At 32.8% G+C, this 57,671-nt stretch carries 56 protein-coding genes (1 of these 56 running past the window's edge); 38 read left to right on the top strand and 18 right to left on the bottom strand.

Annotation, left to right across the window (positions count from 1 at the left end; genetic code table 11):
- From ACXAHM_RS02205 to ACXAHM_RS02180, 6 genes are all read left to right on the top strand, one after another.
- A protein-coding gene (locus ACXAHM_RS02205; RefSeq protein WP_474958761.1) for a hypothetical protein crosses the window boundary here: on the top strand, positions 1-657 show its 3' portion. The gene continues 408 nt to the left of window position 1, outside the view; the window shows 657 of its 1,065 coding nt (coding positions 409-1,065); its start codon lies off the left edge, out of view; the stop codon is at positions 655-657.
- Positions 658-790: 133 nt separating this feature from the next.
- Positions 791-3,028 (top strand): helix-turn-helix domain-containing protein, encoded by a 2,238-nt coding sequence (locus ACXAHM_RS02200; RefSeq protein WP_474958760.1) that lies wholly within the window; start codon positions 791-793, stop codon positions 3,026-3,028.
- 171 nt (positions 3,029-3,199) lie between these two features.
- A complete protein-coding gene (gene fabV / locus ACXAHM_RS02195; protein ID WP_474958759.1) occupies positions 3,200-4,387 on the top strand; it encodes an enoyl-ACP reductase FabV in 1,188 nt (395 codons plus the stop codon).
- A gap of 347 nt (positions 4,388-4,734) precedes the next feature.
- Complete coding sequence (locus ACXAHM_RS02190) at positions 4,735-5,073, top strand: hypothetical protein (RefSeq protein WP_474958758.1); 339 nt, start codon at positions 4,735-4,737, stop codon at positions 5,071-5,073.
- 199 nt (positions 5,074-5,272) lie between these two features.
- On the top strand, positions 5,273-6,124 hold the full coding sequence (locus tag ACXAHM_RS02185) for a tyrosine-type recombinase/integrase (RefSeq protein WP_474958757.1): 852 nt from the start codon (positions 5,273-5,275) through the stop codon (positions 6,122-6,124).
- Entirely contained in the window at positions 6,090-7,238 is a 1,149-nt protein-coding gene (locus ACXAHM_RS02180; RefSeq protein ID WP_474958756.1) for an IS91 family transposase, read from the top strand. Before ACXAHM_RS02185 ends, ACXAHM_RS02180 begins: the two co-directional genes overlap by 35 nt.
- Positions 7,239-7,538: 300 nt before the next feature.
- On the opposite strand, the gene ACXAHM_RS02175 is transcribed toward ACXAHM_RS02180, so the two are convergent.
- From ACXAHM_RS02175 to ACXAHM_RS02165, 3 genes are read right to left on the bottom strand one after another with little or no spacing between them, the layout of a single operon-like run.
- Entirely contained in the window at positions 7,539-7,991 is a 453-nt protein-coding gene (locus tag ACXAHM_RS02175; protein WP_474958755.1) for a hypothetical protein, read from the bottom strand.
- A 44-nt stretch (positions 7,992-8,035) separates the two neighbouring features.
- Entirely contained in the window at positions 8,036-8,533 is a 498-nt protein-coding gene (locus ACXAHM_RS02170) for a GNAT family N-acetyltransferase (RefSeq protein ID WP_474958754.1), read from the bottom strand.
- Entirely contained in the window at positions 8,530-9,798 is a 1,269-nt protein-coding gene (locus ACXAHM_RS02165) for a peptidoglycan DD-metalloendopeptidase family protein (RefSeq protein WP_474958753.1), read from the bottom strand. The genes ACXAHM_RS02170 and ACXAHM_RS02165 overlap by 4 nt, the downstream gene beginning before the upstream one ends.
- A 340-nt stretch (positions 9,799-10,138) precedes the next feature.
- Here ACXAHM_RS02165 and ACXAHM_RS02160 point away from each other — a divergent pair, with 340 nt between their 5' ends.
- The 6 genes from ACXAHM_RS02160 to ACXAHM_RS02135 all read left to right on the top strand — a co-directional run bounded on the left by ACXAHM_RS02160 (position 10,139) and on the right by ACXAHM_RS02135 (position 14,939).
- Positions 10,139-11,317, top strand: a complete 1,179-nt coding sequence (locus tag ACXAHM_RS02160; protein WP_474958752.1) for a class I SAM-dependent methyltransferase — start codon at positions 10,139-10,141, stop codon at positions 11,315-11,317.
- A 107-nt stretch (positions 11,318-11,424) separates the two neighbouring features.
- Positions 11,425-12,687, top strand: coding sequence for a GTPase HflX (hflX, locus tag ACXAHM_RS02155; protein ID WP_474958751.1), 1,263 nt, complete (start codon positions 11,425-11,427; stop codon positions 12,685-12,687).
- Between the two features lie 83 nt (positions 12,688-12,770).
- Complete coding sequence (locus ACXAHM_RS02150; protein ID WP_474958750.1) at positions 12,771-13,205, top strand: YybH family protein; 435 nt, start codon at positions 12,771-12,773, stop codon at positions 13,203-13,205.
- Positions 13,206-13,247: 42 nt separating this feature from the next.
- Positions 13,248-13,979 carry a bacillithiol biosynthesis deacetylase BshB1 gene (bshB1, locus tag ACXAHM_RS02145; protein ID WP_474958749.1) on the top strand — a complete coding sequence of 244 codons (732 nt, stop codon included), beginning with the start codon at positions 13,248-13,250 and terminating at the stop codon, positions 13,977-13,979.
- A 156-nt stretch (positions 13,980-14,135) separates the two neighbouring features.
- Positions 14,136-14,489: a hypothetical protein gene (locus ACXAHM_RS02140; RefSeq protein ID WP_474958748.1), complete on the top strand. Its 354-nt coding sequence runs from the start codon at positions 14,136-14,138 to the stop codon at positions 14,487-14,489.
- 207 nt (positions 14,490-14,696) lie between these two features.
- On the top strand, positions 14,697-14,939 hold the full coding sequence (locus ACXAHM_RS02135) for a hypothetical protein (RefSeq protein WP_474958747.1): 243 nt from the start codon (positions 14,697-14,699) through the stop codon (positions 14,937-14,939).
- 324 nt (positions 14,940-15,263) lie between these two features.
- Here ACXAHM_RS02135 and ACXAHM_RS02130 read toward each other — a convergent pair whose 3' ends face one another.
- From ACXAHM_RS02130 to sucD, 6 genes are all read right to left on the bottom strand, one after another.
- Entirely contained in the window at positions 15,264-15,800 is a 537-nt protein-coding gene (locus ACXAHM_RS02130; protein WP_474958746.1) for a hypothetical protein, read from the bottom strand.
- Between the two features lie 55 nt (positions 15,801-15,855).
- Positions 15,856-16,341, bottom strand: coding sequence for a hypothetical protein (locus tag ACXAHM_RS02125; RefSeq protein WP_474958745.1), 486 nt, complete (start codon positions 16,339-16,341; stop codon positions 15,856-15,858).
- 35 nt (positions 16,342-16,376) lie between these two features.
- Entirely contained in the window at positions 16,377-16,904 is a 528-nt protein-coding gene (locus ACXAHM_RS02120) for a transporter (protein ID WP_474958744.1), read from the bottom strand.
- Positions 16,905-17,159: 255 nt separating this feature from the next.
- Positions 17,160-17,567, bottom strand: coding sequence for a hypothetical protein (locus tag ACXAHM_RS02115; protein ID WP_474958743.1), 408 nt, complete (start codon positions 17,565-17,567; stop codon positions 17,160-17,162).
- Positions 17,568-17,924: 357 nt separating this feature from the next.
- Positions 17,925-18,566 carry a hypothetical protein gene (locus ACXAHM_RS02110; RefSeq protein ID WP_474958742.1) on the bottom strand — a complete coding sequence of 214 codons (642 nt, stop codon included), beginning with the start codon at positions 18,564-18,566 and terminating at the stop codon, positions 17,925-17,927.
- Positions 18,567-18,785: 219 nt separating this feature from the next.
- Positions 18,786-19,664, bottom strand: a complete 879-nt coding sequence (gene sucD / locus ACXAHM_RS02105) for a succinate--CoA ligase subunit alpha (protein WP_474958741.1) — start codon at positions 19,662-19,664, stop codon at positions 18,786-18,788.
- Between the two features lie 176 nt (positions 19,665-19,840).
- Between sucD and yidD the strand changes: the two genes are divergently transcribed.
- From yidD to ACXAHM_RS02085, 4 genes are all read left to right on the top strand, one after another.
- The gene (gene yidD / locus ACXAHM_RS02100) at positions 19,841-20,062 is read left to right on the top strand and encodes a membrane protein insertion efficiency factor YidD (protein ID WP_474958740.1); all 222 of its coding nucleotides are present in this window, start codon (positions 19,841-19,843) and stop codon (positions 20,060-20,062) included.
- 131 nt (positions 20,063-20,193) lie between these two features.
- Positions 20,194-21,312, top strand: a complete 1,119-nt coding sequence (locus ACXAHM_RS02095) for a C1 family peptidase (protein ID WP_474958739.1) — start codon at positions 20,194-20,196, stop codon at positions 21,310-21,312.
- A 73-nt stretch (positions 21,313-21,385) separates the two neighbouring features.
- Positions 21,386-21,838, top strand: a complete 453-nt coding sequence (locus ACXAHM_RS02090; RefSeq protein ID WP_474958738.1) for a sugar 3,4-ketoisomerase — start codon at positions 21,386-21,388, stop codon at positions 21,836-21,838.
- Between the two features lie 163 nt (positions 21,839-22,001).
- The gene (locus ACXAHM_RS02085; protein ID WP_474958737.1) at positions 22,002-23,321 is read left to right on the top strand and encodes a tetratricopeptide repeat protein; all 1,320 of its coding nucleotides are present in this window, start codon (positions 22,002-22,004) and stop codon (positions 23,319-23,321) included.
- A 59-nt stretch (positions 23,322-23,380) separates the two neighbouring features.
- Here ACXAHM_RS02085 and ACXAHM_RS02080 read toward each other — a convergent pair whose 3' ends face one another.
- The gene (locus tag ACXAHM_RS02080) at positions 23,381-24,124 is read right to left on the bottom strand and encodes a porin family protein (protein ID WP_474958736.1); all 744 of its coding nucleotides are present in this window, start codon (positions 24,122-24,124) and stop codon (positions 23,381-23,383) included.
- 142 nt (positions 24,125-24,266) lie between these two features.
- Between ACXAHM_RS02080 and ACXAHM_RS02075 the strand changes: the two genes are divergently transcribed.
- Complete coding sequence (locus ACXAHM_RS02075) at positions 24,267-25,145, top strand: fructosamine kinase family protein (RefSeq protein ID WP_474958735.1); 879 nt, start codon at positions 24,267-24,269, stop codon at positions 25,143-25,145.
- 385 nt (positions 25,146-25,530) lie between these two features.
- Here the strand turns inward: ACXAHM_RS02075 and ACXAHM_RS02070 are convergent, their stop codons facing one another.
- Complete coding sequence (locus ACXAHM_RS02070; RefSeq protein ID WP_474958734.1) at positions 25,531-26,388, bottom strand: NAD(P)H-binding protein; 858 nt, start codon at positions 26,386-26,388, stop codon at positions 25,531-25,533.
- 332 nt (positions 26,389-26,720) lie between these two features.
- Here ACXAHM_RS02070 and ACXAHM_RS02065 point away from each other — a divergent pair, with 332 nt between their 5' ends.
- The 8 genes from ACXAHM_RS02065 (at position 26,721) to ACXAHM_RS02030 (ending at position 37,821) form a co-directional block, all read left to right on the top strand.
- A complete protein-coding gene (locus tag ACXAHM_RS02065) occupies positions 26,721-30,713 on the top strand; it encodes a starch-binding protein (RefSeq protein ID WP_474958733.1) in 3,993 nt (1,330 codons plus the stop codon).
- 315 nt (positions 30,714-31,028) lie between these two features.
- Positions 31,029-32,912 (top strand): helix-turn-helix domain-containing protein, encoded by a 1,884-nt coding sequence (locus ACXAHM_RS02060; protein ID WP_474958732.1) that lies wholly within the window; start codon positions 31,029-31,031, stop codon positions 32,910-32,912.
- A gap of 245 nt (positions 32,913-33,157) precedes the next feature.
- Entirely contained in the window at positions 33,158-34,261 is a 1,104-nt protein-coding gene (locus tag ACXAHM_RS02055; protein ID WP_474958731.1) for an Mrp/NBP35 family ATP-binding protein, read from the top strand.
- Between the two features lie 37 nt (positions 34,262-34,298).
- Positions 34,299-34,550, top strand: a complete 252-nt coding sequence (locus ACXAHM_RS02050; RefSeq protein ID WP_474958730.1) for a NifU family protein — start codon at positions 34,299-34,301, stop codon at positions 34,548-34,550.
- 417 nt (positions 34,551-34,967) lie between these two features.
- Positions 34,968-35,408 (top strand): hypothetical protein, encoded by a 441-nt coding sequence (locus tag ACXAHM_RS02045; RefSeq protein WP_474958729.1) that lies wholly within the window; start codon positions 34,968-34,970, stop codon positions 35,406-35,408.
- A gap of 126 nt (positions 35,409-35,534) precedes the next feature.
- Entirely contained in the window at positions 35,535-35,978 is a 444-nt protein-coding gene (locus tag ACXAHM_RS02040) for a glycine-rich domain-containing protein (RefSeq protein ID WP_474958728.1), read from the top strand.
- An 11-nt stretch (positions 35,979-35,989) separates the two neighbouring features.
- The gene (locus ACXAHM_RS02035) at positions 35,990-37,057 is read left to right on the top strand and encodes a hypothetical protein (protein ID WP_474958727.1); all 1,068 of its coding nucleotides are present in this window, start codon (positions 35,990-35,992) and stop codon (positions 37,055-37,057) included.
- Positions 37,058-37,602: 545 nt separating this feature from the next.
- Positions 37,603-37,821 carry a hypothetical protein gene (locus ACXAHM_RS02030; protein WP_474958726.1) on the top strand — a complete coding sequence of 73 codons (219 nt, stop codon included), beginning with the start codon at positions 37,603-37,605 and terminating at the stop codon, positions 37,819-37,821.
- On the opposite strand, the gene ACXAHM_RS02025 is transcribed toward ACXAHM_RS02030, so the two are convergent.
- Both ACXAHM_RS02025 and ACXAHM_RS02020 read right to left on the bottom strand, forming a co-directional pair.
- Positions 37,816-40,383, bottom strand: a complete 2,568-nt coding sequence (locus ACXAHM_RS02025; protein WP_474958725.1) for a DUF5916 domain-containing protein — start codon at positions 40,381-40,383, stop codon at positions 37,816-37,818. The genes ACXAHM_RS02030 and ACXAHM_RS02025 overlap by 6 nt on opposite strands.
- A gap of 218 nt (positions 40,384-40,601) precedes the next feature.
- Entirely contained in the window at positions 40,602-41,894 is a 1,293-nt protein-coding gene (locus ACXAHM_RS02020) for an aminopeptidase P family protein (protein ID WP_474958724.1), read from the bottom strand.
- A 191-nt stretch (positions 41,895-42,085) separates the two neighbouring features.
- Here ACXAHM_RS02020 and ACXAHM_RS02015 point away from each other — a divergent pair, with 191 nt between their 5' ends.
- From ACXAHM_RS02015 to ACXAHM_RS01995, 5 genes are all read left to right on the top strand, one after another.
- Entirely contained in the window at positions 42,086-43,558 is a 1,473-nt protein-coding gene (locus ACXAHM_RS02015; protein ID WP_474958723.1) for a S8 family serine peptidase, read from the top strand.
- A gap of 32 nt (positions 43,559-43,590) precedes the next feature.
- Complete coding sequence (locus ACXAHM_RS02010; protein ID WP_474958722.1) at positions 43,591-44,166, top strand: hypothetical protein; 576 nt, start codon at positions 43,591-43,593, stop codon at positions 44,164-44,166.
- 278 nt (positions 44,167-44,444) lie between these two features.
- Positions 44,445-46,253 carry a DEAD/DEAH box helicase gene (locus tag ACXAHM_RS02005; protein ID WP_474958721.1) on the top strand — a complete coding sequence of 603 codons (1,809 nt, stop codon included), beginning with the start codon at positions 44,445-44,447 and terminating at the stop codon, positions 46,251-46,253.
- 92 nt (positions 46,254-46,345) lie between these two features.
- Complete coding sequence (locus ACXAHM_RS02000; protein WP_474958720.1) at positions 46,346-46,735, top strand: GtrA family protein; 390 nt, start codon at positions 46,346-46,348, stop codon at positions 46,733-46,735.
- Positions 46,736-46,745: 10 nt separating this feature from the next.
- Positions 46,746-47,141: a hypothetical protein gene (locus ACXAHM_RS01995; protein ID WP_474958719.1), complete on the top strand. Its 396-nt coding sequence runs from the start codon at positions 46,746-46,748 to the stop codon at positions 47,139-47,141.
- Here ACXAHM_RS01995 and ACXAHM_RS01990 read toward each other — a convergent pair.
- Entirely contained in the window at positions 47,138-47,974 is an 837-nt protein-coding gene (locus tag ACXAHM_RS01990; protein ID WP_474958718.1) for a DUF6624 domain-containing protein, read from the bottom strand. The genes ACXAHM_RS01995 and ACXAHM_RS01990 overlap by 4 nt on opposite strands.
- A gap of 274 nt (positions 47,975-48,248) precedes the next feature.
- Here ACXAHM_RS01990 and ACXAHM_RS01985 point away from each other — a divergent pair, with 274 nt between their 5' ends.
- Together ACXAHM_RS01985 and ACXAHM_RS01980 are read left to right on the top strand one after the other, a co-directional pair.
- Positions 48,249-50,093: a M1 family metallopeptidase gene (locus ACXAHM_RS01985; protein WP_474958717.1), complete on the top strand. Its 1,845-nt coding sequence runs from the start codon at positions 48,249-48,251 to the stop codon at positions 50,091-50,093.
- 15 nt (positions 50,094-50,108) lie between these two features.
- Positions 50,109-50,444: an FtsB family cell division protein gene (locus tag ACXAHM_RS01980; RefSeq protein ID WP_474958716.1), complete on the top strand. Its 336-nt coding sequence runs from the start codon at positions 50,109-50,111 to the stop codon at positions 50,442-50,444.
- A gap of 57 nt (positions 50,445-50,501) precedes the next feature.
- On the opposite strand, the gene ACXAHM_RS01975 is transcribed toward ACXAHM_RS01980, so the two are convergent.
- Positions 50,502-50,843 (bottom strand): hypothetical protein, encoded by a 342-nt coding sequence (locus ACXAHM_RS01975; RefSeq protein WP_474958715.1) that lies wholly within the window; start codon positions 50,841-50,843, stop codon positions 50,502-50,504.
- A 254-nt stretch (positions 50,844-51,097) separates the two neighbouring features.
- Here ACXAHM_RS01975 and ACXAHM_RS01970 point away from each other — a divergent pair, with 254 nt between their 5' ends.
- The 4 genes from ACXAHM_RS01970 to ACXAHM_RS01955 all read left to right on the top strand — a co-directional run bounded on the left by ACXAHM_RS01970 (position 51,098) and on the right by ACXAHM_RS01955 (position 55,191).
- Positions 51,098-52,348, top strand: a complete 1,251-nt coding sequence (locus ACXAHM_RS01970) for a M16 family metallopeptidase (RefSeq protein ID WP_474958714.1) — start codon at positions 51,098-51,100, stop codon at positions 52,346-52,348.
- A gap of 41 nt (positions 52,349-52,389) precedes the next feature.
- A complete protein-coding gene (mltG, locus tag ACXAHM_RS01965; protein WP_474958713.1) occupies positions 52,390-53,445 on the top strand; it encodes an endolytic transglycosylase MltG in 1,056 nt (351 codons plus the stop codon).
- 49 nt (positions 53,446-53,494) lie between these two features.
- Positions 53,495-54,187: an endonuclease V gene (locus ACXAHM_RS01960; RefSeq protein ID WP_474958712.1), complete on the top strand. Its 693-nt coding sequence runs from the start codon at positions 53,495-53,497 to the stop codon at positions 54,185-54,187.
- A 161-nt stretch (positions 54,188-54,348) separates the two neighbouring features.
- The gene (locus ACXAHM_RS01955; RefSeq protein WP_474958711.1) at positions 54,349-55,191 is read left to right on the top strand and encodes a hypothetical protein; all 843 of its coding nucleotides are present in this window, start codon (positions 54,349-54,351) and stop codon (positions 55,189-55,191) included.
- Here ACXAHM_RS01955 and ACXAHM_RS01950 read toward each other — a convergent pair.
- The 3 genes from ACXAHM_RS01950 to ACXAHM_RS01940 all read right to left on the bottom strand — a co-directional run bounded on the left by ACXAHM_RS01950 (position 55,188) and on the right by ACXAHM_RS01940 (position 57,154).
- Positions 55,188-55,937, bottom strand: a complete 750-nt coding sequence (locus ACXAHM_RS01950) for an ABC transporter ATP-binding protein (protein ID WP_474958710.1) — start codon at positions 55,935-55,937, stop codon at positions 55,188-55,190. The two genes, ACXAHM_RS01955 and ACXAHM_RS01950, sit on opposite strands and share 4 nt — an antisense overlap.
- Before the next feature lie 2 nt (positions 55,938-55,939).
- Positions 55,940-56,671, bottom strand: a complete 732-nt coding sequence (locus ACXAHM_RS01945; protein WP_474958709.1) for an MlaE family ABC transporter permease — start codon at positions 56,669-56,671, stop codon at positions 55,940-55,942.
- 309 nt (positions 56,672-56,980) lie between these two features.
- Entirely contained in the window at positions 56,981-57,154 is a 174-nt protein-coding gene (locus ACXAHM_RS01940) for a hypothetical protein (RefSeq protein ID WP_474958708.1), read from the bottom strand.
- On the opposite strand from ACXAHM_RS01940, the gene ACXAHM_RS01935 reads away from it, so the two are divergent.
- Entirely contained in the window at positions 57,072-57,467 is a 396-nt protein-coding gene (locus ACXAHM_RS01935; RefSeq protein ID WP_474959027.1) for a hypothetical protein, read from the top strand. The two genes, ACXAHM_RS01940 and ACXAHM_RS01935, sit on opposite strands and share 83 nt — an antisense overlap.
- A gap of 84 nt (positions 57,468-57,551) precedes the next feature.
- The coding region (locus ACXAHM_RS01930) for a DUF4372 domain-containing protein (protein ID WP_474959026.1) at positions 57,552-57,671 on the top strand (120 nt) is incomplete at its 3' end.

The raw sequence follows: 57,671 nt of genomic DNA, 5'->3' as shown, positions 1-57,671 counted from the left end.
ATATTGGATGCTGAAGATTCAGTGGTAGATTTTATTCCTGAAGATAGTATTTATTTGGTATCATCATCTGATTCACTTGAAAATATGCTTTTTGGTGGAGGTCCAGGATATGATGATTCTAAAGTAGCAAAAGATTTACCGAAACAAGAAGAAGATGAAGAGGTGGACAATACTTCAGACTCTTTACCTCCAATGATGTATGATGGGTATGTTTATATGCAAAGATATTCGGAAAGGGTTGCCAAAGAAGATAGTATGAGAGCGGGTTTCTTCATTGTACCAGATTCAATGTACTTAGTAAAACGTAAATGGTATGAGATATGGAAACCAAAGCATTATTTAATACCGAAAAGAGTTTTGGATGAAAAGGATGCCATTAAGATGTCTAAATATGAGGCAGATTCATTGGCGAAATTACCACAGTATGACTCTGCTGGTAACCTGATTGTCGAAGAAAAGAAAGGTTTATTTGGCAAGAAGAAGAAAGAGGAAGAAACTGTAGAAGAAGGTGCCGAGGAAACTTCAGGTGAAATGGATGAAATTCCAGCGGATGATGATGAACCTGAGGAACAACCTAAGGATAAACCTAAAAAGAAAAAGAAAAAGAAGAAAAAAGATACAGAAGATAAGCCAGCTGAGGATGACGAAGATTGGTAGAAATTTCTAAAAATATATTTAAACCCATTTTGGTAATAATTTACTAGAATGGGTTTTCTTTATTTGAAATATTACGCTTTTTATCGAAATTGAGTTTGTATCCAATTAAGAATTCTTTAAATCAGAACGATTCATGAAAAATGAATATGCAGAACTTGTTTCTCGCTATATCAATACTACAAACTGTAATGTTTTTTTAACAGGAAAAGCTGGAACTGGAAAAACAACTCTCTTACGATCTATAGAAAAAGAAACACATAAAAATGTAGCAGTGACAGCACCAACAGGTATTGCGGCAATCAATGCTGGAGGTGTAACAATTCATTCTTTATTTCAATTACCATTTGGCGCTTTTATTCCAGATGAAAATCTGAAGTTTGATGAAAATACAACGACAATTGCACATATTAATACACCCAAATCTCTTTTAAAACAGCTTCAAATGAATCGCTCAAAAAGAGATATTTTACGTCAATTAGAACTTTTAATTATAGACGAAGTCAGTATGTTAAGAGCGGATATGCTCGATGCAATTGATTTTATTTTAAGGTTAATTCGAAAGAGAAAAAATGAAGCTTTTGGTGGTGTTCAAGTTCTTTTTATTGGAGATATGTTACAATTGCCTCCAGTTGTAAAGAATGATGAATGGTTTCACCTAAATAAATATTACAATAACGCTTATTTTTTCAGTGCTAAAGTATTTCAAGAGACAAGTTTGGTACATGTTGCTCTTGAAAAAGTATATCGTCAATCTGACCCTGTTTTTGTTAATGTATTAAACAATCTAAGAGAAAATAAAACAACAGCTGATGATGTAAATGTATTGAATTCATTTTATGATCCAGAATTCAAACAATCTCTTGAAGATGGATACATTCAACTGACAACCCATAATAAAATAGCCAATGAAAAGAATGAAAGTTGGTTAAATAAGATAAAATCTAAGGAGTTTAAATATAAAGCCAAAGTAGAAGGAGATTTCAACGAAAATCAATATCCTAATGAAGAGGTATTAAGGTTTAAAAGAGGAGCTCAAGTAATGTTTATAAAAAATGACTACTCTGGTGAATCAAGATATTACAATGGGAAAATTGGTCATATTTCTTCTTTATCTCACGACGGCATTTATGTAGAATTTGATGATGGATCTCCTGAAGTAATGGTGGAGCCTTATGTTTGGGAAAACAAAAAATATGTATTGAATAAAGAAACCAATGAAGTAGAGGAAAAGCTTATAGGAGAATTTCATCAATACCCATTACGTCTTGCTTGGGCAATCACCGTACATAAAAGTCAAGGATTGACATTTGATAAAGCAATTATAGATGTTGGAAAAGCATTTGCGGCAGGACAAACCTATGTAGCTTTATCTCGATTGACTAGTTTAGATGGACTCGTTTTATCGTCTCCAATCTCTGCGAGAGGAATAGATATCGATCGTCATTTGAGTCATTTTACACAAAGTAATCAAACAGTTGAAGAGTTAAAACCAATCTTACAGCAACAAAGTAAGAACTATATTTATCAAACAATCTATAATGCTTTTAACTTCCAATTTCTTTCAGAACAATTACTGGAACATGTTGCCTCTTACAATATGGATGGAAATATGTCACGAAAAATGGCTCATAAAGAGTGGGCGAAAGCGATACATGAAAAGGTCAAAGGTTTTGTGAAAGTAGGTAATAAATTTATCCATGAAGTTCATAAAATTATAACAGAAGAAGAGAAAGGTTATATTATTCATCTTTTAGATAGAGTACATAAAGCCAATAAATATTTTGATGCTCAGTTTAAAGAGGAACATAATAATATTCAAAATAAGATTACTTCTTTAGATGGAGTTCCAGGAGTAATTGGTTATAGAAATGAATTAGTCGCTTTATCTTCGTTATTCTATCAACGTGCTCAAAAACTATTAAGAGCGGAGCGATTGATTATTTCTTATCAGAAAAATGAAGATTTAAAGAAAGAAGATGTAGGGAAGCCCGATTATAAGATTTCTCATAAAGCAACAGAAGTAAAATCTTATGAAAAACCAAAAGCTAAATCAATTGCTGAAAAGAAACCAAAACTTTCTTCACATATAGAAACCTATATTTTATTTAGAAAAGGAAAAGATATAGGTGAAATTGCAAAAGAGAGAGGAATTACAACGACTTCAGTAGAAACACATTTTGCAAAATTGATTGCTCAAGGTAAAATTGATATCAAAGAAGTTTTATCCAATAAGAAGAGAATTATCATAGAAGGAGAACTTGATGAAGCAGAATCAATGTCTTTAAAAGCAATTAAAGAAAGTCTTGGAGATCGTTATTCTTATGCAGATATCAAATATGTAATTGCTTCTAGAGAAGCAGGTAACCTATAATTTGTGAGTAATTATTCATTACTTAAAGAATCCTATAGTTTGGAGTAATATCTATATTTCAGGTCAATTTTTCTTAAAAAAATTTATACCTTTGGGGGTTCAAAAAAATAGGACCATTTATTTTTAAGTCAAATTTCGCCCTAAAAAGCGAATGTAAATAGAGAACAAACAATGATTATTGAACCTAAAACTAGAGGTTTCATCTGTTTGACATCACACCCTACTGGATGTGAACAAAATGTGATCAATCAGATTGAATATGTGAAGTCAAAAGGAGAAATTGACGGTGCTAAAAAAGTATTGGTAATTGGTGCATCTACAGGTTTTGGATTAGCATCTAGAATTACAAGTGCATTTGGTTCTGGGGCTGCAACTATCGGTGTATTTTTAGAAAAAGGTCCATCAGCAGGTCGCCCAGCTTCACCAGGTTGGTACAATAGTGCTGCATTTGAAAAACAAGCTTCAGAAGCAGGATTATATGCTAAAAGTATCAATGGAGATGCTTTCTCTAACGAAATCAAAAAGCAAACTATCGATATGATCAAAGAAGACTTAGGTCAAGTTGATCTTGTTATCTATAGCTTAGCTTCTCCAGTGAGAACTAACCCTAATACAGGTAAAAGACATAAATCGGTATTAAAGCCGATCGGAGATGTATTCTCAAATAAAACAGTTGATTTCCATACAGGTAATGTTACTGAGGTAACTATCCAACCTGCAACAGAAGACGATATCGCTAATACTGTAGAAGTAATGGGCGGTGAAGACTGGGAAATGTGGATCGACGCAATGAAAGAAGCAGGTGTTTTAGCAGAAGGTTGCAAAACATTCGCTTACTCTTATATCGGACCAAAATTAACGGAACCAGTATACAGAAAAGGTACTATTGGTGCTGCTAAGGACCACTTAGAAGCTACTGCTTTCAAAATCGCTGATAAATTAAAAGATATCAACGGTAATGCAGTTGTTTCAGTAAACAAAGCTTTAGTAACACAAGCTTCTTCAGCGATTCCTGTTATTCCTTTATATATTTCATTATTGTATAAAATCATGAAGGCAAAAGGAATTCACGAAGGTTGTATCGAGCAAATCCAACGTTTATATGCTGACCGTATCTATGGTGATGATATGAAATTGGATGAAAAAGGTAGAATACGTATCGACGATTGGGAAATGCGTGAAGATGTTCAAGCTGAAGTAGATAAACTTTGGGCTGAGGCAACTACTGAAAACTTACCTGAAATCGGTGATCTGAAAGGATACTCTGATGACTTCTTTAACCTATTTGGTTTCAATGTAGAAGGAGTAAATTATGATGCTGATGTAAATGAAGTTGTTGAAATTCCTTCAATTTCATAAGTAACATATAGAAAGTTATTTCGACTTTCAATCAAAAAGCCATAGTGGATAGAACATCTACTATGGCTTTTTTTTATCGTTGATTTTAATGGTTAACGTATGTTTGCAGGTGTTTTCTGTCCACTTCATGTCTTTAATTTTCTTTATTGTACATTTTAAATAAATCTAATTTTCTATTTGTTAAGCCTTTAAATTCATTCATATCTATTCATCATAAAATAATTCCTAAATACATTTCTCAATAATAGCCATAATACATTCTGTGTACGGTATTCAATCAACTTTTTTATTTATCTCAATTTTATTCTAACTACATGAAACGTATGCTGCTTGTTTTATTCGTGTTTTTGCACACGTTTATTTTTGCACAAAATCAAGAAGAGGAATATAGAGTTCCTCCAAAAGAAGTGGATATTGGTGATACGATGATTACCTATAATACATTAAAACTGTATCATCCTGCATCACATAAGAAACAAAAGATTCAACCTTTTAAGGAGTATAAAGTGGTTGATATCAAGCAAACGCAAAAGAAAAAAAACACTATTTTTCTTTTTAATAAAGTAGAAAAAATTCAATTCTTAATCGAAGATAAGCAACATCAAGTCTTTGTTTTAGAAGGGAAATATATATCCTATTTCTTGATTTTTAAGACCTTAATCGATAAAACAAAAGGTACTTTTTAACCCTGACTATTTTTATTAGCTCAAAGGGAATTAGTGCTCAATAATAATTATTTATTGTTGAACAAAAGCTCCGCTAGCTAAAGCCCTCCTATTCTTATATTTGCATCTTAATTTAATTGTAAATTTTTAAGCTATTTAAGATGAAAAAAAAGAGACGATAGTCGAAAAAGCGAAACGTGTTGTTCCTGATTTTAAAAACATGTTTGATCAAGTGTATCAGAACATGATATTGAGTGGAAAATCTACTTCTACCTTTAATAACTACATGAGAACTATCGCTAGCATATCATTGTATTTTAAAAAGGTACCTCTTGAACTTTCCGATGATCAAATTAATGATTATCTACTTCTCCTCAAAGAAAAAAATAATACTTCTTACACGATCTTCAAACATTATGTATATGCCCTAAGATATATCTTTAGATTAAGTGATAGAGATGATAGAGCAATACGCCTACCCACTTTAAAAAGAAATGATTCTATCCCTGATATTTTATCTATTGATGAGTGTAAAATCATTTTCAAAACTCCTAAACATTTAAAACACAGAGTATTATTTGCTTTAATATATGCAGCTGGACTCCGAATTAGAGAAGCTGCACGGCTAAAAGTTGCTGATATAGATTTTGAGCGTATGACAATTTATATACGCGATACAAAATACAGTAAAAATAGAATTGTTCCTCTTTCAAAAACCATAAAAGTAGGATTGGAAAAATACTTAAAACATGTAAGACCAAAAGTATGGTTATTCGAAGGTTACGATAATAGTAAACACATGGCTACCAACTCTATAGGTACAATTTTTCGTGAAACACTGAAGAAAACCAACATCAAAAAAAGAGTCACGATCCATACTTTGAGACACACCTACGCCACGCATTGCATCGAAATGGGAATGGACCCCTTCACTTTGAAGGAACTACTTGGACATGAAGCATTACAAACGACTCTGATTTATCTAAACCTTGCCACCATCAAAAAATCCAATTCTTTCTCCCCTTTCGATAAGATCTATGCAACCAAAAATAGAGATCGCTCAGATTCTTAATAAGCAACAGTTTTGGAGGACGTCTACACAGTTTTTGGCTAGGCAAAAATTCGATTTACATGCCATGACAATCTGCCGGACAGCTCAGATGGGAAGGCACCTGGATCATTGCGAAAATTGTAAAGAAGTGCGTGTTTCTTATAACAGTTGTAGAAATAGAAATTGTCCAAAGTGTCAAGCAACGTATAGAGAAAAATGGATTTTGAAACGGGAAGAAGAAGTACTTGATGTGCCTTATTTTCATACAGTTTTTACAGTGCCTCATCACCTAAACCCACTGTTTTTGAACTATCCAAAAGAGATATATAATTGCCTTTTTGAAGCGACTTGGGAGACAATCAAAAACTTCGGAAAAGTCTCTTTTGAAGGTGAAATGGGGATGATTGCCGTTTTGCATACATGGGGTCAAAACTTGACATTACACCCTCATCTACATTGTATTATTCCGGGTGGAGCATTATGTCATGGTAAACATTGGAAGAGTACTGATCAAACAGGAAAATATCTTTTTCCAGCAAAAGGACTTGCGAAAATGTTTAGAGCAAAGCTTATCCATAAAATCAGAGAAAAAAGTACAATAAGAACACTTTTCGAAGGTGAAATTGCTAGAAATTGCTTTCAAAAAGAATGGGTAGTTTATGCAAAAAGACCATTTGGCGGAGCGAAACAAATCATCCAATATCTTGGAAGATATACGCATAAAACAGCTATTTCTAATCATCGATTATTAGATTATTCGGAGGGGAAAGTCACTTTCGCGTACAAGGATTACAGGCAAGGTGGAAAGAAAAAAGAGATGACTCTTTCTGACATTGAATTCATCCAAAGGTATGCTAGACATCTCCTACCAAAAGGCTTCCGAAGGATACGACATTTTGGCTTTTACAATGGAGCTATAAAGAAAAAGAGAGTGGAGAAAATCAGAGTATCCATTGGTCAAAAACCTCCAAAAATCATCGAATGGGACTGGATTAAAATTTCAGTTGAAAGACTAGGTTATGATCCAAAAAAATGTCCTTGTTGTGGTGAAAGAACAATGGTGATTATGCCTAGAATTACTCATCAGCGTGCACCTCCAAAACTAAAAAGTGATGTGGTGGATACTTTGAATTAACTTCTTCTGACCTCATTTTTTTGCTTATGAAAATAAGCCTGGAACGTTACACCCTAGACTTTCCAAAATGAGCAAGTTTCAGCAAAAAAAGAAAGAAGATTTCTTCTAATAATTCAACTTTTGACAATAATTCGGAGTAAAGAAAAAACAGTATCCACAAAAAAGACCTTCCGAGTAATCGAAAAGTCCATCCTAATTTCCATACAAGTCTGTATTTCATGGCTACACCGCCATTGTTCAACTAGGGCTTAATTTTTGGGTTTTGACCAAAACTAAGCCCTAATTATTGGGTGCTTTTTCCTAAAAAATAGGCTCAAAAGCATGAGCATCTGCTTCTGTTACATCAACATCCAATTCATTTCCAATAGAAAATAACTCACTTTCCTCTAAATGTTTTTCTAACCAAGGAAATAATATTCTCTCTTCAAACCGTATATGACTATTCAGAAATAAGCCTAATATTTTTGCTTGGTCAAAGATGTCTTCTGTAAATGCATTGATATTATTGACCATCTGATGAATCATTTGATGATCATTTAAGAATTTAGTTTTTAATTTTTCATCATGAATAAAATGAAGGAAAGCATTTTCTTCCTCTTCTAGATGTTTTTCTAAGAGATTTTTATAGTAGTCGTTGATATACTCTAGTACAACTTCAGGTGATGTATTGTCAACTTTTTTTAATCGGCTGCAAAAAAGTAATCCATGGTGATGATCATGGGATAATGGAATAAGGTTTTCGTTTCTCTTCATACTTTAATTTATCAATAAATAAGGATAAATTAAAGGGATTAGTTTTAATGCTTTAAGATTTTTTCATAGCAATTGAATTCACCTTTTCTGAAGATTACAGTACCTCTATTTACATAGCCCATTTTTTCATAAACAGCATTAGAGATGTAATTTTTACGGAAGGCGTCAAAACGTAAAGAAGATAAGTTATTATTTAATGCTAACTCTTCACCATACTTTATTAATTTTTTGGCAATACCTTTTCCTTGATGATCAGAATGTACAGAAAGACGGTGCATGACTAAGAAATCACTTTTTTTATTCAACCAATCAATGTCGTTGTATTCTACATCATACTCTGCATTGAAAATGACATAACCTATCAATCGATCTCCTTCAAAAAAACCAAAGGCATCCGTTTTATCAATATCTGAAGTAATATCGTTTAACGTAGGGTATTGTTCATCCCATTGATCAATACCCATTGCTCGCATTTTTGTAGTGACACTTTTGATGATTTCAAGTGCACTATTGCTGTCGGATTGAATTAATTTTCTGATCATTTACTTTCTTTTTCAGAGACAGTTAATTCTAATTGATCCAACTCTTTTTTCATTGGTTTAATGAAAGTTTGATAGTCGGTGATCAATGAATCAGGGAGTGGATCAGACGAAGGAATTTCTTGTCTTCTTGGATCTACCTGCTTACCATTTTTCCAGAATCTAAAACATAAATGTGGTCCAGTAGCTAATCCTGTTTTACCTACATAACCAATCACATCTCCTTGTTTTACAGATACGCCATTACGAATGCCTTTTTTGATTTTTGACATATGTAAATATTGCGTAGTATAAACGGAGTTATGTCTCACTTTTACATAATTACCATTGTATCTAGAATATTTAGCAGCCACAACTACTCCGTCACCAACACTATGAATTGGAGTGCCTATTGGAGCAGCGTAATCAGTTCCTAAGTGAGCCTTATATCTTTTTTGAACAGGATGATAACGTCTTCTTGAAAACGATGAAGATATTCTTGAAAAATGTAGTGGAGCCTTTAGAAACTCTTTTCTTAAACTATTTCCATTCTCATCGAAAAATTCGTCTTTGTCTTTATACATATAATCAAAAGCATAGTAATCTTTTCCCATATGCTTGAAATATGCAGCTTCTATATGATCAATACCGATAACTTCTCCATCTACTTTTTGCTCAAATAAAATTACTTTAAAAGCATCTCCTTTTTGGATATGGAAGAAGTCAATTTGCCAAGCAAAAACATCAGAAAGTGCATTTACCAAAGCAGGTGATTCATCAAGATCAATTAGAGATTGATATAATGACAAATCAATAGAAGCACCAACTTCTTTTTTTACAATTTCAATAGGCTTCTCTCCAAGGTATACTTTATTTGAATCTAAAAGATCAAAAACTACATAATGAATAGGATCTTGTTGGTAGATGAAATATTGTAAAGTTTCTGTAGAGTCTTGTGCTTTTAATAGTGTATAATCATTCCCTCTTTTCAATTTTCGAACATCAAAAACAGGCTTGGAGTTATTGGCTAATTGAAATATAGTAGGGTAATCTACATTGTTATCTGCGAGAATGTCTGAAAGATTTTCATTTCTCTTTACAGCATGTTGTTCTACCAATAATGTATCTACATTAATATCAAATAAATAAGTAGAAGTATCTACTTCTATGAAAGTTGAATCTACTTCTAAGTCTGTTTGTGTTTCTTGAGACCTTTGGTCACATCCAATTAAAAATGCACCCGTGATAGATAAGAATAAAATATGTCTTAAAAATGAGAATTTATACATCTACTCTAATGAATCTTGTTTGTGAAATGAGATAATTTGACGTTGATAACAAATGAAGAATATGAATATTCAGTGCTAATCCGGATGAATGTATCATTAATATACATCTTATACAACTTTTTAAATTTTTATAAGATTAATAGATAAATCTTATCAGAATATTAAAAATTAGTAGAGTCTCTATTTTTATGAAATTATCAGCCTATCCATTTTTTAAAAGAGGAATTCAGAATGAAAAACCTTTGTTTTTTTTATTTCATTAAGAGCTATTGTTCAAATTCACAAGACTTTAGCATAATAAATATGTAATTTTGTAGATTCATCAAAAATTAGGAGAATTATGAGTCTTATAAATGTCGATAAATTTGAACAGCAACTAAGGGATAGCTTGAAAAATAATACCCTTATCAAAATCACTTTATCGAACAAAAGAAATAAAGAAGCGGAATTAAAATCGATCAACGGTAAATTGGTGCAATTGAAAAAAGGTTTACACCTTTCTTGTATTCATAGATACCCTACAAATGATATTACGAAGAATATTCCTTTTGATGAGATCGTAGACACAGTAATGAAGTATTTAGAAGAAGATTTCTATAATGCTGACTTATACACTGTAGAAAACGATTTTCATTTATTGATTTCTCCTAAAAACTCTGCAAAGTTGAGAGTTAAGGCTGCTTCCATGAAAGCTCAAGCTGAATTGCAGCACGATAAACAAAAGAAAAGATTAATTGATACGAAAGGAAATGTATACCTTCAAGAACTTGGTGTAACCACTAAGGAATATAAAGTAAAAAATAGCATGCAGGATAAATACCGTCAACTCAATAAATATATTGAGATTATTGAAGGTATTTTAAAGAATGTGGACCTTTCAGGTAATTATAATGTAGTAGATATGGGAGCCGGTAAAGGTTACTTAACTTTTGCACTTTATGATTATCTTAAAAATGTTGTAAAGCAGACTCCAGAAGTGATTGGTGTAGAGATGCGTCCTGAATTGGTAGAGAAGTGTAATGACATTGCTGAAAAATCACACTTTGATCATCTTACTTTTAAAGAAGGAACAATCAAGGATGTAGATCTTCCTGCAATTGACTTGTTGATTGCTTTACATGCATGTGATACAGCCACTGATGATGCGATCTATAGAGGAATTGAAGCAAAATCTAAAGTAATTGTTTGTGCACCTTGTTGTCATAAACAAGTGCGAAAGCAATTGGAACCACAAGATAGCTTAAATAAGATTACTCAATTTGGTATCTTAAAGGAAAGACAAGCTGAATTGTTGACGGATGGTATTCGTGCGTTGATTATGGAAGCTTATGGGTATAAAACGAAAGTTTTTGAATTCATTACCACTGAACATACGCCAAAAAATGTATTGGTAGTGGGTGTTCAAGATGAAATTAGAGATACTCCAAAACCTGAAGTTGTAGCTCAAATCAATGAAATCAAGAAGATACATGGTATTACAACGCATCATTTAGAAACTCTTTTAGGAATGAATGCTTAATTAATGTAGGTCGATTGCATTAATTGTATTAAATTTGTTTAAACAAAACTTGCTAAATCAAACTGAAAAAGTTGAAAATTGATTTAGACAATTAAAATAAGATATACTTGAAAAAAGAATTTCATCATATACGCGACAATAAGGCGCCTCAAGCTGTACTTGTAGGTTTAGCAATTAAAGACCAAAAAGTCGAAAAAGCTCAAGAATATTTGGATGAGCTTGCTTTTTTAGCATCAACTTTAGGGATTGAAACTAAGAAAATGTTTATCCAACGCCTGGATCATCCTGATAAAAAATACTTCGTCGGGAAAGGCAAATTAGAAGAGATCATTACCTATGTGAAGGCTGAGGGCATAGATACCATCATTTTTGACGATGATTTGTCGTCTGCTCACTCTAGAAACTTGGATAGAGAAGTGGAAGATATCATGATTATTGACCGTTCTTTATTGATCCTTCAAATTTTTGCAATGAGAGCAAAATCTTCTCAAGCAAAAACACAAGTAGAGCTTGCACAATACCAATATATGTTACCAAGATTGACGAACTTATGGACTCACCACTCAAGACAGCGTGGTGGTGTTGGTATGAAAGGTCCTGGTGAAACAGAATTGGAAACAGATAAGCGTATCATCCGTGATAAAATCAGTTTATTACGTAAAAAGCTGAAGAAAATTGCGGTGCAATCTGATTTGAGAAGAAAAGGCAGGGACAAAGAAGTTCGTGTTGCGTTAGTAGGGTATACCAACGTTGGAAAATCTACGATTATGCGCTTATTGAGTAAAGCTGATGTCTTTGCAGAAAATAAACTATTCGCAACGGTAGATTCTACAGTAAGGAAAATTACGATGAACAATGTACCTTTCTTAATGACAGATACAGTAGGTTTTATTCGTAAACTACCGACAACACTTATTGAATCTTTTAAATCAACATTGGATGAGATCGTAGAAGCAGATATTCTTATTCATGTTGTTGATGTATCTCATGAATCTTTCGAGGAACATGTTACTGTTGTCAATAACACTTTGAAAGAAATCAATGCTACAGATAAACCAACCTTATTAGTATTTAATAAAGTAGATAATTTTATTGATAAGGAATATCCTCCATTTGAAGAACACCCTCCTGCTACAATTGAAGAGTGGAAAGAGAGTTATTTAGCTAAAGAAAATAATTCTGTTTTTGTTTCTGCATTGAAAGATGAAGGTGTTGAAGAATTGAAGAGAAAAATCTTTGAACTTGTTTCTGATAAGTTTTATAAAATATATCCCAACCACCATTCCTTTGCTTATAATCAATTATGGTTAAAGCATGGTGAAAATTGGGCTGAAGCATTAAACGATGATGAAGAAGATACAGACGAATAAATCTTCTTTATCTCAAAAACACCTATGTATTTATAGATTCACTATGAATATGTAGGTGTTTACCTTTAACTACACTTTTTTAGATGAAAAATTATTTTTTACTTCTTTTACTATCTTTTCTATTCGGCTGTTCACAATCTAAAGTAAATGAAACAGAAGAAATCAATCAAATTAAGAAGGTATTAAAAACACAAGAAGCTTCTTGGAATCAAGGTGATTTAGATCAATTTATGATAGGTTACTGGGAATCAGATCAACTTATGTTTATTGGTAAAAGTGGCTTGACTTATGGGTGGAATGAAACACTTGCGAATTACAAAAAAGGGTATCCTGATGTAAAAGCAATGGGGAAATTGAATTTTACATTATTAGAAACTGAACTATTAGCAGATAATGTAGCACTCGTAGTAGGGAAGTGGCATTTAACCCGTGAGACAAAAGATCTAGAAGGTCATTTTTCATTAGTTTGGAAAAAGATCGATGGTCAATGGGTGATTATTGCGGATCATTCAAGTTAACCTACAACCAAATTTTATAAACTACCCATACATTTATTCAAAATGAAATTAGATATTCTAGTCCTGTGTGCTCATCCAGATGATGCAGAATTAAGTTGCTCAGGTACATTAATCAAAGAAATTAAAGCAGGTAAAAAAGTTGGGATTGTTGATCTTACAAAAGGTGAGATGGGCACAAGAGGTACACCAGAATTAAGGATGGAAGAAGCGGCAAAAGCTTCTGAAGTAATGGGTTTAGCAGTAAGAGATAATTTAGGTTTTGCAGACTTTTTCTTTAAAAATGATGCGGAGCACCAAAAAGAAGTATCTCGAATAATCCGTAAATATCAACCCGAGCTAATCATCACTAATGCACCAGAAGATAGACACCCTGATCATGGAAAAGGAGCAAGATTGGTCGTAGATGCATGCTTTATGAGTGGTCTTCGAAAGGTAGAAACCTTTGAAAATGGTGAATCTCAAAAACCTTGGAGGCCACAAAATGTTTTCCATATGATACAATCTAATTATCTGACACCAGACTTTGTGGTAGATGTAACAAACGAGTGGGATACTAAGGTAGAAGCAATTAAAGCATTTGGTTCACAATTTTTTGTGGGAGATAGCTCTGATGCTGCTTCAGGTGAACCACAGACTTTTATCTCAACACCTCAGTTTATGCAATTCTTAGAAGCAAGAGCTAGAGAATATGGTCAGAGAGTGGGAGCACAATTTGCCGAAGGTTTTATTAAATCTGCACCGGTAAAAGTGGAGAGTGTTTTAGATTTGATTTAAACACTCTAAACACTATTAAACACTCTAAACTGTTTAATGTTTTGAATAACAATTGTTTAGAGTGAATTAAGGTGATTGATGTCATTAAAATGATGTTTTTTATATAAAAAAAACCTATTTTTGTATTTGAGAGATAATGCACTTAGTACATAATATATGCAACGTCTAGAATCTTCTTTAGATAAAATGTTCAATCAAAAGGTTTTAGCTAACCTTTGCCCTTATCATAGACAGCGAATTTCAACGTCCCTTGAAAAAACAAGAGATGAGATTCGTCAACTGTTCATGAATTTTGTAAACGGAGAATTGGACCGATTTAAAAAACAAATCGGAGAAGATTCCTATGAAGTTACACGAAAAGTTGCTGAAGGGTATGTTGATCAAATATTAGATTTACTGGAATCGAGAATAGTTGAAGGTGGAAATCATTTTTCATCAGAAGAACTTATTAATGGAGCATTGAGCGTCTTTAATACAGAAGGGTGTCCAGTATTTCACCATAAAAAATAGCACATATTTCTTATATATGAATTTAAAAGAACCATCAATATAAAATTATTGATGGTTCTTTTTTTGTCATTTATTTTATAATGTTAATTACGTAATTGATTTAATTTCAGCTGAATATGAATTTATATGATTAAAAAATAATCATTGATTTTTATTTAAACATATTTATGTTTATGTTTGTAACATACTAATTCAGACAAGTCAATTATGAAAACTGTAATAAGAGGAATTTTAAGCAATGTATATCTACAAGGTAATCAAGCTTTTGCTATTTTGAATACTAAAGATGGTCAAAGGTTAGAGTTAATCTTAAAACCTATTGGTTTGAAGATATTGAAAGGATATGCAGAGAAATCTTTTACAGTTAGAGTGAAAGGGTGGATGCAAACTGAAAATCACCATCCGAGTTTTCAAGTCACAAATTTGACGGGATATTTAAAAGCGAGTTAGTATTCAATAGAGATCGGTAGAAATTGAAAATAAATGATTAGTACGTTCTTGGGGATAAGAATTTACGACATAGAAAAAGCGGCTCATTATGTGAGGCCGCTTTTCTTTTTTATGATTAGTATTTATTTATTGGTTAAGGTGTAATTTATATTGATATAAATTACGACAAGGTATCTTCGTTTAATTTCTTTCTTGTTTGCATATTTAATTTAATACAAAATAGATAGTGTTGTATCTTATAAAACAAAGAATAAAAAAATAACCACATCATTTCTTATTATAGTAATAAGCCATGATGTGGTTATTTTAAATTTTCTAACTATTCTATAGTTGAACGACTACACCAATTTGGAAATTCCATGAAGTCCAGCTATTGATTAAGAAGAAACTTTGAGTAGCTTGGATACCAATTTTATCATTGATATGATATTTACCACCTGCACCTAATTGAATATTAAAAGGTGACCAGCTATATAGGTCATTATAAGCATCATTAGGGTAAGAGTAGATAATAAAACCTGCATCTCCCAAAGCATATAAATCCCATTTATCATCTGTAAATCCGATAACTCTATCAGCATACCATCTAAATCTTGCTGAAAAATTATAATAGGCCCAATTGTAGCTATAGTTGCTCCACCAAGCCATATCTACTGATGGTCCAACCGTAAAATCTTGAGCAAGATTAAACTCATAATCTCCGTGGATACCAAATCCACCATTGATATTCAAACCAACATTTAAAGATCCAGGTCCTTTGTAAGATGCACCTTCGCCGTTACTTTCCTGAGAATATCCAGTTGTAAAAGCAGAAAGAATGAATAAAATTGAAAAGACGAAGTAGTTAAATACTTTTCTCATAAACGTGTAATAATTATTAGTTGAAAATTAGTAAGTACATAAGTTATTGTTGTGACTAAAGCTGAATAGTCATACCAAATTGAGCTCCAGTTCCAATTATAGCTTGTAAGCCAAATTTTTCATTAATATGATATTTTCCGCCGAGACCAATACCCCACCAAAGTGCACTTGGAGCATTGATATTGAAACCTAGGTCACCATTTGCAAATACGTCCCATTTAGGATCTGTAATCTGTAGAACTCTATCTCCATACCATCTTACCCTAGCTCCAAAAGCAAATGAAGCTCCTTTATAACTAGCAGTATTCCAATTTTGAAATGCAACAGATGCTCCAATCGTAAAATCTTGGCCTATCTGTCCAATTTCATAATCAGCCTGTACACCAATATTATAAGCACCAAAACCTGTGTTTATACCAATATTTAATGTTTTTGGTCCTCTATAATTATCATTGCTTGAAGATAAAACTTCTTGTGCAAAACTAGAATGTATTACTAAGAGGAAAAAAATGAATGGAAGAGTTTTGAATAGCTTATTCATGTCGTTAGATTATTTGCAATGGTATAAAGTTACTATTATAATCTAAAAGTTACACCAAAGTTACCACTGCTAAATTTAGTACCTCCACCAAACTGAAGATTTAAACCAATCTTGTCAGTGATGAACCATCTTGCTCCAGCTTGTAGACCAACACCAACTCCTGAGTTGTAGTGAGACCAGTCATCAATTGGATCATCATGGTTATTTTTATCTTTAAAATTATAATAACCAATGTTTAAACCTGCATAAACATCAAAGTTATTAGGGATATTTAAAATCTTATTGAAATGATAGTTACCATTGAATGAAATGTTCCAAGAACGATACTCATGATAGTGATCATTATGACGTTCTTTTGTGTTATGAAAACCAAAACTTGCACCAAGTGAAATATCTGGGTGAACTGGATTGTAATCTAATCCCAAATAAAATGGAATACCATTGTTGCTGATACCAACACCAGTGTTGATATAAAAATCTGAACCGTTAGAGTAGTTATTTGATTTTTTGTTGTAGGTAGGTTTTTTAGTTTGTGCAGTACCTTCCAATACTAGTAAAGACATTAACAATACAAGTAGTGAAGTTAAAAATCGTTTGTTCATCGATAAATTAAGTTTAGTATAGTAATTAAATATGTTGCAAATATATCTGAGATTGTTAGAGATCTATGTATTTAATATTGTTTTTTGAATTTATTTTGGGTAAAGCATTGAAATTTAGTGATTTTTTTTTGTAAAAAAAGGTGCTCTACATTGTAGAACACCTAAGGAATTGATTTAAAAAATATAATTAAATTGAATTCTATATCCCATATTTAATTATAAACCAATCGTCACACCAACTTGTGCGCTTGACCCAATACTAGCATGAAGGGCAACTTTCTGACTTAAATGGAACTTAGTACCTATACCTATTCCTAGTAATAGTCCTGACATATTTGCATCATCATACTCTCCGGTATGGATATTAAATCCAACATCCCCACTTGCAAAAATATCCCATTTATCATTTGTAAACCCTAAAACTCTATCGGCATACCATCTAAATCGAACTCCTAATCCGATATTTCCATGTTTATGTGATCCATGATCATGACCATTATGGTGGGTCCAACTTGAGTATGAACCATAGGCCGCCAGTGTGAAATCTTGACCTAATTGAAGGAATTCAAAATCAGCTTCAAAACCAAAGCTATTATAACTATTGAGTCCCCAAAGAAGTCCCATATTTAAAGAACCTACTCCTTGGTAGTTTCCTCCTGAAGATTTTGTTGATTTTTTTCATTTTGAGCATGACCAAAAGTAGCAATACAAAGTAATAAAGCTGTTAGTAAGCTTTTATAAGTAGTTTTCATAAATAGTAGTAATTAATTATTTAGTTTTTGTCCTTCATAGAAGACAGTACAAACGTAGAAATAAAATTAGATTGATGTCAAACAATTTAACAATCAACTGTTTAATGAATGTATATTTCATAGAAAATTAACTTGCTTTATGTTTTTAAGTAGCTGATTAGTAGTTTTATAAATAAAAAAAGGTGCTTCTCTCCTAAGAGGGAAGCACCTATAAATATTAATTTATGATCTATAGTCCAATTGACACACCGAATTGTGCACCAGTACCAATGATGGCATGTAAACCGATTTTTTCATTTAGGTGATATTTTGTACCAATACCTAATCCCCAATAGATTGGAGAAACGCCTGCGCCAGGATAGCTTTCATAACCATTATGATAATTAGTACTCGTAATACCAAATCCAATATCACCTGATGCAAATACATCCCATTTGCTAGAAGTAATACCTAAAACTCTATCAGCATACCATCTAAAACGTACACCTAACCCTATAGTGTTATAATTTGCGTAATAGGTATCCCAACCATAATAGGATACAGCAGCAGCCATTGTAAAATCTTGTCCTAGTTGTAAGAATTCGTAATCAGCCATTATACCACCAGCACTATGGTTAAATCCAAAACCTAAACCGACATTTAATGAACCGACTCCAGAATAATGTCCTCCATTTGATGAAGATTTTGTTTGTGGGTCATTTTGAGCAAATACTATTGAAGAAATTGTAAATAGTAAAATAGTAGCGACAGTTTTTAAAGTAGTTTTCATAATAATTTTATTAATGATAATTTCATTTTCTTTTGTCGTAGTGATGGTTAGAAAAACGGGAGGAATTGATACTAGGTTTGTATGAAGTTGGATGTTAAACATTAATGGGTGTTAATGTCATTTTTCTCATAGTAGGGGAAATGAATAAAAATGATGTATGATAATATTTAATGTTATTTCAGGTAAATAATTCATTAATAGAAATAGATTATTGTAAAATTAAAAAAGCTCAATGATATCAATGATGACATCAATTGAGCTTTTTTATAACTTAAAACTAAAATTAAAAAGGTTAAAGAAATAACCTTTTTAATAGGTAGTTTATGCTTTCACTAAAAGTTTAGCAAGTGTTTCGCCAATATCTGCTGGAGATTTAGAAACTGCGATACCACATTCACCCATGATACGCATTTTCGCTTCAGCAGTATCGTCTTCACCACCAACGATAGCACCCGCGTGACCCATTCTACGTCCTTTAGGAGCAGTTTGACCTGCGATGAAACCTACAACTGGCTTTGGATTACCTTGTTCTTGGATCCATTTTGCAGCTTCAGCTTCGTAGTTACCGCCGATTTCACCAATCATTACGATTGCGTCAGTATCAGGATCAGCCATTAATAACTTAACAGCTTCTTTTGTTGATGTACCAATAATTGGATCACCACCGATACCGATAGCTGTAGATACACCATATCCTGCTTTTACGATTTGGTCAGCAGCTTCGTAAGTTAAAGTTCCTGATTTAGAAACGATACCTACTTTACCTGGTTTGAAAATGAAACCTGGCATAATACCTACTTTAGCTTCACCTGGAGTAATTACACCTGGACAGTTAGGTCCGATAAGTGTAACGTCTTTGTCAGCTAAGTAGTTTTTCGCTTTTACCATATCTGCAACAGGGATACCTTCAGTAATTGCGATAATTACTTTGATACCAGCGTCTGCAGCTTCCATAATTGCATCTGCCGCGAATGCTGGCGGAACAAAAATGATAGAAACATTAGCACCTGCTTCTTTTACTGCATCTTCTACAGTATTGAAAACAGGACGATCAAGGTGAGTTTGTCCTCCTTTACCTGGAGTTACACCACCTACTACATTTGTGCCGTAAGCAATCATTTGCTCGGCGTGGAAACTGCCCTCAGATCCTGTGAATCCTTGAACAATTACTTTAGAGTCTTTATTGACCAATACACTCATGGTTGCAGTTGGTTATTTGTTAGTAAATATTAATATTACTTTTGCGGTTGCAATTTATATAATTACATTGTCAATGTGAATAAAGATCATCCTTTTTATTACAATTTATCATTGGATCGCCTAAAAAACGTCAAAAATGAAGGTTTTTTAAGTGACTTATAACCGAATATGCAAATATGAATGCGTTTTTTTCGAAGGTTTTAGTGGTTTTAGTAAGAGGTTATCAGCTTTTGATTTCTCCTTATACCCCTGCGTCATGTAGATATACGCCTACATGTTCTGAGTATACGATTCAGGCATTAAAAAAACACGGGCTAAAAAAAGGAGGTAAATTAGCCATCAAAAGAATTAAAAGTTGCCATCCATGGGGAGGAAGTGGTTACGATCCCGTTCCCTAAATGTTTTTACTGTTAAGGCTTTTTATCAAGATATATGTTAATAATTTGTTATTTGATGAATAATAGGGGTATATTGTACGCGTAACTAATGAAAATATAATTATTCGTCTAAAATATATAAATATAAGGATATGAAATCGCTATCATTTAAAAGTGTAGTCGCTTCTGTCTTATTAGCAGGTATTTCTACTGTTTCTGCATTTGCCCAACAAAAAGAGGCGATTGTTGACGGTACTCAACTTAAAGTAATCCATCAAGTCAAAACCACGCCCGTAAAAAGTCAAGGAAGAACAGGGACTTGTTGGAGTTTTTCTACTACTTCATTCATCGAATCAGAATTGATGAGAAAAGGGAAAGGACAGTTTGACCTTTCTGAAATGTACTTTGTCAGAAACACTTATCCTGAAAAAGCAGAGAGATATATAAGAAGACATGGTAAAACACAATTTGGAGAAGGAGGTTTGGCACATGATGTTATGAATGTGATCAAAACGAATGGCTTTGTTCCAAATAATGTTTACGATGGAAAAGGAGGAGATAAAGGAATGCACGATCATGCTGAACTTTTCGGTGTGATGGAAAGTATGTTGAATACATTAGCTAGTTCAAGAAGTATTTCTACAAAATGGAAATCGGCTTTAGAATCTGTTCTAGATGCATATATGGGTGCTAAACCATCATCATTTACTTTAGATGGTCAAAAGTATACCCCTCAAGAATTTGCAAAGGCAATGGATTTTAATCCGAACGACTATGTTGAATTAACATCGTTCACTAATCATGAAGATTATGAGAAATGTGTGTTAGAGATTCCTGATAACTGGTCTGATGGTTCTTATTATAATTTACCTTTAAAAGATCTTCAAGATGTAATGGATAACGCTTTGAATAAAGGGTTTTCATTAACTTGGGATGGAGATGTAAGTGAAAAATCTTTCTCTCATAAAGATGGTAAGGCAACTATCGAGGGAGTAGATGGAAAAGAGCCAGTTGTTACTTCAAAACAAAGACAAAGTGCGTATGATAATTATGTTACAACAGATGATCATTTAATGCATATTGTCGGAATTGTGAAGGACAATGATGGAAAAAAATACTATGTGACTAAAAACTCATGGGGAGCAGAATCAAATGATTTTGGAGGATACCTTTACATGTCTGAAGGGTATATCCAAATGAAAACAGTATCTGTAATGGTGCATAAAGATGCTATTCCTGAGAAAATTAAAAAGAAAATTGGCTTAATCTAAGAGATTCATTGAGCATTCTAGGTCTTTAAATATTTTAATTGTTTAAAGACGCTATTTTTTTATTATTTGTGCGATGACATTAAAGAAAAAAGACATAATTAATACTTTACCTCGAGTGATTGAGTTAGAGGAGTTTGGTTCATATGAAGAAGGTTTTTTGACTCCTGCATCTGAATTGACACAAATTCCTTTTAAAATCAAGCGAGTATTTTGGACACATGGTGCAAATAGAGACACTATACGTGGAAATCATGCTCATAAAGAAACAGAAGAGGTAGTTGTAGCCGTAAGTGGTTCAATAGAGGTGGAAGTAATTATGGAAGATATGAAAAGACAAGTCTTTCTATTGGATAATCCAAGACAAGGACTTTATCTGCCTCCACATGTTTGGAGAACATTATATTTTTCTAAAAATGCGATTACATTGACGTTAGCTTCAACGGATTATAATAAAGAAGACTACGAAAAGGATATGGTAAATTGGTTACAAAGAGATTTTTCTGATGATAAATTTTATTCAGAATAAGATTTTTCTACTAAAATTGATTTTTTTCCTTTACAAATGATAATAAATCACTTAATTATATGTATTTTACGACATTTAATTAAGTGATTTTTAGTATGTATAAAACTAAACACGTGAACACATATCAATAATTGGAAATATAATTCCGATGCAATTTCTTATTATGGCTCGATCACTACTCAAAATATTATTACTTACTGTTGGTTTAACAACATCCATTGCTTTATATGCCCAAGAAGAAAGGTCATTAGAACATTTTGCTAATGCCGAAAACTTATATAAAAGAAAACAACTAACGAAAGCAATTGATGAATATACTTTAGCAATCAAATATGATTCGACTAAAGAAATCTATTATTTAAGAAAGGCGAAATGTCAATATTCATTAAAGCAATTCAATAATACTATTGATACTTTTCTTGAGGGGTTAAAGCATTTTCCTAAAAATGGAATAATGAATTATCAGTTGGCTAATCTTTATTTAAGAAAAGATTACCTGGACGAAGCTGTGCTTTATTTCGATAATGCTTTTAAATACAATGATAATATGAAATTGAGGGTAACTTCTAAAAATCAAATTATCATGATCAAATTTAAGCAAGAGAAGTATGAGGAGGCACGACCGCATATTGATGAAATTATGGCTGTAGCTCATAATAACTTTATTGCTTTATATTACTCAGCTAAGCTCTACAATATGAATGGAGAGTATATGAATGCTGTAAATGATATTAATACTGCTCTTCAATATGTAAAATCAAGTAATAATAATCATTTAGCTCGTTTTTATTATGAACTAGGTTTTGCTTATTATAATCTAGAAGAGTTTGAAAAACTCGATAATATTATAGAAAAAGCTAATTATGGTTCTTACCGTAAATTAGTTCTTAAGTTAACTCCCGAATATAAGTATTGGATAGCTTTATGTTATTATGAAATCTATGATTTTGAAAAATCTTCAGACCTCCTTTATAATGCATTAAAGCAAGATCAAAGTAATTTGAAAGTGCATGAACTTCAAATAAAGATAGCTGAAGTCACTTCAGATAAATCTGATCAAATTCAAAAAGCATATCATATGATTGATAACTTAGAAGATGACGGAATGAAAGTGAAAACATATCAAGATGTAGCGTCATGGCAACTGGGTTCCGAACACTATGAAGATGCTATTAAATCATGCGATGAAACATTGGCTATCGATGAATATAATTATATTGTAAAATACACTAAAGCTGTAGCTTTATTTAAGTTAGATCGTATTGATGAATCAATTGGTGTACTTAATGAATTAGTAAGGTATAATGGTTTAGATGTGAAAACGAAATCTAAGTACTATTTTACTTTAGGAATAGCAGCTATGAAAAATAAAGAATATGATTTAGCATTACATTCATTCAAGAGTGCAAAATTAGATAAAACTTATAAAGTAGCGGCTGATGAAGTAATTGCTTATTTAGATACAAAAAAAGATAGTATATAATTAGTCATCTATAGTCACAAAAAAAGGAACAATTTGAATTGTTCCTTTTTTTTGTGTCTTTAATCTCTTTTTTCCCAATTGAGAGTAGGAGGTTCATTTATATCATCAGGTTTCTCATTTTTGGGTTTGTTTTTCCATCCTCTTATTGGAATCAAGTAAGAGAAAGTAATACCACCGGAGATAGCTGTTGAACGGTCAGTTGAAGTTCTTACCTCATTTTCTAAAACATTCATCATACTCGCTGAAAAACGTCCTTCTAGTTGAAAATGACCGAACTTTGTAATATAGTTAATGCCACCTCCGCCAGCTAGAGAAACCGTAAACGGAGCAGCTTCCTTATCATAATAATCATAAGTTTGATCGTCTAAGTCTGTGATTACATTTTTACTTTCACTTAGTAAAATATCAAACTGAGGTCCTAATGTTATAAACACCTGTAGTTTTTTCTTTCCTATATAAATATGGGTAAGAAATGGAATTTGAACGTAATCCATTGACCTTTCATAGATTTCCTGCTCGACATCAAATCTATTCAATTCAGTCCAACCGATAGAAGCATAATTGACTTCTATTTGAGCTCCAAAATTCTTTTCAGCATGATATTTAAAAACAACACCATAACTTGGAGCAGCTTTAGGAACACTGTTGATTGCGGGGTAAAACCCAATGGTAGAAGAATAATATCCTCCCTTAATACCTGCAGAAATATGTGCGGTTTCAAACTTATTTTTCTGAGCAAATGTAGGAACAGACAATAGTAAGCTGAAAAAGGAAACTATTAAGGCTTTATAAATTAGATGCATGTAAAAAATAATATATCTAGCATAATTTTCCTTAAAGATAATTATCAAAATTTAATCTACGGTATTTTATTGCAGTGTAATCAACTTATAAAGTATAAAAACATTCTTTTTGTAATACTCTTCCAATAAAACTAAAGTAATAATGAACCAATTACATCAAAATACATTTTTCCAGAATATTCTTCAAAATGAACTAGGTACTCACTTTCAACTCAAAGAGACTTATGAATGTTCAGGGGGGTGTATCAATAATTCTTTTGTATTGCAGACCAACAATGGGAAATACTTTTTAAAATATAATAATGAAATGCCGCCTCATTTTTTTGAAAAGGAAAAAGAAGGATTAAATCTGCTGAGAGCGAGATCTTCTATTAGAATACCAGAAGTATTGAGTGTGGGAAGCTATCAAGGAATCAGTTATATTTTAATGGAATTTATTGAAGGGAAACGTACTTTAAATAACTATTGGACACTTTTTGGTGAACAATTAGCAGAGATGCATCAACAAACTGCAGCATATTTTGGGTTGACAGAAGGAAACTATATTGGAAAGCTTGAACAATCAAACAAACAACATGACGATTGGCTTTCTTTTTTTGTTTTGGAGAGAATTGTACCACAAGTGGAATTAGGCATTCAAAAAAATATAATGCCCACTAATTATAAAAATAATGCAATAGGTTTATTGGAAAAATTGCAAGGTTTCTTTCCTGAAGAACCTTCTTCATTACTACATGGAGACCTTTGGAGTGGCAATACTATGTACGATGAGTTGGGAAAGCCTACAATGATTGATCCAGCAGTATACTATGGTCAAAGGGAAGCAGAACTAGCATTTACTACATTATTTGGAGGTTTTGATCAATCATTTTATGAAGCATATAATGATGTTTTCCCTTGTGAATCAGGGTTTAAGGATAGAGTTGATGTCTATAATTTATATCCTTTATTAGTACATGCTAACCTTTTTGGGAGTGGTTATTTAGCACAAGTGAATACGATTTTGAAGCGAATTGATTAATCTCTAGGATATTAATCGAATGAAAATGATGTTTTATCGAAAAAAGAAAGGGATTAGGCGAAATACAATAGATGTAAATAAATATTAATGTACCTTTACATTACACTTAAATAGTTAAGTGTCTAGAGCTTAGCTCAACTGTTACTAAATTTTTTTCCTAGTGATAGTAACGATACTTAATTAATTATTTGGTTTAATTGTTAAGGGGAGAGAAACTCACTGTTTTGCAGTGGGTTTCTTTTTTGTATAAAAAGAAATCAACACTTTCATTTGAGTTGAAGTATTTTAAAATGAGTACTTCAGGTGAAAGTGTTGATTTTTTATTTCTATTAACTTCTACGTTAAATAGAATTCTTTGAATAATAATATATTAATTATCAATGGATTATTCCATGATGTCATACGTAAAACCTAGAGGATCAGCATTTAAAAACGTGAATCCTATTTTATCCGAAATTTTTTGACTTTCTACAATTTTAAATGGAGGAGCAGAAGAGGGAGACATAAAAGTAGGAATAATATATCCTCCATATTTTGCCGTTCCTTCATATACTATTCTTTTTGGAGGATGTTCAGGAGCGACTACATTAAACACTTTGTTCCAACTATTGTGATCATTTACCTCTATTACTTTAATAATTGCTCTAATCACATCATCTCTAAAGACATAATTCACAGGTGTATCTCCAGTGATAAGATCTTTTTTACCATCTACGTATTTAGCAGGTATACGATCGTATCCCATTAAGCCACCAAGACGAAGAATTGTAGCATCCAAATCTGTGTTTATTCTTAGTACTTCTTCTGCTAAAATTACAGAACGTGAACGAGGATGCTCTGATGTTGGACCATTTTCATTGATATTTTCATTTACATCTTTGTAAACACTCGTTGAACTAGTATATATGACTTTATTGACAGGGAGTTCCTCAATTAAATCTTTAATTACTTTGATTTGCTCTGCATGGAAAGTCATCATGTTATGTTGTGAAAACCTTGGAGCAAGGCAAATCACGACTGCATCAGTGTCCAAAAGATCTTTTAAACCTTCAATGTCATTACAAGTAGGATCAAAACGCAAATAATAAGGTTTTGCTCCTAACGCTTCAATCGTTCCAAGTTTTGATTTTGTACCTGTACTTGCTTTCACTTCATAGTTTGCTTCTTTTAACGCAGTGATTAATGGCATTCCCAACCAGCCAGCACCAATAATACTTACACGTTTTATTTCTGAAAAACTCATAGTCGTTTTTAGTTTTGAATATTAAGAATAAGAAAGATACACAAACAAATAGACATTTCCATTTTAAAAAAATAGGTTCCTTTTAATTTAATGAAAAATGAATAGTTCATTCTTAATCCTACGTATCTAGAGGGTAGTGACATCGTGCCAATTGATGCTGTGGTACTTACAATAAATAAGATTGGTACGTCCCTTTTGTTAGAGTGTCGAAATAGAAAATTTCTTTTTTCATCTTGGATGCATGAATTGAAATGCAAACGGTGTAGTTTAATAAAATCAGCATATGCGATGGTATTAAACTAAATATTAGAACTATTACTATTAAAAAGAAAATGAAAAAAGGATTATTACTAATGCTGATGTTGTTATCAGTATTGTCTCTCATGACAATCTATGGAGCTTCAGCTCAAAACAACTCTCCAACTCAAAACAACTTTACATGGGACAATGCGACGGTTTACTTTATGATGACCGATCGTTTTTATGATGGAGACCCTTCCAATAACAATGCTTATGGAAGAGGAAAAAACGGAAATGGAGCCAATTATACGGATGATTCATCGGCTGGTGAATTTCATGGAGGGGATTTAAAAGGAGTTACCCAAAAGCTTCGTGAAGGTTATTTTGAATCTATTGGCATTAATGCTATTTGGATTACTTCTCCTGTAGAACAGATGCATGGTTGGGTTGGTGGTAGCTCGGATGGCTCATTCCGTCATTACGGGTATCATGGTTACTATGCAATGGATTGGTCTGAATTAGATCAAAACATGGGTACTGAAAATGATTTTGAAGAATTCATAGATGAAGCTCATGAAAGAGGTATTCGTGTGATTGTCGATGTAGTAATGAATCATACGGGGTATCTTACTATGCATGATATGGAAGAATATAATTATGGTTCTGTTGATCCAGCTTGGAAAGGTTGGCAACCTTCAGGGGGAGAAAGCTGGCATTCTTACCATGAGAATTTTATTGATTATAATTCAGGAGGTTCTTGGATATCTAATTATTGGGGGCCAGACTGGATGAGACACCCTGATGTTGGTGGATATGACGACTGTTCTTCAGGTGGTGGAATTGACAATTGTGTAGGTTTTTTACCAGACTTAAAAACAGAAGATATTTCTGAGGTGGGTATTCCACCAATTTTAATAAATAAATGGACCAGAGAAGGAACATTACAACAAAAGACAGCAGAGTTAGATGCTTTTTTTAATGCCACTGGACTTCCAAGAGTAGTTTCAAACTACATGATTTTTTGGTTGACAGATTGGGTTAGAAAATATGGTATCGATGGTTTTAGAGTAGATACAGCAAAGCACGTGGAGATGGAGAGATGGTCTCGATTAAAACAATATGCTATTGCGGCATTAAATGCTTGGAAAGCAGAGTATCCTGAAAAAGCATTGGATGATGAGGATTTTTGGATGACTGCTGAAGTTTGGGGGCATGGAAAAAATAAATCGAACTATCATACAGATGGTAATTTTAACTCTGTCATTAATTTTAACTTAAAGAATGATGCAAGAGTGAGTAGTAGAGAAGCTTCTTCATTAGAATCTTTATTTAGTGAATATGCAACGATCAATGACGATCCAACTTGGAACTCATTAAGTTATTTATCTTCTCATGATGTTCCTCCATTATTTGATAGAAATAGTTTACAAGCTGCGGGACCTGGATTTTTACTTTTACCTGGTGGTATCCAAATTTTTTATGGAGATGAAACAGGACGACCTGAAGGAAATTGGAGTGATGTAGAGCAGAATACTCGTTCAGATATGAACTGGGGTAATTTTAATCAAAGTCAACATACTCTTTGGAAGAAATTAGGAACATTCAGAAGAGATCACCCAGCGGTAGGAGCCGGTTCACATCAACAAATTGGAAGTGCTCCTTATACGTTTGTGAGAGATTATGTAAACCCAGAAAAAGGGATTGCTGATAGAGTTATTGTGGCTATTGGAGCAAATGGAAATGTAACTTTTGATGTAGGAGAATATTTTGCCGAAGGAGATACTATTGTTGATCATTATAGCGGAAATAGTGCTGTTGTTGAGAATGGATCAGTATCATTTACTGCAGATAGTGAAGGAATTGTTCTGATGTACAATACAAACTATATCTATGAATCAAAACCTGTAATTACAATCGCTCCAGATGTGACGTATGATGAAAATAGTATTGAAGTATCTATTTCAGCTACAGATACTGAAGCACCACCCGTATCGATTTATTATTCATTAGATGAAAATGCAAACACTGATGACTATCAAAATTGGGAGATGTATGAGGGAGCTTTTGAACTAACAGAAACAACTACAGTAAAAGTAATTGCTGTAAATGCAGAAGGAAGAACTTCTTCTAAAACCAAAAAGTATAGTATTGGACAATTGGATCCTATTTCAATTTACTTTTACAAGCCGCCCAGTTGGGGGAGTGCTAATATGCACCACTTTGATGCTACTCCTGTGGGTATTCAAGAAGACTCCAATTGGCCAGGAGTAACGATGACAAATGCTGGGAATGGATGGTACAAAGCAAGTTTATCAGTTGCTTCGACTAGTATTGTTTTTAATGATAATGGAGGAGCCCAATCTGATGATTTAACTAGAAATAGAACGGGATGGTACAGAGATGGTTCGTGGTCAGATGAATGTCCTGGTGATTGCCCTGGTCCAGCAGTTCCAGAAGTAATAATCGGAAGTGCAACCACTAATTTTCCCACAGGACAAGGTAATGTGAGTATTTCAGCTACAGAAAATGGTGAAATTTATTACACTACGGATGGTTCAACCCCTTCATCATCTTCAACTCTGTATAATGGTACTTTCTCTGTTAGTGGTGATGAAAGTCAAACTGTAGTGGTAAAAGCAATAGCTTACAATGAAAATGGAGCATCAGCAGTACAAGAACAAGCTTTCACTTTTGAGCAAATTGCAACACATACTGTCTATGCAAAAGGATATTCTCATGTTTATTTCTGGGATGAATATGAAGATGGAAATGTGGAAGCATTGACAACTTGGCCTGGTGAAGTAATGCAAGATGCATCTGAACTTGGAGCAGGATGGAAAAAGTATACAATTGAAGGAAAAGAATGTTCTTATGTAATTTTCAATAACAATGGAGGAAGCCAAACTGGCGATATGTCTTCTTGCGGAAAAGAAGGGTATGGATTTGAAAATGGTGAATGGGTACAATTGTTTGACGAACAAGCGCCAGGTTTAGGGATGACTCCTTCAGAAAATAATTTTTATAATGAAGCTATCATTACAATTACAGCAGAAGATGAAAGGGATGCTAATCCTGTAATCTATTATACTACAGATGGTTCTGAACCAACAACGAACTCAATGTCTTCAAGTAATTCTGTAGAAATTGTAATTAATGATTTAGGAGCACATGTAATTAAAGCTTTTGCTGTTGATAATGTAGGTAATTCATCATCTATTATAACAAAAACAATCACGATTGAAGAAAGACTAGCTGGTTTTAGAGTCTATTTTCAAGGAGTGAGTAATCCGTTAATTCATTATTGGAATGCCTTACCAGTAGGAGCAATTACAAGTACTTCATGGCCTGGTGTAAGTTTAGAAGAAGGAAAAGGGGATGCAGCAGGATGGTATTATTTTGAATTTCCATCAAATGTAGAGGCCATCAATTTATTATTTCATAATAATGCAGGGTATAAATCACCAGATCTAACACGTGATAAAGAGGGGTGGTATAAGAATGGAACATGGTATGATACTAAGCCAATTGAACCTGAAGGATTGACAGTTCACTTCAAAAGTAACTGGGGAAATAGTACAAGAATTCATTATTGGAATGCTTCCAATGGAACCTCTACAAATTGGCCAGGTTTAGCCATGAATGATGATGGAAATGGTTGGTATTCTTACACAATTCCAGGAGCAACTTCTGCGAATTTATTATTCCATAATGGACAAGGAGCACAGACATCAGATTTATTTAGAAATGGAGAAGGATGGTACAAAGATGGAAATTGGTACAATGTAAATCCTGAGACAGGGAATGCTCGGTATCAAGATTTAGAAAATACCTTGAAAGAATCTTTGACAGTTTATCCAAATACTTTTCAAAATGAATTAAAAGTGAAAGTGAGCTTGGAGGATGAACAACCTTATCAATTGACTATTTATTCTTTGAATGGCCAAATATTATATCACGATAATGGAATTCTGGGTCAAGGGGTAAATACCTTACAAATTTTGACGAAAGACTTTCATCAAGGGCTGCACATTGTTAAAACACAAGTAGGAAATGAAGTATATATTAAAAAAGTACTGAAGAAGTAATATTCAACAGTAGTGCCCCCATTTTGAAGAGAACAGAAGATTACTTTTGTTCTCTTTTTTCATTTGTTATCAATTTGTTACATGAAATGAAAAAATTAATCTCTCTAATTTGAAAATTTCAAAAACTTATCCTAAAATTAAGTATGGACAGGCTGTTATATCTCTTCCGACAACATATTACAAGAACTAGTCTATTTTTTAACTATACTTATTTTGGCACTTTTAGATATATAATTATTGATCAATTGAGATAAGCAATTATCTTTGGAAAAATAATTAGCGTCTGACGGTAAACACTAGCATGAAATGATAATTATGAATGTTTCTAAATCAACAATTCAATTCCTATTAAACTTACTTTTTTTACAATTCATCTCATTTATAACTTTTGCAAATAATGGTACAATGACATTTAAGATCATAGATCTACCGTCAGATACACCAGATTCAGCAGAAATTTATCTATCCTCCTCTTTGAATAATTGGATTCCAAATGATCCGAATTATAAACTGACTCGTAATACTGAAGGTTTTTATGTAATTGAATTACCTAAAAGCAAAGAGTCATTTCAGTATAAATTTACGAGAGGTACTTGGGAAGCAGTAGAAGCAAATCAAGATGGTGGCTTGAAATCTAACCGTTGGTATGATCCAGAAACCAATGCAACAATTGATGTTCAAATCCATGCTTGGCAAGACTTTTCAGAAAGCCAAAAAGGTCGAGTTCAACTCATTGTTACAGAGGTTCCAGAAGAGACACCTTATGATGCGAGCCTATTTGTGGTAGGAGATTTTAATGATTGGAGACCACAAGATTTGGAAAGTAAAATGACAAAGCATGCCGATGGGTATTATTATTTGACATTACCAGCAGGGCTTTCGAAGTTTGATTATAAAATAACAAGAGGAAGTTGGAGTTCTGTGGAAGGACGTGAAAATGGTAGAGCGATTCCAAATAGATCATACGATGTAAAAGTGGACGGTTGGAAAAAGACGATAAAAGTAAGTACATGGGAAGATCTAACAGGAGGTACAACTACACCTTATATGTTCTTATTATTACTTGGTGCATTTCAAGGTTTATTGCTGATTTTCTCCATTTTTGGTATTCAAGAAAATAACCGTAGAGCAAATGTAATATTAGCCTTAATCATATTGTTTACTTCTGTCGCATTGATGGCAAGAGTAGCAATGTATTATAGAGAAGTATTTCAAGCCTTTCCAAAGATCTATCTATTACCAGAATTATTGTTATTTATCTATGGTCCATTGTTCTTTATTTACTTAAAACAATTGACAGAATCAGAGATAAAGACAAAAGAAATTGCCTATCGATTAATACCTTTTGGCTTACAAGTATTGGCCTATATTCCAATGATGGCTATGCCTAATGATCAATTCGAACATGGTGTTTTAAATCAATATTATGACTTGTATTTCAATATAGTAGGTGGAGTTGGTTTATTATTCAATGCCTATTATTGGTGGAAGTGTAAATTATTATTGAACTATCAGAATAACCATAGTATGAACTTCTTGTCAGAGGACAGAAGTATTTCTTACTTGAATGGAGTAATGATGGTATATGCCTCTTGTTTATCGATATGGGTATTAATGTATATTGTAGGAGCAGGAGCTTATATATTCGAATATTCTCCTCAAAATATCATCGATATGTTAGCTGATACCATGTGGTTGATTATTTCATTCATCTCGTTTATCATGGGTTATTATGCCATGAACCAACCTGAAATATTGAGGGTAGAAGAAGGCGAGACGATCAAAAATATGGAAGAAAATGTGATCACTGTTCCTGTAGAAGAAAAAGTAGAGCAAGGTCTTTCTGAAGAACAAGAAGAAATAAAAGAAAAGTTATCCCAAGAGATGCTTGAATTGAAATTATATACAAACTCAAGGCTGACATTACCAGAATTAGCAAATCATTTCAAAACAAGTACACATGATATTTCAAAAGTCATTAATGAAGGGTATAACAAAAACTTTTATGACTTTGTTAACGGGTATAGAATCAATGCTTTCATTGAAGAAGTTGAGAAAGATACTCGTCAAGAACTGACGTATTTAGGACATGCTTATAATGTTGGTTTTAATTCAAAAACAGCATTTAATAGAGCCTTCAAAAAAGAGAAACAATTGACACCTACTCAATACTTTTCTTCAGTTAAATCAATGGCTTAAATAAGCAATTTTATTTCAAATAGATAACGTATTGTCTTTCCAATCACTTTCTAAGAAGAATAATGGAAAAACAATACGTTAATTTTTTATAATAATTAATGAAAGGAGATCTAAAAAAATCCATTATTATTTAGAACTAATCTAATATTACATTATATTTATAATTAATCTAAATAAACTTAAGGTTTAGAAGTTCTTTTCTATTAATTTTGTGTATAGAAACTTCCATAAAGGAAAAGATACTAATGGCTTATACGCAAGAAGATATTTTAAAGGCTTTATCTACAGTAGAAGAGCCTGATTTAAAGAAAGATTTAGTTTCTTTAAATATGATTAGGGATGTAGAGGTTGAAGGAAATAATGTTTCTTTCACAGTGGTGTTAACTACACCTGCATGCCCATTGAAAGAGTTAATTAGAAAGCGTTGTGAGGACGCTATTCATAGAGATGTTGCTGAAGATTTAGAAATTACGGTAAATATGACTGCCGAAGTGACTACTCTTCAACAACGTGGTCCCGTTTTACCAGGTGTGAAAAACGTTATCGCGGTTTCTTCTGGTAAAGGTGGTGTAGGTAAATCTACAGTGACTGCAAACCTAGCTTTAGCCTTGGCAGAATCTGGTGCTAAAGTAGGTGTAATGGATGCTGATGTTTACGGTCCTTCTATTCCTACGATGTTCAATTGTGAGCATGCTCAACCGGGAGTAGTGCAGAGAGGAGACAAAAACATCATCATTCCAATCGAAAAGTATGGAGTAAAGTTACTTTCTATTGGTTTCTTAACTCCTCCAGATAATGCAGTAGTATGGAGAGGACCAATGGCAAGTTCTGCAATTCGTCAATTCTTCATGGATACAGATTGGGGAGATTTGGATTACTTGTTAATCGATTTACCTCCAGGAACGGGTGATATTCATTTATCATTGGTTCAAACTGCAAAAGTAACTGGAGCAGTGATTGTCACTACACCACAAAAAGTAGCTTTAGCAGATGCGGTAAGAGGATATAAGATGTTTGCTTCGAAAGATGTAAATGTTCCAATCCTTGGAGTTGTGGAAAATATGGCATATTTCACGCCTGCGGAACTTCCTGACAATAAATACTATTTATTTGGTCAAGATGGTGGTAAAACTTTTGCTAGAAGATATGAGCTACCTTTCTTAGGTGAAGTTCCTTTAGTACAAAGTGTAAGAGAAGGTGGTGATCAAGGGATTCCTGTTGTAATGGAAGAAGGAAATCCAGCTGGGAAAGCCTTTACAGAAATTGCAGAATCATTAGCTAGATCTGTAGCCATTAGAAACGCTGAATTACCGGAGACTGACCGAGTTGAAATAAAAACTTGGGAGTAATTATAATAAGATATAAACGCCTTAATTGGATAAATATATGAGTGAAACATTAATTAACGAAGTAGAAAAAGCACTGAACTCTATTCGTCCTTACTTAGAAGCTGACGGTGGAGATGCGAAAGTCGTAGAAGTGACTGAAGATGGTGTAGCCAAAGTAGAATTACTTGGTGCATGTGGTGATTGTCCAATGTCTGCAATGACTTTGAAAGCAGGTATTGAACAAGCTATAATTAATGCAGTACCTGAAGTATCTAAAGTTGAGGCGATCAATCTAACAATGGAATCATAGTATTTCTGTTAGCGAAAATAAATAGGCCACTTTATTCTTAGTTGAATAGAGTGGCTTTTTGTTATTCTGTAATATTAGATTCTATAGATTGATAACTCTGTAAAAATTCATTTAATTCTTTTCTTTTATAAAGGAGTAGCCCAACTATCCAAAGTAGAGTTTTCCATAGGTTGAACTCCTGCAAAACCAGAATTGTCAGTGTATAAAAAGACAAAGAAGAGTAATATTATATTTTTCATGATTAAAAGTATTTTAGTTTGTTCTTTAGAGACAATACTTTAAATAATGTTACAACTAGAGTTCATTTTTTTGCCTTTTTTATAAAAATCACTTTTTGATAACTCTTGATTGTATTTTGATATTCATGAATAAGTGTCTTTCGTTCAATTAATTATATTATCATTAAATGGGAATAAAATGAAAACTTTATTATTATCAGTACTACTTATATTTTCAATGACATCTTTATCAAATGCACAATGTATTACGCATGTAGATTTAGATAATCCTTTTTATTTATTAGGGTCACCTTTAAAATTAGAGGCAAATACAATTGAAGATATGGCTGATGATGAAGTAGCCTATATTAAAATTGAAGGTCAACAGTTAATGATATTTGACACAATGAAAGAGTTGGTACATGATTATACACTTTCTTTTAAAAATGATTTTAAAGAAAATGAAGATGTAACAATTACTTACAACATTGATGAATTACAAAACTATACGGCTAAAGTGGCTTATAAAATGGCAAATGATGCTTGTATCAGTTGTGATGTAATGATTTATAATGAAGCTGGAAAATTGGTTTTTAAAGTAAGATCTGAACAATTATTAGATTCTTATTATTTCCAATAAAAAATAGATATATACAATAAGGAGCTCTTGGTTTGAAATCAAGAGCTTTTTTTGTGTTCAATTGGAAGGAACTACATTTTTATATATATTGATACTTATCAGAAATAATATCTAACACTCTATTTAATGCAAACTCTAGAACTAACAAAGCATCAGATCTTCCATCAACAATTTGAGAAAATCAAAGATGAATTACCTGTTTTGTTTGATAAGCTTCAAAATCAATCGGATTTATCCTCTTATTCTCAAGAGCTTTTGATAAAAGAAATGCTTAAGTTTTTGTTTTTAATTGGCAAGCATAAAGTAAAACTTACACCTTCACTGTTAGTAGATTACACTTGGCATGAGTTTATTTTATGTACTCGTTTTTATATGGATTTCTGTAATGAAAATTATGAGAGATATATTCATCATCATCCTGGAGGAGGAAAAGAGGAAAATCATCATCAATATATTCAGACAATAAAACTTTATTACTTAGAATTTGGAGATGCTCCTATGGAAATTTGGGGTGATTATCTCAATGAAAAAACAGATTCATCAGATTGTGGCTCATGCTTCTCATCTTAAAAAATTAAACTATGTATTTCGAAGGCAAACTAATCATAGACCCATCACACGTTTCTGAAATAGAACGTCGGGTTCCTACTAAATTTTTCAAAAAATTATTTTATTATCTGACACTAGGAAATGCATCAGATGATATAGAAAAACAAACATTTACTGCTGTATCTATTCTTCAGCAAATCAATCATGTGCTTTTAAAATCAGGTATTGATAATATCGTTAGGTTATCTCATGATGATATTGATTTCTATTTGGATACAGAAGGAAAAGAAGGTGACTTAAAAGAAGCATTTAACCAATATGAGTTGGAATTAGATACTTCTATGTCTACAATTTTCAATAAACTTGTCATGGTTCTCGAACATGAAGATGATACGTTTAAATATTTAATCGTAGCAACGATTAATCGTACACATGATGTAGGAGAATATCCAATAGAGATAAAAGTAGATGCTTTCCTGAAAGAGTTTAATGCTAAAGGAAAAACGAGAGAGCAGTTGGAAGAAACAATGAAACCAATTTTTGAATACCAATCTGTTTTCAACAATTATAAAAAAGAAAAACAACAACTTTTTGAGAATTTTTTGCATGAATTAGAATTGAATATCAAAACCCTAATGAAGGTAGATGATGTGATTGTAGATGTGAAATCAAAAGTCGTTGTGCCTAAAGAAAAGGTAAATTCGCCTAAAGATATCAAGTATAGAAATGAGCAAGAGGAGTATGGTGTTTATTATGGATACCATGGCTTCGATGACTTTTTATTCTATAATATGATGTGGTCTACAATGAGTCATGATCATGAGTTGGTCATTGAAGATGCATATTATGAAAGTGAAGTGGGAGATTCATTGGGGTATTTGGAAGAAGCAGATACTTCAGGTGAATTATTTAATGACGAAGTAGAAACGGAAGGTGGTTTTGATGACTTTTTCTTATCAGACGATGATTCTACTAAGTCTTCATCAAGTTGGTTTGACTTTGGTGATTTTGATTCAGATGGTGATTCTATTGGAAGTAGCTGTTCAAGTTGTAGCAGTTGTAGTAGCTGCTCAAGTTGTAGTTCTTGCGGAGGAGAGTAATAAAAAAGGGTGATGAAATATAGAAATTATAATAACTAACTATGAAAGAGCTGATATCACAAACGTGTATATATCTTTATAAACAAAAAATATTACTCCCTATTTGTTTGTTTATTTTTTTATTTGGAGCATTAATATTGTTCTTTTTTTATGCTAATTCTGTTTCAAATAAATATTTGGAAGGAGCAAAAAAATCATACTCAATAGTTGAAAATGAGCAATCAACTTATGTAAGTGACTCAATTAATGTTATTGATATACAAATACATTCTACTTTAGTGGGTACTTCCTATTTTGATAGAATACTATCTTCATTAAGAGAAGTAAATAGAAGACGCTATAAACATTATCAAACGATCGTCTTTTTTAATAAAATTTATTTTGTTTCCAATATGATGCTTTCGGTATTGATATTATTATCTACAATTTTCTTCCTTTGTATCACGAAGATAGGGTATGAAAAAATTGATAAATCAATAATATATTCTTTATTCGTTTGAATTGGGTTTATTGCTTTTCACCAAGTTATCCCTGAGTTTCTTAACATGGAAACTAATATACAGAATAATGAATCTAGTTATATAAATTTAGGCAATATTGAAAATAATATTATTAGTTATTTATCAACGGCTGAATCTGGTATTGACTCAATAAATTCACCTTCAAAATATATTTACTTTTTGGACAAAAAAATGGAAAATACTTATTCTTTCAATTTGGATATAAAATCAGTATCTGATGAAAAGTTATTATTTGATTTATAACCTACTGAAACCTTTCTTGATCTGACTATAATCCAAGAAATAACTTACTCTTAAGGAAACTGTATTGACTTGTGGTTCATCCCAAAGTTCTCTCATATTTTGACTAAAATTATAGTCAGAATGATAACTTGATGAACCTAGCTCATTTCTCCACATTGCGGTAACAAAACTTCCAGGTAGAAATTCCCAGCTATAAGAAAGTTCCATATCAAAAGTATTGTAATTGGTATCTTGAGTACTATTTCCTTCATTGTCTACATCAGTGTAATCACTTGGTAAAAGATCACCCGTTTCTGAAAGATCATAGAACTCATCATAATCTACTCTTCTCCAATAATGTCTCAAACGTAATTTCATGGACATTTTAGGAGTGAAGTAATATTGAGAAGTAAAGTTATTTTCTAATGTTCGAACATCTCTGTTTCCATAGATAACTTCATCAACTTCATCATTGTCCTCATATTCAGTGGTCACATAGCCTTTCTCATCTCTTTGATTATTCCAAGAAATAGAATGTGTAATGTCAAAACGATCAGTAGCACGATATGTCTGATTATAAGAAATATAATTATCAAATTGATCATATTCAGGTCTTGACCAATAAGAGACTCTTACAGATCCATAATATTTTTTTCGATTATCAGAATTGAGAGTGACACCACCTTCATGAGAGAGATATTCTTTGAAATAATACCCTTCTTCTCTTGGACCAAAATAGTCATATGAAATGCCTGGTTTTACACCTCCATCAATATCCATACTCCAGAAGTTGTTGAATAAGATATACCCATCGGTCCAAATTCTTCTATTCATAAAAGTTCGAGGATTGTAAAGCCAATTTTCATCGTATCCTACTTTAATCCAATATCTTTGATAAAATGAACCTGCTTCAAATTCATTATAGGAAACATCAGTATAAACACCAATAGAGTTTACGGCACTATTATAACCCATATCATTTGGGTTGTAGGTATCAGATTCTACATTTGTTGATGCCCAATACCTCCACTTTCCACTGACTTTACCACCTCCAATATCTACTCTATGTCCTAATTGCGTATAAGCATCTTTCTGCATTGATTCAGTTTCTTCGGCAGGGAAAAACTCTTGACTTAGTGAACCAAAACCTCTAATTCTGTATGTATTTGTTCTATCGTATAAATTAAAATCAGCTGATGAAACATTAGATGACTTAAAACCTTCTCCTCTATAAACATTGGTGTTCATAAAACCTACTTTCGAATTATTAGGTAAGGCTTGTTCGATAGAAATCATATTAAAGTTGGTCAGAGGATCAGCAAGTTCTTCTCTTCGTTCTCCTGTTACAGAATCTTCAACAATGGCATATGTTTCATTGGTAATAGAATTCAAAATACCAACACCTAACCCTTTTTCAGTAATACCTGTAAGTTTTGTATTGTTCAAAATAGGGGCATCAGTAGGTTTATATATAAAAGATTCATTTTCATTTAATACCTCATCACCAGGATTATTATGATTTTGGCCTATCCTACGAGAATAAAATTGATCCCATTTATTAAAGAGTGTCGTGCCTTGTGTGAAGAAATCTCTAAACTCACCATATTGAACTTCATAAGCAGAAAGGTTCAATACTTCATTGTCTGCTTGAACTTGTGAGAAGTCTGGAATTAGACTGACATCCATTGTGAAACTTTGTCCTAATCCCACTTTTATATCAGCACCACCAGAAAATGTATGGGCGAAGTCACTACCTTGTTTTCCAACTGAAACATTACTTAAATAAGGAGTTAGTGATAAACGTAGTGGTGGTTCAACATCGTAAATACCTCTAAGTGTACCAAATTGATTGACATATCCTGATTTGTTGGCATCAATTGCATTCCAATACGACGTTTCACCAGTACGAGCAATGACACGACCAAAATTTAATCCCCAAACTTGCTCTTTTCCATCAGGCATTCTTAAAGCACGATAAGGAATAGCCATTTCCACTGCCCAACCTTCATCATTCACCTTTACAGCACTTGACCAGATTTCATTCCAATTACTATCCCATCCAGAAGTTCCTTGTATACGATCACTTTGTACACCTGAAGCACTAACGACAAATTCATAAGTATCTTGTTGGGTGTTATAAGTATCAAAACTTACAATAAAGAAATCAGCACCATTACCACCGGAGTCTCTTGCTCCCATATTCGTTCGGATGGAATCAGGGGCGGTATCATACAATTGGGCATTGATGTAAATAGCGTAATTGTCGTAGGCCACTTGAATTCGTGTTTTCTGAGCAGAACGCTCTAGATTGTTGGGTGAATTTTGTATAAAATATCCTTCCGAGACATATTTGTTCGGTCCAGCTTCATGATAAACATCAGGTTTAGTACTGGCTGTCAATTTATTAATTTGTAAGGGATCTTTCCATACTTGGTCATCTAAAACGCCATCAATTTTTGGAGAAGAAGAAGCTGGCCACGCATGTAAATTTTTACGTGTTAAATGCTGTGCATTTGCTTGATAGAATGGTAAAGCTATTACAAATAGTATTGATAAAATTAGGTTCTTATTCAACTTCGTCATGTTAGTGAAAAGTTTGCACTGATAGTTAATATTACAATTTCACCATATAGCAATTAGTATCCAATTTTATTAATTTAACTTAAGGAAAGAGCTGGAAATCAGTTTGTAATTTGTGTTTTTTTTAATAATGAAAGTGAAGGTTAGGGAAACATAAAAAAAGCCTCAGAGGTGAGTTGGTTCATCTCTGAGGCTAAGAAAAAGTGTAAATAAAAAGAATTCTATTTACCCATTATATTTTCGATATCTTCCACTTCAATTGGAATATTTTTCATTAAGTCAAATGGCTCTCCAGTTTCTTGGATTACATAATCGTTTTCGATACGGATACCCATATTTTCTTCACGAATATAAATACCAGGCTCTACCGTAAATACCATTCCAGCTTCAAAAGTTTTGTAACGATTGCCATAATCATGAACATCTACACCAATATGATGTGAAGTACCGTGCATGAAGAATTTCTTGTAAGCAGGCCATTTAGGATCTTCGTTGGCGATATCTTCACGAGTGATTAAACCTAAATCTACTAATTCTTCTGTCATTAATTTGCCGACTTCAACATGGTAGTCCATAAGGTTGTTACCTGGTACTAACATTTTAGCAGCTGCTTTATGTACTCTTAATACAGCATTATAAACAGCCGCTTGACGTTCAGAAAACTTACCATTTACAGGTATTGTTCTTGTCAAATCAGAAGCATAGTTTCCATATTCACAACCAAAGTCCATTAATAATAAATCACCATCATTACACACTTGATCGTTGTCGATATAGTGAAGTACACAAGCATTGAAACCTGAAGCAATAATAGGCGTGTAAGCATGTCTTCTAGATCCATTACGGATGAATTCATGTGTGATCTCTGCTTCAATTTCGTACTCTTTTACACCTGGTTTAACAAAGTCTAAAACTCTTCTAAAACCTTTTTCCGTAATATCACATGCTTTTTGCATTACATCAATCTCGATTTGAGATTTTACAGTACGCAAGTCATGCATGATTGGTGCTAAACGCTCATATTTATGAAGAGGGTATTTTTTCATACATACCTCTCTAAATCTATCATCTGGAGTTTCAACAGTTGTATCAGCTCTTAAATGCTCATTTGTGTTTAAGTAAATGTGCTCTGCATCAAATACAACCATTTTGAACACATTATCAAATTCTGATAACCAGTATACTGATGCAATACCAGAAACTTCAGTAGCTTGTTCTTTTGTTAATTTTGCCCCTTCCCAGATTGCAATTTCTTCATTTGTTTCAATTAAGAAAAGCATTTCTCTATGTGCCGGATCTTTGGCATCTGGGTTGATCACTAAGATACTTTTTTCCTGATCTATTCCACTAAGGTAAAAAATGTCAGTTTGTTGAATAAAAGGCATTGTTCCATCTGCACTCGTAGGCATAATGTCACTAGAGTTAAATACCGCAACAGAATTCGGTTTTAATCTCTCCACAAAACGCTTACGGTTCTCTATGAACAATTTCGAGTCGATTTTTTCGTATCTCATGATTGATCTATGTGTATATATTAATATTTATGATTAACTTTTCCACATCACACCAATGAAGATTATTTACACTGGTGATAAATGCTAATTCGAATTTACTTCTTCCATTGAATTTTCAAAACTTGATGACACTAACACTAAGGAATAAATCTAATTTTTTTTCCATTAAACAACGAAACCTATGGGCGTCAATGGCCTTTATTTCTATGCTGTTTATTGATTTTTCCGCTTTTTCACAAAACAAAGGCCGTTACTGGGTTATTTTTGAAGATAAATGTGGAAAGGAAAATTTAGATATTTTTAACCAATCAATTTGTCAAAACTATATAGATAGTTTACATACTTTAGATTTTTATGAAGAAGCAAAATCAAATTGGTTGAATGCAATTACACTTGAAATTATCTCAAAAGAGGATTTTGAACAAATACAGTCTTTATCATTTGTCAAAGAATTAAAACCGGTAAATAAAGGTTGGAAATTGACAGGAAATATACCGGATAACCGCAAAAATTCTTCTTTTTCAATTAAACAGATTCAACCAGATAGTATTTATGATTTAAAGCTAAATGGAGAAGGAGTAACCATAGGTGTGATTGATGCTGGTTTTTATTATGCTCCTAAAAACGATTATCTAAAACAAATTTTTAAAGAAGATAGAATCCTAGGGTATAAAGATTATTTATCAGGTCCAACAACTTCTCAACAAACTTTCTATAATGAAAGAAGAACGAGTTCTGATAGTCATGGGACAACTGTAATGCGTATGATTGCTGGAAATGAAGGAAATATGCGTTATGGTTTGGCTGATCAAAGTTCTTTTTATTTAGCAAGAACTGATCATGGTGACCAAGAAACAAGGTCAGAAGAAGAAAATTGGATTATGGCGTTGGAATGGATGGTTGATTCTTTAAATATTAAATTGATCAATAGTTCATTGGGTTATACAGAAGGTTTTGATGATAAATCTGAAAATTATACCCCTAACCAAATGGATGGGAAATCAACTTTAGTTACCCAGGCAGCTGAAATTGCAGTAGAGGAAAAAGATGTTTTACTCATTGTTTCAGCTGGGAATGAAGGAGATTCAAAATGGGAAGTCATTTCAGCACCCGCAGATGCTAGAGGAGTGCTAAGTGTTGGGGCTACAACCAAATCTGGTATAAAAGCAAGTTATAGTAGTATAGGTCCTGAAGAATTATCCTACGTTAAACCAGAAGTTTCTTGTTTTTCATTATTTGGAACCTCTTTTTCAGCACCAGTCATTACAGGCTTAGCGGCTTGTTTGTGGCAATATAAACCTGATGCGACAGCGAAAGAAATTAGAGGCGCCATTATCCAATCCTCTTGGTTTTACCCATATGGTAATAATTATATTGGTTATGGAGTGCCTAATGCAGCAAGAGCGATTGAAATATTAGATGGTGCACCTGCTGATAACACATCAGAAATCATTCAAGTAGAAGGAAAAAGACATATTGAGATTAAACCTAATCAAAGTGAAGGGAATATGTTAATTGTATATCATAAACTGTCAGAAACTATTGTAATTAAGCAAGAATTTATATATTTGAATAATAATACATGGAAAGTTAAAAAAATAAAAAAATCTATTGCCGCAACGTTGTGGACGGGAGAACGCCACATCGAACTTTTTTGGAAATAACTTACGTTTACTATCACTATTCACTAAATAAAATGAAATTGTTCGTTCGAATTACCTTAATTTACTTCTCATTAAATCTCTTTACTAGCTGCAACTCAACAAACGAAAATACAATAACAGATGAAGTTTATTATTTTGATTTGTCGAGTCTTGTAGATACTGCAATTGAAGATTTAAAAAGAAGCACACCCAAAGTAGAGAAAAAGATTTCCTATGATGGTGAAAAAAATGCTCTGGCTACTTCCGAAATTAATTGGACAGAGGAATTAGAAATTTTTGAAGATGCGGATATTAATAAGCCGATCCTTAAAAATAGCTATGAAAAAACTGTAATCAATAGTCAAAATGGAGTGACAGTAACTCGTTTTGAAGCTATTGGACCTCGAGAACAAGTCAGATGGCTTGAAGTGGAGAAAAATAAAAAGGGAGAAGTACAATCTGTATCCTTTAAAATGCTTACAGATAATTCTCTTTATGCTTCTGAGAAAGAAGGGAAGCTAGTATTTTCAAATAATAAAAAACTTGAAAAATATTCCATCGAAGGAATGCAATCTATTGTGTTTTTAGGTGAGAAACATTATTCAGTAGAAGGTAACTTAATGTATTAGAGTTACTTATACACTTAATTTGAAAGACTATTTTTAAACGCCACTTTTTACAAAAAGAGCTCTTCGGAAGCTCTTTTTTTGTTAATGATAGAAAAATATTGACCTAAATCGCCTTCATTTATAAACGTTTATCTTATTGATTAGCAAATCAAAAAATGAAAACCTACCTTTGCGACTCAATTTGGAAACTGTAGCGCTTTTGTCCGCATCATCATAGCTGTTAGCTGTCCGCTAACTCACGCAAGTAGTATGGAAGGAAGCGTTCTAAAAAACAAGAAATGACAAAATTTAGTGAATTAGGGCTCAAAGAAGAATTACAAGAAGCAGTTGCTGATTTAGGATTTGAACAACCCACACCTATTCAAGCAGAGGTAATCCCAACTTTATTAACCGAAGAACTTGACTTGGTAGGTTTAGCACAAACTGGTACTGGTAAGACGGCAGCTTTTGGCCTTCCACTTCTACACCGTGTTGATGTATCGAACAAAAGAGTTCAAGGACTTATTTTGTGTCCTGTACGTGAACTTGGTTTACAAATCGCAAAAGACTTAGAAAACTTCTCTAAGAAATTGAAAGGTTTAAAAGTTGTAGCGGTTTACGGTGGTGCACCAATCGATCAACAAATACGTCAATTAAATAAAGGAGCACACGTTATCGTGGCAACTCCTGGGCGTATGCATGATTTGATTCGTAGAAATAAAGTAGACATCTCTGAAGTAGAGACTGTTGTACTTGATGAAGCAGATGAAATGCTTAAAATGGGTTTCAAAGATGAGCTTGATGCTATCTTAGAAGAAACTCCTGAAGATAAAAACGTATGGTTGTTCTCAGCAACTATGCCAAGAGAAGTAGCTCGTATCGCTTCAAACTACATGACTGATCCAAAAGAGGTTACTGTAGGTACAAAAAATACGGGTAACAAAAACGTAAAACATTATTGCTACACTGTAAGAGCGCAAGATCGTTATGAGGCGCTTAAACGTGTTGTAGACTTTAATCCTAACATATACGGTATCGTTTTCTGTCGTACAAGACAAGAGACGAAAGATGTAGCTGAACGTTTAATGCAAGACGGTTACAATGCTGACGCATTACACGGAGATTTATCTCAGGCACAACGTGATTATGTAATGGGTAAATTCCGTCAACGTACTTTACAATTATTAGTTGCTACTGATGTTGCAGCTCGTGGTTTGGACGTAAATGACTTATCTCACGTAATCAACTATAATCTTCCTGATGATATCGAAACGTACAATCACCGTTCTGGTCGTACTGGTAGAGCAGGTAGAGATGGTACTTCAATTGCTATCATTCACATGCGTGAAAAGCACCGTTTGAGAGCTATCGAGCGTGTATTGAAGCAATCATTTATCATGGATCCAATTCCTTCAGGTCCACAAATCTGTGAGCGTCAATTATTCCACTTAGTGGATCGTATGCACGGTGTGGAAATGGTAGAAGAAGAAATTGAAGAGTACTTACCAAAAGTATACGAAAAGTTAGAAGATCTTTCTCGTGAGGAAATCATCAACCGTTTCGTTGCTTTAGAATTTAATCGTTTCTTAGATTACTATAGAGGAGCTAGAGATCTTAACGTTCACGATCGTAGAGATAATAGCAATTCTAAAGAAAGAGGTGAAAACTTCAGAAGAAATGCAGAATCTGGTTTCACACGTTTCTTTATCAACTTAGGTAAGCGTGATGAAGTAACACCAAGAGACTTAATCGAATTGATTAACAAAGGTGTGAAAGGTGACCGTATTGATATCGGAAGAATTGATCTTAAGCAAAACTTCTCATTCTTTGAGGTAGCTCAAGGTAGAGAGGATGATGTGATCAAAGGTATGGGTACTTTAGAATTCAATGGTAGAAAAATTGATGTAGAAGTATCTAACACTACTGGTGGTGGCGGTGGCCGTCGCGGAGGTGGTGGACGCCGTGGTGGTGGAGATCGCCGTCGTGGTGGATATGGTGGCGGTGGAGACCGTCGTCGTGGTGGTTATGGTGGTGGAGACCGTCGCGGAGGCGGTGGTGGAAACAGACGCCGTAACAATAACAGAGACAACAACAAAAGCAGAGACTAGTTCTCCTTTTGAATAAACTATACAAAAGAAGGTCGTGAAGTAATTCCGACCTTCTTTTTACTTTCAACTTCGATACTAATTTTTATCTAAACATGAATTGGGAAGCCTTATTTTTTAAGTTTCTAAAGTTTGGTGTTGTAGGTTTTTCAGGTCTATTTGTAGATTTTGGAACTACATATTTAGTAAAAGAAAAGCTTAAAGGACACAAATACGTTGCAAACAGCTTAGGATTCATTCTTGCCGCTACGAGTAATTACATTCTCAACCGTCTTTGGACTTTTGAAAGTCAAGATGCTAACATTGGGGTGCAATACTTTAAATTTTTTACCGTATCTGTCATTGGATTAATTTTCAGTAATGCTATTATTTGGGTATTAAATGATAAATTTAAAGTCAATTTTTACATTGCTAAAATCATGGCTGTTGGTGTAGTCATTGTTTGGAATTTCTTTGCTAACTTAGTTTTCACATTTGCAGAATAACTAAGAACCCATGCTACAAGATAAAAGAGATTTCCTCATCAAAATGATGAGAGATTTAGAAAAAGTCATCCAACGTTTTAATGGAATTGAAGATCAACTTCATTTTGAGGAATTATCAAAAACAATTGATAAATACCTAGTTGAAGTAATCAAAGCTACTCCGGAAGATGATGAAAATGAGTTGGTACTCAAAATGATGGACCTTTCTTCTAAAATTAATTTTCAAGAATTAGAACTTTTGACAGAAGTATTAATTCAGAAAGGAAAATCAACTAAAGAAGAAAAGTACATTAAAGCTGCTCACCGAATATTATCAGAAATAGAAGAAAAAGACATCATGACTTTTTCATTTGTGAGACAGCAAAAAATTCAAGAATTAGGAAATTGGCTTCAAGAAAATTCTTAAAGTTCGATGCCAAATTGTTTTACATAATCTTCAAGAGGTTCTAACCCCACTGAAGCTCTTAATTCATTGACATTTTCCATATTCTCAACTTCATAAAGTTCCATTTTTTGCGTAGTAGAATTAAAAGTAAGCTGGGATCCATAACGTTGAGGAACATTATTATCCATGTACATTCTATCCTCCATCAAAGCGATTTGTGCATTATTTAAATCCCCTTTTCGGGCCGCCTCCTTTAATAAGAGAAAATATTTAGATCTGTAGTAGGCATCTGCATGTTGAATGACTAGCCAAATCGTAGTAATTACTTCTTTTCCCACTTCTTCACTTGATGGCATTCCACAATGCTCTAAAATACTTACAACTTTAGTCAAATTGTGAAAATCAATATCTTCATCAATCATTCCTCCCTTTCGGTTCTCTTGATCTAAAATCATTACTTCATTAAGTATTTCCGTTATTTCATTACAAGCAATATCTACTATTTCAACTTCAGGCCTTAAAACCTCCTTGATTCTGTTGTTAATCGTATTATAAAATATAGAATCTTCAGAAGTTACTTCTCTAATGACAACAAGTTTAATTACTTGATTGGTATCTGCATAGATGTCATAACCGTAGCTCAATGGAGATAGTTTTTGAATAGAATCTAAACTAATTTCATCGCCTTCCTGATTTTTGTAAACAGGAGGAATTGGAGGAGTTTTTCCTAAATTATTAATTGTATTTTCAATGATTTCATCTTTTGAAAGCTTCACTAAATCTTTAGTATGATTTGTTGTGCATGATGCAAATAGGAAGCTGAGTAAAGAGAGTTGTAGTAAAAAATTCGACATGATTATATTTAGTTATTGTTTTTCAAATGTAAAAAAATAAGATAGGTAAAAAAAGTATTTCAGATTTCATTGATTTTTAAGTGTTTTATTTTATTTGCTTTCCATTAAAAAATAATGAAAGATTTGTCAAAGACAGCGTGTAGAATAGAATAAATTAACAACTCTTCATACGTTTAAGCATTAAAAAAATGACTAAAGTCTATATTGCTATAATTTCTTTTGTAATTTGCATCTTATAGTAGACAAGAAAAGAACAAACAATAGTAATCTTTCAATGAAAACATATTTTTTAATGTTGCTTTCGTGCCTTGTAGCAATAGGTGCTTCTGCGCAAACTGATAGATGGCAACAAAGAGCCAACTATAAAATGGACGTTGAACTAGATGTAAATACACACAAGTTCGGCGGTACTCAAAGGTTAGAATATTTTAATAACTCTCCTGACACATTAACGAAAGTATATTATCATTTATACTTAAATGCATTTCAGCCAGGTAGTATGATGGATGTTCGTTCAAGAACAATTGAAGATCCTGATGGAAGAGTGAAAGATAGAATCTCAAAATTGAGTCCTGATGAGATCGGTTACGAAAAAGTACTTTCATTAAAACAAAACGGCAAAGCTGTAAAATATAAAACTGTAGGAACTATTTTAGAAGTAGAGCTAAATAAGCCAATTCTTCCAAATAGTAAAACAGTTTTTGCGATGGAATTTGAATCTCAAGTTCCTATCCAAATCCGTAGAACAGGTAGAGACAATAAAGAAGGAGTTGCTTATTCAATGGCACAATGGTATCCTAAATTAGCAGAATATGACTATGAAGGGTGGCATCCAGATCCATATGTTGGTAGAGAATTCTACGGAATTTGGGGCGACTTTGATGTGAAGCTTACTTTAGATGAGAAGTTTGTAGTAGCCGCAACAGGTTACTTACAAAATGCAAAGGAAGTGGGACATGGTTATGAAGGTATTAAAAAAGGTCAACCTAAAAAAGGAAAATTGACTTGGCATTTTGTAGCTCCAAATGTACATGACTTTACTTTTGCTGCAGATCCTGACTACCAACATAAGATTGTAAAAATGGAAAATGGTCCAGAATTACATTTCTTTTGGAAAAAGAATCAAGGTATTGATGAGGTTTGGAATGAACTTCCAGCTTATTTAGAAAGAGCAATTGATTATACAAACAAGAGAGTAGGAAAATATCCTTATGATGTTTATAATGTCGTTCAAGGTGGTGATGGCGGAATGGAATATGGTATGCTAACATTAATCACTGGTAAGAGAAACTTAAATAGTTTAATCGGTGTGACTGTTCATGAAATGTTACATAGCTGGTTCCAGTTTGTTTTAGCAACTAATGAAAGCCTTTATGCTTGGATGGATGAAGGATTTAATTCATATATTGGAAATGAGATTGAAGCACATGTAAATAAGAAAGAAGGAGCTCATGGTGGATCTTATAATTCTTATTTTTATGTTGTAAAAAGAGGAATTGAAGAACCATTAAGTACTCATGCTGATCATTTTGAAAGAAACGCTGCTTATTCAATTGCTTCTTATTCTAAAGGTGCCGTATTCTTAAATCAATTAAGTTACGTAATGGGACAAGAAACTTTTGACAGAGCGTTCAAAAGATATTATGCAGAGTGGAAGTTTAAACATCCAAATGTAAATGATTTCATGCGTATCATGGAAAAAGAATCTGGTCTTGAATTACAATGGTACAAACAATACTTTGTGTATTCTACTAAAACGATTGATTACGGAGTGAAAAATACTTTCACTGAAGGTGATACAACATATATAACAATCGAACGAGTTGGTAAAATGCCAATGCCAATGGAAGTGAAAGTTACTTTAGATAACAATGAAGAAACTACTTACTACATGCCATTAAGAGTAATGCGTGGCGGTAAAAAATCTGAAATTGAAGGTAATTGGGTACAATTAGAAGATTGGCCTTGGACTCACCCACATTATACAATTGCGATTCCTACAAAAGGAACTAAATTGAAAAAAGTGGAAGTAGATCCTACTGGTAAAGTTGCAGATGTAGATCGATCTAATAATATCTTAGAAGTTTCTTATCTTGTAGAAGAAGGAGCAGGTTTATAGAAATTGAACTTTTAGATGAGAGAAAATAAACAAAATAATCCATTATCAGGATATCAATCTTGGTTAAACTACTTCAAGAATTTTTATGTTCTTGTCGGATTTTTATTTGGAATATGGATGCTATTTTTTGATAGTGATAATTTCATAAGGAGAAATAATCAAAAAGCAAAAGAGCAAGAGTTGAAAAACCAAGAAGCTTATTATGCTAAGGAGATTATAGATCTACAAGTTAAAATGAAAGAGCTACACACAAACAATCAAGAATTAGAAAAGTTTTCTCGAGAGAAATATCTCTTCCATAAAAAGGGAGAAGATGTCTATGTAATAAAAGATCTTTCAGCCGAAGAATAAAAAAAGCGCAAACATTAATTATAAATGTTTGCGCTTTTTTATTGATTAATCTCTTATCTAGCAAGGGAATAATAAAGCAGCTTCTAATAAAGCTACCGCAGCTTCAAGTTCAGCTTTTGCATCTTCTGCCTCCTCTGGGGTAGTAGCAGAAGCATCAATTGCATTATTGATACAAGATTTGTTTGAATTGTAGAAGTCTAAAAATTCTTGACTTGCACTTTTAGATTCTTCACAAGTTGCATTTGGATCTAAGTTGCTTAGTTCATCACCTGCAGCTTCTAGATCAGCAATAATTTGAGTAGTGTCACACGCATCTGGCTCTTCTTCCTCATCAAAACAAGAAGTCAAAACAAACATAGGGAATAGTGCAACAAATAAATAGATAAGTTTTTTGTTCATAGTTGTGAAATAATTATTAAATAAAATATTCTAATAAAAATCCTTAATAAAGGTAATATTTTTTTAAGAAATTATTAATTAAATTAAGGATATATTAATGTTTTCAAATTTCTTGCCTAATTTTTAAATTTATTAGCTTAAAAATCATTTTTTTAATTCCATTAAGTAAAAGAGTGAATGATTATCAGTAACTTTGCAGGCTCATTTTGGGAGGAGAAATAGTAATATTTCAATTTTGTTGAAAATTATAGTCAATGGATAAAAATTATCAAATTCACCGATTAGCAAACGGTATTCGACTAATACATAGACAAGTCAAAACAACGAAACTAGCCCATTTAGGTGTTGTTTTGAATGTGGGAAGTAGAGATGAAACTGTAGAACAGCAAGGAATTGCTCACTTCTGGGAACATATGGCTTTTAAGGGTACGAATAAAAGAAAAACGTACCATATCTTAAATAGCATTGACTCAGTAGGAGGGGAATTGAATGCATATACTTCTAAAGAAAAAATCACTTTCTATACTTCTACTTTAGTGGAACATTTTGAGAAGTCTGTTGATATCCTTTCTGATTTGACTTTTAATTCAAATTTCCCTGAAAAAGAAATTGAAAAAGAACGTTCAGTTATTTTGGAGGAGATGTCTATGTACAAAGATGATCCTACAGATGCTATCGGAGATGAATTCGATGAAATTATTTTCCCGAATCACCCCTTAGGAAGAAACATTCTTGGTACGGTTGAAAGCGTCAATAGTTTTCAGCAAAAAGATTTCTTTGACTTCTTAGATCAAAATATAGATACACATCAAGTCGCAATTTCTTCAATTTCTAATTTACCTTTTGAAAAAGTAGTAAAGCTTGTTGAAAAGTATTTTGGAGGAATAAAAGAAGTAAGAAAAGAGCGTAAAAGAGAAATTTTTACAGGGTATAAGCCGCAGTTTATTGAACGCTATAAACCGATCAATTCTGCACATGTTATGATTGGATCAGATGCTTATGAAATGCATCATCCAAAAAGGTTAACATTTTTCTTATTGACCAATCTATTAGGAGGCCCTGCAATGAACTCAAGACTGAATTTGGGTATTCGAGAAAAATACGGGTATGTCTATGATATTTCTGCTGGTTCAACTTCTTATTTAGATTCAGGTCAATTCAGTATCTATTTTGCAACTGAAGATAAAAGTTTAAATAAATGCTTGAAACTTGTAAATAATGAATTGGCGAAACTTAGAGATAAAAAACTAGGTATTCAACAATTAAGAAGTGTTAAACAACAAATAATGGGTCAAATTGCAATGTCTGGAGAAAGTAACCTTTCTATTATGTTAGGAATGGGTAAAGCGCTGTTAGACAGAGAGAAATTTGAAACTATTGAAGAAGTTTTCGAGCAAATTAAAAATATAACTGCTGAAGATTTAATTGAAGTGGCAAACGAAATGTTTGCAGAAGATAGGATGAGTACTTTAATTTACCATCCGAAAGTAAAAAGTCAAGTTTAGCCTATTATTGAATAGCCTAAACATGCAAAAACAAAAAGATAATGGTAAAAAGTAATTTACGAGTTTTTTTATTTGTAGGATTTTCTGTCTTTACAATTTCTATCATTGTATACATTTATCAAGTTTTTTATACACCCAACATCCAAGTGGATAAAGAACCTGCTGTCATCAGAATTCCTCAAGGAGCAACTATTGAAAATGTATCAGATACACTACAGAAGTATGATATTTTAGAAGAGTTAGTTCCTTTCCGTTTTGTCAGTAAACTATTAAAATATAATGAAAACGTAAAGCCGGGTTTATATGTTCTTAAACCTGATATGACAAATATCGATGCTGTACGTTTTTTACGATCTGGTGCTCAAACACCAATTAAGATTACATTTAATAATGCTCGAACTGTTGAAGATGTAGCTGAAAGAATTACGACACGTCTGGAAATGACTTCAGATGAATTTTATGCAGCGGCAACAGATCCTGCTATTCTAAATGAATTAGGATTAGATTCATTGACAGTAAAAGCGATTTTCTTACCGAATACTTATGAAGTGTATTGGACGATCACTCCTAAGCAGTTGATGTTTAGAATGAAAAAAGAATATGATCGTTTTTGGAATGCTGATCGCAAAGCAAAAGCTGAAAAATTAGGTTTAACACCTTTCCAAGTTTCAGTATTAGCTTCAATCGTTGAGTCTGAAACAATCAAGCCTGATGAAATGCCAAAAGTAGCTGGTTTATATATCAATAGACTTAACAAGAACTGGGCTTTACAATCTGACCCAACAGTTGTATATGCAGCTGTTCAAGTAGGTATGGTGAATGAATTTACAGATGTAAAAAGAGTTTTAAACAAGCACTTAGCAGTAGATTCTCCATACAATACATATAAATATTCTGGTTTACCTCCAGGGCCAATTAGAATTCCTTCTACAATGGCTATCAATGCAGTTTTAAACCCTGTAAAGCATAAATACATGTACATGGTTGCAGATGCAGATTTTTCAGGATATCATCACTTCTCAAAAACTTTATCAGAGCATAATAAATATGCACGTATTTATCAAAATGCGTTAAATAAGAGAAGAGTATATAAATAACATGATAAGGGCATTGTAAGTAATTACGATGCCTTTTTTTATCCAATTCATGGATCAAATTAAGAAAAAAGAACAAGAGGAGTTATCCAAAAAAGTAATCATTCTCTCTGATGATACGTCACGAATCAAACTAGGTATTGAAGATGCAGTTTGTACGATGGATGTAGCCTATACAGATGATTGTGCATTTGTATCCTGTGATATATTAAGAGGAAAAACAGGAGAATGGGTCAATACTTTTGTAACTGTTCATCCACTCCCAACAACACCATATACATCAGGTTACTTCGCTTATTATGAAGGTCCGTTACTTGTCGATTGCTTAAAACAATTGGCTTCAGAACTGAAACTATCACCATCATTAATCATCGTAGATGGTCATGGAATCGCTCACCCAAGAAGGTTTGGAATTGCAAGTTGGTTAGGCTTAGAATTAAATGTACCAACGATCGGATGTGCTAAAAAACCTTTGCTACAATGTGCCTTTGCTTTAGGGAAACAAAAAGGAAGTATTGCACCGATGCTGTTAGAAGATGAAGTGGTTGGTGTTGCTTTTCGTTCAAATGCCGGTGTAAAACCTATTTATATAAGTCCTGGACATTTGATTAGTCTTGATAATACAATTCATATTATCAAAAAATATCATGGCGAATACCGAATTTTTGAACCAATTCGAAGAGCAGATCAAGCGGTAAGAAAAGCTGCTAAAGGACAAGAAGGTGATTTTGAAATGATTTATTGATTAGTTTGTATATAAACTATGTGTCTTTAAGAAATTGATTATAAGTAATTTTAGTCCTTAAATTTGAATCAATTAACGATATTTTTTGTCTATGTTATTTTTCTTTACGTAAATTAGTTTAATATTAAATTAAAATTCTATCTACCACAAAAGAGAAAAGAATGTTTAAAGTTACTACAAGAGAAAAGTATGAAAATGATTTTACCCCAACAAACACTACTACTTCCAAAATTCCATTAAAATGGAGACCTTTCGTCATGTCAGGTGTCTATATTTTATTATTATTTGGGGCATCTCTACTAATTAATGCTGTACTAGAAGTCACCTTTAATGAAACAAAACCCTATCAGCAACCTTTTTATTTTTCCATATTTATCACATTGATTTTTTCTTTCTTGTTACCTTATGTACCTAGTGAGAAAAAGCTTGAAGTGGAGGAATCTTTAATTCATAATTTTAAGGTAGAAAAAGTAAAAGCTTCACATAATACAAAGTCACAAAGTACTCGTATTATCATTGCAAAGTTTTTGACTTTTATGTTTACAATAGGCTTATTTTATTTTTCATATTCAACGAATAAAAAGATTGATAAATATGAAACAGTAACTATACATAATATTCCTATTCGAGGTGTAGATAGTGTTCAAATTGCTGTTAGAATGTCTAGAAATACAAAGGATTCTGCAACTCCTGGCCGTTTTAAAATTATCAATGATGCTAAGGTTTCCAATAAAAAAGATTTCATCTATGAGGAATATTCTTATGGTTTTCCTTATGAGTTATTAGTACCAGAAGAAAAAGAATTGATAGAAGAGGGAAAAAAATACCTAAATGGTAAAAGAGCGAAAATCTATGTGAAATGGTATGGAGACGAAATAAGTACTAAACAGGTAAAAGGTGGTTTGAAGACAGTTTTATCTTCTGAAGCAATGAATAACCTACTGTTAGCTTCTTTTGGAGAAGCGTACCAATTAGAAGAAAACACAAAAAAAAGGGATGATTAAATCCCTTTAAATGTTCTAACTAACTTATTTGAGAATAAGAAGTCTTGCAGTTCTTTTGGTTCTGCATCCAGAATAGTTTCTTTGGTACCTTCCCAGATTTTCAAACCTTGATACATAAACATAATGTATTCCCCAATTTCCATTACAGAGTTCATATCATGTGATACAATTACTGTAGTGAGGTTATATTCTTGTGTGATTTCATGAATCAATTGGTCAATCATCCATGCTGTTTGCGGATCAAGACCTGAGTTAGGTTCATCACAAAACAGGTATTGAGAGTTCATTACAATTGCTCTAGCAATACCTACCCTTTTTTGCATACCACCAGAGATTTCAGAAGGCATCTTGTGAGCTGCATTTTCTAAACCTACTCTTTTCAAGTAAAAATTAACTTTATCGTCTTTTTCACTTTCAGAAAGATTGGAATGTATATTCAATGGGAATCGTACATTTTCTGCTACTGTTAGTGAATCAAATAAGGCACTTCCTTGAAAGAGCATACCAATCTCTCCACGTATTATTTTTTGTTCTTTATTGGATGAACGATGGAAATCTCTACCATCATACAAAACAGAACCCCCATCTGGAGAAAATAGACCAACAATTGTTTTTAATAAAACACTTTTACCGGTACCACTGGCTCCAATAATCATATTAGTTTTTCCTTTTTCAAAGGTTGCACTGATGTCAGTCAATACATCTTTTCCTTGGAAAGATTTCTCTACGTTTTTTATTTCAATCATGATTATGAAAGTAAAGTATCAGCTAGGATAAAATCTGCAGCAAGGATAGCAATACATGAAGCAGTTACAGCATCTGTACTTGCTTTACCTACTTCTAATGCACCACCTTTAACATTGTAACCTTTGAATGCAGAAATTGAAGTAACAATAAATCCAAAAACAAAAGCTTTGATAATGGCGAACCATACTTCAAATGTTACAAAGGTATTTTGTATACCATAGATATAATCTTCAGTAGGAGATAAGTTACCAAAAATTGTAGCAATATATCCACCCCATATTCCTAATGCACCTGAGATAATAGCAAGTAACGGTAACATCGCCATTCCAGCTAAGATCTTTGGAAGTACAAGATAAGAAGCGGAATTAATACCCATAACTTCTAAAGCGTCAATTTGCTCTGTTATTCTCATTGTTCCGATTCCACCAGCAATCTGTGAGCCTACTTTACCTGCAAAAACAATTGCTGATAAGGTTGGAGCCATTTCCAATATCATCATTTCTCTTGTTGCTAAACCAATAATATATTTTGGTAAAAGCGGACTAACGATATTGTAAGCCATTTGTAATGCAATTACAGCACCAACAAAAAGAGATACGAAGCCAACAAGGAAAAGAGAATTGATACCTATAATAGTACACTCCTGAAAAAATAATCGGACATATGTTGTAAAAGACTCTCTATTCGAGAACATCTTTTGTAAAAAGAGAATATATTCGCCAAGGCGTCTCATGCGTACAGTCTTATTTCTAAAAAAATTGGAATCTAACCAATGTATTCCACCTTACAAAGATAGAGATCTTATTGTCATTACATATTTTTTAACCCAATAACTAAAGAGCATTTTTAAAAAACTTGCTCATTTTCTCAAATTTTGATTAATTGAGTTTCAATTCAGCACTACTACGCTACTACTGTTATCATGCTGGATATAATTTTTTATTTCAACAATAAATATACATCAGTATTAATCTATTCTATTCACCGATAAGTTAATCCTAAACTACTCTTTTATAGCTTTTGATGTAACACATTTCAAACTTCAAGGTAAACCAATTTTTGGGAAAGCAACATTTGATCCTCCGTTTAAAGCAAATTCATCTTTTGTAAATGAAGCAAGATTCGTCTTTATCATTAATGGTAAATCAAATTTATATGTTCCCAATGATACATTATCACTACAAACTTCAGATTGTTTCTTAATGAAATGTGACAATTTTGTCAATGTTTGGGAACCTAATGAAGAAGTAGAAAAGAGTAAGGTAATGGTCATGCACTTTTATCCTGAAGTACTAAAAGCTATTTATGATAATAATATTCCAGAGGCCTTTCAAGCAAAAAAAGTAAAACCGCATGGTCCTGTATTAAAGATAGAAACCAATGACATGATGATGAATTATATCATGAGTTTAGAGTATTATTTTCAAAATCCAAGTTTGATGAACGATGAGTTAGTAAAATTGAAAGTAAGGGAATTGATTCAAGTAATGCTTAATTCAGATTCATCCGGAGTCATTAAAAATCAATAGCGTCCTAAACGTTTAAAAAAGTGTGAGAAAAGTTTAAGTATCTCAATTAACTTTGAGTTGCATAAAAAAAACATATTCTCACACATGTCAAAGATAAATTTATTCTCTCAAATAGTCTCAAAACTTGACCGTAATTCTTTCAAAAAAATAGTTACAGAAAAGAAAACGGATAAACATCAAAAAGGGTTTACAAGTTGGACTCAC

Source organism: Flammeovirga sp. AWQ4_249 (assembly GCF_056161045.1).
This window is presented reverse-complemented; position numbering and strand designations above follow the sequence as displayed.

Coding starts and splice junctions, on each gene's coding strand:
- ACXAHM_RS02200 (WP_474958760.1), top strand. CDS start 791: ATGAAAAATGAATATGCAGAACTTGTTTCTCGCTATATCAATACTACA.
- fabV (WP_474958759.1), top strand. CDS start 3,200: ATGATTATTGAACCTAAAACTAGAGGTTTCATCTGTTTGACATCACAC.
- ACXAHM_RS02185 (WP_474958757.1), top strand. CDS start 5,273: ATGTTTGATCAAGTGTATCAGAACATGATATTGAGTGGAAAATCTACT.
- ACXAHM_RS02180 (WP_474958756.1), top strand. CDS start 6,090: ATGCAACCAAAAATAGAGATCGCTCAGATTCTTAATAAGCAACAGTTT.
- ACXAHM_RS02175 (WP_474958755.1), bottom strand. CDS start 7,991: ATGAAGAGAAACGAAAACCTTATTCCATTATCCCATGATCATCACCAT.
- ACXAHM_RS02170 (WP_474958754.1), bottom strand. CDS start 8,533: ATGATCAGAAAATTAATTCAATCCGACAGCAATAGTGCACTTGAAATC.
- ACXAHM_RS02165 (WP_474958753.1), bottom strand. CDS start 9,798: ATGTATAAATTCTCATTTTTAAGACATATTTTATTCTTATCTATCACG.
- ACXAHM_RS02160 (WP_474958752.1), top strand. CDS start 10,139: ATGAGTCTTATAAATGTCGATAAATTTGAACAGCAACTAAGGGATAGC.
- ACXAHM_RS02150 (WP_474958750.1), top strand. CDS start 12,771: ATGAAAAATTATTTTTTACTTCTTTTACTATCTTTTCTATTCGGCTGT.
- bshB1 (WP_474958749.1), top strand. CDS start 13,248: ATGAAATTAGATATTCTAGTCCTGTGTGCTCATCCAGATGATGCAGAA.
- ACXAHM_RS02140 (WP_474958748.1), top strand. CDS start 14,136: ATGCAACGTCTAGAATCTTCTTTAGATAAAATGTTCAATCAAAAGGTT.
- ACXAHM_RS02135 (WP_474958747.1), top strand. CDS start 14,697: ATGAAAACTGTAATAAGAGGAATTTTAAGCAATGTATATCTACAAGGT.
- ACXAHM_RS02130 (WP_474958746.1), bottom strand. CDS start 15,800: ATGAGAAAAGTATTTAACTACTTCGTCTTTTCAATTTTATTCATTCTT.
- ACXAHM_RS02125 (WP_474958745.1), bottom strand. CDS start 16,341: ATGAATAAGCTATTCAAAACTCTTCCATTCATTTTTTTCCTCTTAGTA.
- ACXAHM_RS02120 (WP_474958744.1), bottom strand. CDS start 16,904: ATGTCTTTACTAGTATTGGAAGGTACTGCACAAACTAAAAAACCTACC.
- ACXAHM_RS02115 (WP_474958743.1), bottom strand. CDS start 17,567: ATGGGACTTCTTTGGGGACTCAATAGTTATAATAGCTTTGGTTTTGAA.
- ACXAHM_RS02110 (WP_474958742.1), bottom strand. CDS start 18,566: ATGTTTAACATCCAACTTCATACAAACCTAGTATCAATTCCTCCCGTT.
- sucD (WP_474958741.1), bottom strand. CDS start 19,664: ATGAGTGTATTGGTCAATAAAGACTCTAAAGTAATTGTTCAAGGATTC.
- yidD (WP_474958740.1), top strand. CDS start 19,841: ATGAATGCGTTTTTTTCGAAGGTTTTAGTGGTTTTAGTAAGAGGTTAT.
- ACXAHM_RS02095 (WP_474958739.1), top strand. CDS start 20,194: ATGAAATCGCTATCATTTAAAAGTGTAGTCGCTTCTGTCTTATTAGCA.
- ACXAHM_RS02090 (WP_474958738.1), top strand. CDS start 21,386: ATGACATTAAAGAAAAAAGACATAATTAATACTTTACCTCGAGTGATT.
- ACXAHM_RS02085 (WP_474958737.1), top strand. CDS start 22,002: ATGGCTCGATCACTACTCAAAATATTATTACTTACTGTTGGTTTAACA.
- ACXAHM_RS02080 (WP_474958736.1), bottom strand. CDS start 24,124: ATGCATCTAATTTATAAAGCCTTAATAGTTTCCTTTTTCAGCTTACTA.
- ACXAHM_RS02075 (WP_474958735.1), top strand. CDS start 24,267: ATGAACCAATTACATCAAAATACATTTTTCCAGAATATTCTTCAAAAT.
- ACXAHM_RS02070 (WP_474958734.1), bottom strand. CDS start 26,388: ATGAGTTTTTCAGAAATAAAACGTGTAAGTATTATTGGTGCTGGCTGG.
- ACXAHM_RS02065 (WP_474958733.1), top strand. CDS start 26,721: ATGAAAAAAGGATTATTACTAATGCTGATGTTGTTATCAGTATTGTCT.
- ACXAHM_RS02060 (WP_474958732.1), top strand. CDS start 31,029: ATGAATGTTTCTAAATCAACAATTCAATTCCTATTAAACTTACTTTTT.
- ACXAHM_RS02055 (WP_474958731.1), top strand. CDS start 33,158: ATGGCTTATACGCAAGAAGATATTTTAAAGGCTTTATCTACAGTAGAA.
- ACXAHM_RS02050 (WP_474958730.1), top strand. CDS start 34,299: ATGAGTGAAACATTAATTAACGAAGTAGAAAAAGCACTGAACTCTATT.
- ACXAHM_RS02045 (WP_474958729.1), top strand. CDS start 34,968: ATGAAAACTTTATTATTATCAGTACTACTTATATTTTCAATGACATCT.
- ACXAHM_RS02040 (WP_474958728.1), top strand. CDS start 35,535: ATGCAAACTCTAGAACTAACAAAGCATCAGATCTTCCATCAACAATTT.
- ACXAHM_RS02035 (WP_474958727.1), top strand. CDS start 35,990: ATGTATTTCGAAGGCAAACTAATCATAGACCCATCACACGTTTCTGAA.
- ACXAHM_RS02030 (WP_474958726.1), top strand. CDS start 37,603: ATGGAAACTAATATACAGAATAATGAATCTAGTTATATAAATTTAGGC.
- ACXAHM_RS02025 (WP_474958725.1), bottom strand. CDS start 40,383: ATGACGAAGTTGAATAAGAACCTAATTTTATCAATACTATTTGTAATA.
- ACXAHM_RS02020 (WP_474958724.1), bottom strand. CDS start 41,894: ATGAGATACGAAAAAATCGACTCGAAATTGTTCATAGAGAACCGTAAG.
- ACXAHM_RS02015 (WP_474958723.1), top strand. CDS start 42,086: ATGGCCTTTATTTCTATGCTGTTTATTGATTTTTCCGCTTTTTCACAA.
- ACXAHM_RS02010 (WP_474958722.1), top strand. CDS start 43,591: ATGAAATTGTTCGTTCGAATTACCTTAATTTACTTCTCATTAAATCTC.
- ACXAHM_RS02005 (WP_474958721.1), top strand. CDS start 44,445: ATGACAAAATTTAGTGAATTAGGGCTCAAAGAAGAATTACAAGAAGCA.
- ACXAHM_RS02000 (WP_474958720.1), top strand. CDS start 46,346: ATGAATTGGGAAGCCTTATTTTTTAAGTTTCTAAAGTTTGGTGTTGTA.
- ACXAHM_RS01995 (WP_474958719.1), top strand. CDS start 46,746: ATGCTACAAGATAAAAGAGATTTCCTCATCAAAATGATGAGAGATTTA.
- ACXAHM_RS01990 (WP_474958718.1), bottom strand. CDS start 47,974: ATGTCGAATTTTTTACTACAACTCTCTTTACTCAGCTTCCTATTTGCA.
- ACXAHM_RS01985 (WP_474958717.1), top strand. CDS start 48,249: ATGAAAACATATTTTTTAATGTTGCTTTCGTGCCTTGTAGCAATAGGT.
- ACXAHM_RS01980 (WP_474958716.1), top strand. CDS start 50,109: ATGAGAGAAAATAAACAAAATAATCCATTATCAGGATATCAATCTTGG.
- ACXAHM_RS01975 (WP_474958715.1), bottom strand. CDS start 50,843: ATGAACAAAAAACTTATCTATTTATTTGTTGCACTATTCCCTATGTTT.
- ACXAHM_RS01970 (WP_474958714.1), top strand. CDS start 51,098: ATGGATAAAAATTATCAAATTCACCGATTAGCAAACGGTATTCGACTA.
- mltG (WP_474958713.1), top strand. CDS start 52,390: ATGGTAAAAAGTAATTTACGAGTTTTTTTATTTGTAGGATTTTCTGTC.
- ACXAHM_RS01960 (WP_474958712.1), top strand. CDS start 53,495: ATGGATCAAATTAAGAAAAAAGAACAAGAGGAGTTATCCAAAAAAGTA.
- ACXAHM_RS01955 (WP_474958711.1), top strand. CDS start 54,349: ATGTTTAAAGTTACTACAAGAGAAAAGTATGAAAATGATTTTACCCCA.
- ACXAHM_RS01950 (WP_474958710.1), bottom strand. CDS start 55,937: ATGATTGAAATAAAAAACGTAGAGAAATCTTTCCAAGGAAAAGATGTA.
- ACXAHM_RS01945 (WP_474958709.1), bottom strand. CDS start 56,671: ATGAGACGCCTTGGCGAATATATTCTCTTTTTACAAAAGATGTTCTCG.